The 55,523-nt window shown below is 65.8% G+C and carries 53 protein-coding genes, 1 tRNA gene and 1 riboswitch (1 of these 55 cut by a window edge); of the genes, 29 read left to right on the top strand and 25 right to left on the bottom strand.

The genetic code is table 11. The annotated features are described in order from the left end of the window. Position 1: 1 nt before the first annotated feature. A complete protein-coding gene (locus tag AC1D3B_RS23820) occupies positions 2-436 on the top strand; it encodes a hypothetical protein (protein WP_478193143.1) in 435 nt (144 codons plus the stop codon). A 24-nt stretch (positions 437-460) separates the two neighbouring features. On the opposite strand, the gene AC1D3B_RS23815 is transcribed toward AC1D3B_RS23820, so the two are convergent. Further along, complete coding sequence (locus AC1D3B_RS23815; protein WP_478193142.1) at positions 461-1,144, bottom strand: Crp/Fnr family transcriptional regulator; 684 nt, start codon at positions 1,142-1,144, stop codon at positions 461-463. Between the two features lie 168 nt (positions 1,145-1,312). Between AC1D3B_RS23815 and AC1D3B_RS23810 the strand changes: the two genes are divergently transcribed. Next, the gene (locus tag AC1D3B_RS23810; RefSeq protein ID WP_478193141.1) at positions 1,313-1,762 is read left to right on the top strand and encodes a hypothetical protein; all 450 of its coding nucleotides are present in this window, start codon (positions 1,313-1,315) and stop codon (positions 1,760-1,762) included. On the opposite strand, the gene AC1D3B_RS23805 is transcribed toward AC1D3B_RS23810, so the two are convergent. The 3 genes from AC1D3B_RS23805 to AC1D3B_RS23795 form a co-directional block, all read right to left on the bottom strand. After that, positions 1,759-3,267: a tripartite tricarboxylate transporter permease gene (locus AC1D3B_RS23805; protein WP_478193140.1), complete on the bottom strand. Its 1,509-nt coding sequence runs from the start codon at positions 3,265-3,267 to the stop codon at positions 1,759-1,761. The two genes, AC1D3B_RS23810 and AC1D3B_RS23805, sit on opposite strands and share 4 nt — an antisense overlap. An 89-nt stretch (positions 3,268-3,356) precedes the next feature. Further along, positions 3,357-3,890 carry a tripartite tricarboxylate transporter TctB family protein gene (locus AC1D3B_RS23800; RefSeq protein ID WP_478193139.1) on the bottom strand — a complete coding sequence of 178 codons (534 nt, stop codon included), beginning with the start codon at positions 3,888-3,890 and terminating at the stop codon, positions 3,357-3,359. Positions 3,891-4,000: 110 nt separating this feature from the next. Then, positions 4,001-4,960 (bottom strand): tripartite tricarboxylate transporter substrate binding protein, encoded by a 960-nt coding sequence (locus tag AC1D3B_RS23795; RefSeq protein WP_478193138.1) that lies wholly within the window; start codon positions 4,958-4,960, stop codon positions 4,001-4,003. A gap of 110 nt (positions 4,961-5,070) precedes the next feature. On the opposite strand from AC1D3B_RS23795, the gene AC1D3B_RS23790 reads away from it, so the two are divergent. The 5 genes from AC1D3B_RS23790 (at position 5,071) to AC1D3B_RS23770 (ending at position 8,858) form a co-directional block, all read left to right on the top strand. After that, entirely contained in the window at positions 5,071-5,751 is a 681-nt protein-coding gene (locus AC1D3B_RS23790) for a response regulator (RefSeq protein ID WP_478193137.1), read from the top strand. Continuing rightward, entirely contained in the window at positions 5,748-7,163 is a 1,416-nt protein-coding gene (locus tag AC1D3B_RS23785) for a sensor histidine kinase (RefSeq protein WP_478193136.1), read from the top strand. Before AC1D3B_RS23790 ends, AC1D3B_RS23785 begins: the two co-directional genes overlap by 4 nt. A 3-nt stretch (positions 7,164-7,166) precedes the next feature. Next, entirely contained in the window at positions 7,167-7,592 is a 426-nt protein-coding gene (locus AC1D3B_RS23780; protein ID WP_478193135.1) for an RNA-binding S4 domain-containing protein, read from the top strand. 13 nt (positions 7,593-7,605) lie between these two features. Further along, positions 7,606-8,412 (top strand): PPK2 family polyphosphate kinase, encoded by an 807-nt coding sequence (locus tag AC1D3B_RS23775; RefSeq protein WP_478193134.1) that lies wholly within the window; start codon positions 7,606-7,608, stop codon positions 8,410-8,412. Positions 8,413-8,672: 260 nt separating this feature from the next. Beyond that, a complete protein-coding gene (locus tag AC1D3B_RS23770) occupies positions 8,673-8,858 on the top strand; it encodes a hypothetical protein (RefSeq protein WP_478193133.1) in 186 nt (61 codons plus the stop codon). A 93-nt stretch (positions 8,859-8,951) separates the two neighbouring features. Here the strand turns inward: AC1D3B_RS23770 and AC1D3B_RS23765 are convergent, their stop codons facing one another. The 7 genes from AC1D3B_RS23765 to cysS all read right to left on the bottom strand — a co-directional run bounded on the left by AC1D3B_RS23765 (position 8,952) and on the right by cysS (position 15,757). Beyond that, positions 8,952-9,965, bottom strand: a complete 1,014-nt coding sequence (locus AC1D3B_RS23765) for an acyltransferase family protein (RefSeq protein WP_478193192.1) — start codon at positions 9,963-9,965, stop codon at positions 8,952-8,954. A 263-nt stretch (positions 9,966-10,228) separates the two neighbouring features. Then, positions 10,229-10,321 (bottom strand) — tRNA-Ser (locus tag AC1D3B_RS23760). 23 nt (positions 10,322-10,344) lie between these two features. After that, the gene (locus AC1D3B_RS23755) at positions 10,345-11,613 is read right to left on the bottom strand and encodes an aspartate kinase (RefSeq protein ID WP_478193132.1); all 1,269 of its coding nucleotides are present in this window, start codon (positions 11,611-11,613) and stop codon (positions 10,345-10,347) included. A 115-nt stretch (positions 11,614-11,728) separates the two neighbouring features. Beyond that, a complete protein-coding gene (gene tilS / locus AC1D3B_RS23750; protein WP_478193131.1) occupies positions 11,729-12,679 on the bottom strand; it encodes a tRNA lysidine(34) synthetase TilS in 951 nt (316 codons plus the stop codon). 39 nt (positions 12,680-12,718) lie between these two features. Next, positions 12,719-13,699, bottom strand: coding sequence for an acetyl-CoA carboxylase carboxyltransferase subunit alpha (locus AC1D3B_RS23745; protein ID WP_478193130.1), 981 nt, complete (start codon positions 13,697-13,699; stop codon positions 12,719-12,721). A 16-nt stretch (positions 13,700-13,715) separates the two neighbouring features. Continuing rightward, positions 13,716-14,399: a DNA-3-methyladenine glycosylase family protein gene (locus AC1D3B_RS23740; protein WP_478193129.1), complete on the bottom strand. Its 684-nt coding sequence runs from the start codon at positions 14,397-14,399 to the stop codon at positions 13,716-13,718. Then, the gene (cysS, locus tag AC1D3B_RS23735; protein WP_478193128.1) at positions 14,381-15,757 is read right to left on the bottom strand and encodes a cysteine--tRNA ligase; all 1,377 of its coding nucleotides are present in this window, start codon (positions 15,755-15,757) and stop codon (positions 14,381-14,383) included. The genes AC1D3B_RS23740 and cysS overlap by 19 nt, the downstream gene beginning before the upstream one ends. Positions 15,758-15,953: 196 nt before the next feature. Here cysS and AC1D3B_RS23730 point away from each other — a divergent pair, with 196 nt between their 5' ends. Genes AC1D3B_RS23730 through AC1D3B_RS23710 form a run of 5 tightly spaced genes read left to right on the top strand, consistent with a single transcriptional unit; the run spans position 15,954 to position 19,259 of the window. Then, positions 15,954-16,535, top strand: a complete 582-nt coding sequence (locus AC1D3B_RS23730) for a tetratricopeptide repeat protein (protein WP_478193127.1) — start codon at positions 15,954-15,956, stop codon at positions 16,533-16,535. A gap of 50 nt (positions 16,536-16,585) precedes the next feature. Beyond that, on the top strand, positions 16,586-17,167 hold the full coding sequence (locus AC1D3B_RS23725) for a peptidylprolyl isomerase (protein WP_478193126.1): 582 nt from the start codon (positions 16,586-16,588) through the stop codon (positions 17,165-17,167). Positions 17,168-17,182: 15 nt separating this feature from the next. Further along, positions 17,183-17,692 (top strand): peptidylprolyl isomerase, encoded by a 510-nt coding sequence (locus AC1D3B_RS23720; RefSeq protein ID WP_478193125.1) that lies wholly within the window; start codon positions 17,183-17,185, stop codon positions 17,690-17,692. Between the two features lie 11 nt (positions 17,693-17,703). Continuing rightward, on the top strand, positions 17,704-18,462 hold the full coding sequence (locus AC1D3B_RS23715) for a UDP-2,3-diacylglucosamine diphosphatase (RefSeq protein ID WP_478193124.1): 759 nt from the start codon (positions 17,704-17,706) through the stop codon (positions 18,460-18,462). After that, on the top strand, positions 18,462-19,259 hold the full coding sequence (locus AC1D3B_RS23710) for a M90 family metallopeptidase (protein WP_478193123.1): 798 nt from the start codon (positions 18,462-18,464) through the stop codon (positions 19,257-19,259). Before AC1D3B_RS23715 ends, AC1D3B_RS23710 begins: the two co-directional genes overlap by 1 nt. A 36-nt stretch (positions 19,260-19,295) precedes the next feature. Here AC1D3B_RS23710 and AC1D3B_RS23705 read toward each other — a convergent pair whose 3' ends face one another. Beyond that, complete coding sequence (locus AC1D3B_RS23705) at positions 19,296-22,124, bottom strand: DUF349 domain-containing protein (protein WP_478193122.1); 2,829 nt, start codon at positions 22,122-22,124, stop codon at positions 19,296-19,298. Positions 22,125-22,216: 92 nt separating this feature from the next. Next, a complete protein-coding gene (locus AC1D3B_RS23700) occupies positions 22,217-26,017 on the bottom strand; it encodes a DUF748 domain-containing protein (RefSeq protein WP_478193121.1) in 3,801 nt (1,266 codons plus the stop codon). Between the two features lie 592 nt (positions 26,018-26,609). On the opposite strand from AC1D3B_RS23700, the gene AC1D3B_RS23695 reads away from it, so the two are divergent. From AC1D3B_RS23695 to nrdR, 3 genes are all read left to right on the top strand, one after another. Next, the gene (locus AC1D3B_RS23695; RefSeq protein WP_478193120.1) at positions 26,610-27,449 is read left to right on the top strand and encodes a transglycosylase SLT domain-containing protein; all 840 of its coding nucleotides are present in this window, start codon (positions 26,610-26,612) and stop codon (positions 27,447-27,449) included. Between the two features lie 38 nt (positions 27,450-27,487). Beyond that, positions 27,488-27,614: riboswitch (ZMP/ZTP riboswitch) on the top strand. A 41-nt stretch (positions 27,615-27,655) separates the two neighbouring features. Continuing rightward, entirely contained in the window at positions 27,656-28,900 is a 1,245-nt protein-coding gene (gene glyA, locus AC1D3B_RS23690; RefSeq protein ID WP_478193119.1) for a serine hydroxymethyltransferase, read from the top strand. Between the two features lie 63 nt (positions 28,901-28,963). Further along, positions 28,964-29,407: a transcriptional regulator NrdR gene (gene nrdR / locus AC1D3B_RS23685; RefSeq protein ID WP_478193118.1), complete on the top strand. Its 444-nt coding sequence runs from the start codon at positions 28,964-28,966 to the stop codon at positions 29,405-29,407. Positions 29,408-29,428: 21 nt separating this feature from the next. On the opposite strand, the gene AC1D3B_RS23680 is transcribed toward nrdR, so the two are convergent. The 6 genes from AC1D3B_RS23680 to pilV are packed head-to-tail and all read right to left on the bottom strand — an operon-like array spanning position 29,429 to position 36,506. Then, on the bottom strand, positions 29,429-29,947 hold the full coding sequence (locus AC1D3B_RS23680) for a GspH/FimT family pseudopilin (protein WP_478193117.1): 519 nt from the start codon (positions 29,945-29,947) through the stop codon (positions 29,429-29,431). Beyond that, complete coding sequence (locus tag AC1D3B_RS23675; RefSeq protein WP_478193116.1) at positions 29,944-30,363, bottom strand: type IV pilin protein; 420 nt, start codon at positions 30,361-30,363, stop codon at positions 29,944-29,946. Before AC1D3B_RS23675 ends, AC1D3B_RS23680 begins: the two co-directional genes overlap by 4 nt. Then, the gene (locus AC1D3B_RS23670; protein ID WP_478193115.1) at positions 30,360-34,343 is read right to left on the bottom strand and encodes a pilus assembly protein; all 3,984 of its coding nucleotides are present in this window, start codon (positions 34,341-34,343) and stop codon (positions 30,360-30,362) included. Before AC1D3B_RS23670 ends, AC1D3B_RS23675 begins: the two co-directional genes overlap by 4 nt. Positions 34,344-34,352: 9 nt before the next feature. Then, on the bottom strand, positions 34,353-34,979 hold the full coding sequence (locus AC1D3B_RS23665) for a pilus assembly PilX family protein (protein WP_478193114.1): 627 nt from the start codon (positions 34,977-34,979) through the stop codon (positions 34,353-34,355). After that, entirely contained in the window at positions 34,976-35,938 is a 963-nt protein-coding gene (locus tag AC1D3B_RS23660) for a PilW family protein (protein ID WP_478193113.1), read from the bottom strand. The genes AC1D3B_RS23665 and AC1D3B_RS23660 overlap by 4 nt, the downstream gene beginning before the upstream one ends. Beyond that, positions 35,928-36,506 (bottom strand): type IV pilus modification protein PilV, encoded by a 579-nt coding sequence (gene pilV / locus AC1D3B_RS23655; RefSeq protein ID WP_478193112.1) that lies wholly within the window; start codon positions 36,504-36,506, stop codon positions 35,928-35,930. The genes AC1D3B_RS23660 and pilV overlap by 11 nt, the downstream gene beginning before the upstream one ends. 135 nt (positions 36,507-36,641) lie before the next feature. Between pilV and ribD the strand changes: the two genes are divergently transcribed. The 10 genes from ribD to tolA are packed head-to-tail and all read left to right on the top strand — an operon-like array spanning position 36,642 to position 44,410. Further along, entirely contained in the window at positions 36,642-37,772 is a 1,131-nt protein-coding gene (gene ribD / locus AC1D3B_RS23650) for a bifunctional diaminohydroxyphosphoribosylaminopyrimidine deaminase/5-amino-6-(5-phosphoribosylamino)uracil reductase RibD (RefSeq protein ID WP_478193111.1), read from the top strand. A 43-nt stretch (positions 37,773-37,815) separates the two neighbouring features. Continuing rightward, complete coding sequence (locus AC1D3B_RS23645) at positions 37,816-38,469, top strand: riboflavin synthase (RefSeq protein WP_478193110.1); 654 nt, start codon at positions 37,816-37,818, stop codon at positions 38,467-38,469. Beyond that, positions 38,466-39,626 (top strand): bifunctional 3,4-dihydroxy-2-butanone-4-phosphate synthase/GTP cyclohydrolase II, encoded by a 1,161-nt coding sequence (gene ribBA / locus AC1D3B_RS23640; RefSeq protein ID WP_478193109.1) that lies wholly within the window; start codon positions 38,466-38,468, stop codon positions 39,624-39,626. The genes AC1D3B_RS23645 and ribBA overlap by 4 nt, the downstream gene beginning before the upstream one ends. Continuing rightward, the gene (gene ribH, locus AC1D3B_RS23635) at positions 39,626-40,090 is read left to right on the top strand and encodes a 6,7-dimethyl-8-ribityllumazine synthase (RefSeq protein ID WP_478193108.1); all 465 of its coding nucleotides are present in this window, start codon (positions 39,626-39,628) and stop codon (positions 40,088-40,090) included. Before ribBA ends, ribH begins: the two co-directional genes overlap by 1 nt. Further along, a complete protein-coding gene (nusB, locus tag AC1D3B_RS23630) occupies positions 40,087-40,620 on the top strand; it encodes a transcription antitermination factor NusB (RefSeq protein WP_478193107.1) in 534 nt (177 codons plus the stop codon). The genes ribH and nusB overlap by 4 nt, the downstream gene beginning before the upstream one ends. Further along, complete coding sequence (locus AC1D3B_RS23625) at positions 40,617-41,816, top strand: pyridoxal phosphate-dependent aminotransferase (RefSeq protein ID WP_478193106.1); 1,200 nt, start codon at positions 40,617-40,619, stop codon at positions 41,814-41,816. The genes nusB and AC1D3B_RS23625 overlap by 4 nt, the downstream gene beginning before the upstream one ends. After that, positions 41,813-42,280, top strand: a complete 468-nt coding sequence (gene ybgC, locus AC1D3B_RS23620; RefSeq protein WP_478193105.1) for a tol-pal system-associated acyl-CoA thioesterase — start codon at positions 41,813-41,815, stop codon at positions 42,278-42,280. Before AC1D3B_RS23625 ends, ybgC begins: the two co-directional genes overlap by 4 nt. Further along, positions 42,277-42,990 carry a protein TolQ gene (tolQ, locus tag AC1D3B_RS23615; RefSeq protein WP_478193104.1) on the top strand — a complete coding sequence of 238 codons (714 nt, stop codon included), beginning with the start codon at positions 42,277-42,279 and terminating at the stop codon, positions 42,988-42,990. Before ybgC ends, tolQ begins: the two co-directional genes overlap by 4 nt. 16 nt (positions 42,991-43,006) lie before the next feature. Next, complete coding sequence (locus tag AC1D3B_RS23610) at positions 43,007-43,444, top strand: ExbD/TolR family protein (protein ID WP_478193103.1); 438 nt, start codon at positions 43,007-43,009, stop codon at positions 43,442-43,444. 3 nt (positions 43,445-43,447) lie between these two features. Then, the gene (gene tolA / locus AC1D3B_RS23605) at positions 43,448-44,410 is read left to right on the top strand and encodes a cell envelope integrity protein TolA (protein WP_478193102.1); all 963 of its coding nucleotides are present in this window, start codon (positions 43,448-43,450) and stop codon (positions 44,408-44,410) included. Positions 44,411-44,433: 23 nt separating this feature from the next. On the opposite strand, the gene AC1D3B_RS23600 is transcribed toward tolA, so the two are convergent. Then, positions 44,434-44,964, bottom strand: coding sequence for a phosphatase PAP2 family protein (locus AC1D3B_RS23600; protein ID WP_478193101.1), 531 nt, complete (start codon positions 44,962-44,964; stop codon positions 44,434-44,436). A gap of 14 nt (positions 44,965-44,978) precedes the next feature. After that, the gene (dnaE, locus tag AC1D3B_RS23595; RefSeq protein ID WP_478193100.1) at positions 44,979-48,479 is read right to left on the bottom strand and encodes a DNA polymerase III subunit alpha; all 3,501 of its coding nucleotides are present in this window, start codon (positions 48,477-48,479) and stop codon (positions 44,979-44,981) included. A 151-nt stretch (positions 48,480-48,630) separates the two neighbouring features. Between dnaE and AC1D3B_RS23590 the strand changes: the two genes are divergently transcribed. After that, entirely contained in the window at positions 48,631-49,416 is a 786-nt protein-coding gene (locus AC1D3B_RS23590; protein ID WP_478193099.1) for a sulfurtransferase, read from the top strand. Positions 49,417-49,482: 66 nt separating this feature from the next. Here AC1D3B_RS23590 and AC1D3B_RS23585 read toward each other — a convergent pair whose 3' ends face one another. The 4 genes from AC1D3B_RS23585 to AC1D3B_RS23570 form a co-directional block, all read right to left on the bottom strand. Further along, complete coding sequence (locus AC1D3B_RS23585; protein ID WP_478193098.1) at positions 49,483-50,397, bottom strand: pirin family protein; 915 nt, start codon at positions 50,395-50,397, stop codon at positions 49,483-49,485. Positions 50,398-50,550: 153 nt separating this feature from the next. Beyond that, positions 50,551-51,096, bottom strand: a complete 546-nt coding sequence (locus tag AC1D3B_RS23580) for a flavodoxin family protein (protein ID WP_478193097.1) — start codon at positions 51,094-51,096, stop codon at positions 50,551-50,553. Between the two features lie 163 nt (positions 51,097-51,259). Beyond that, positions 51,260-51,697: a DoxX family protein gene (locus AC1D3B_RS23575; RefSeq protein WP_478193096.1), complete on the bottom strand. Its 438-nt coding sequence runs from the start codon at positions 51,695-51,697 to the stop codon at positions 51,260-51,262. Between the two features lie 38 nt (positions 51,698-51,735). Beyond that, complete coding sequence (locus tag AC1D3B_RS23570) at positions 51,736-52,437, bottom strand: pirin family protein (protein WP_478193095.1); 702 nt, start codon at positions 52,435-52,437, stop codon at positions 51,736-51,738. Positions 52,438-52,582: 145 nt separating this feature from the next. Here AC1D3B_RS23570 and AC1D3B_RS23565 point away from each other — a divergent pair, with 145 nt between their 5' ends. The 3 genes in view from AC1D3B_RS23565 to gluQRS are tightly spaced (at most 40 nt apart) and all read left to right on the top strand, a layout consistent with a single transcriptional unit that may run on beyond the window. Continuing rightward, positions 52,583-53,536: a LysR family transcriptional regulator gene (locus tag AC1D3B_RS23565; RefSeq protein WP_478193094.1), complete on the top strand. Its 954-nt coding sequence runs from the start codon at positions 52,583-52,585 to the stop codon at positions 53,534-53,536. A 40-nt stretch (positions 53,537-53,576) separates the two neighbouring features. Beyond that, positions 53,577-54,647, top strand: coding sequence for an NAD(P)/FAD-dependent oxidoreductase (locus AC1D3B_RS23560; protein WP_478193093.1), 1,071 nt, complete (start codon positions 53,577-53,579; stop codon positions 54,645-54,647). 15 nt (positions 54,648-54,662) lie between these two features. Beyond that, positions 54,663-55,523: the 5' portion of a tRNA glutamyl-Q(34) synthetase GluQRS gene (gluQRS, locus tag AC1D3B_RS23555; RefSeq protein WP_478193092.1), read on the top strand. The gene runs 54 nt beyond the window's last position; the window shows 861 of its 915 coding nt (coding positions 1-861); its start codon is at positions 54,663-54,665; the stop codon falls past the right edge of the window.

Raw genomic sequence — 55,523 nt, 5'->3', positions numbered from 1 at the left:
CATGATCCGAATCCACGCGCGTGTCGCGATTTGCGGGGCTCTTCTTTCCACGGCCACGGTGGCGGGTGCGGCCACCAGCGCAGCGGACCTTGCAAAGGCCCAGCAGCGCCACGACCAGCAGATCGCCAAGTGCAACGACGGCTCCCTGGCCGCTCCGGCTCGCGAGGCCTGCGTGCGCGATGCGGGCGCTGCACTGGACCGCGCCCGGAACGGGCCTCCCCGCAACGTCACGAAGCGCTCGGCCGATCGCCGCTCCACCGTGGTGACGCCACAGGGTGCGGCGACACCCCCGGGCACCGAGACGGTCAGGTCGGGTGACGGCCGCTCGACGGTCGTGACTCCGCAAGGCACGCAGGCGCCGCCCGGCAGCGAGACGACCCGGTCGAACGATCGACGCTCCACAGTCGTCCAGCCAGCCGAACCGCCCGCGCGCTAACTGCAATGTGCAATGCGGGGCGCCTCAGGGCGCGCCTCGCACTTCGCTGACCAGGGCGACCAGCCGCGTCACATCGGCCACGACAAGCGCCTTGCCGTCCTTGGCGAGCACGCCGTCACGCCGCAGCGCGTTCAACTCGCGCGTGACCTGCTCCCGATTCGTGCTGATCTGGCTGGCAAGCTCCGCGTGGGTCGGGGCGGGATCCAGCCGCGCACGGTTGTCAGCCACTCCTGCGCTGCGTGCCAGCCGAAGCAACTCGGCATGCACGCGGTTCTGCACGCCCAGCGTGCTCAGGTCGATGACGCGGTCGGACAGTTGCCGCACCAGCGCGGCCAGGTTTCGCATCACGCGTTCGGCGACGTTGGTCTCCAGCCGCAGCAATTCGAGAAAGCCGGAACGGTCCAGGCTCGCGACGACCGTCGGCTTCAGCGTCACGCCATCGGCGGATCTCGGCTTGCCATCGATGGCGGAGATGTCGCCGAAGTACTCGCCGTCCTGCAGATCGCGGAACGTGATCTGCCGCCCGTTCGCAGAGTAGGTCGTCACGCGCAACTGGCCGGACACCAGGAAGTAGACATCACTCGTGTCTTCCGAGCGCAGGAGCAGCGGCGTGCCAGCATCGACGCTGTGCCAGTTGCAACGCTGGGCGAGCCAATCCAGCCGCTGCGGGGACAAGCCCTCCAGCAACGCGATGTGCTGGAGGGCCATGCTGGATCGTTGGAGCGCCATCGCTTCGACCTCGCACCCTTGTCGGGACCGGTTGAAAAAAAGTGTGCGCAAACGCACAGCGCGGAAGGCGGCGGGCGCCCACAGTTGCACCCCGTGGTGACAGCAGCTGTCAGCGGCCACACATCACAGCCTCAAGGAGATTTCATCATGAACGCAAAGCTACTTCTCGGCGTCTCTGTCCTTGCGCTGGCCGGAGCGGTATCCGCACAGACCGTGCCTGCCGAGCAATGGGTCGGCGCGCCCATTCCGATGGCCGGCCAGTTCAGCCGCGCCCAGGTGTCGGCCGATCTGGCGGCGAACCGCATGGAGATGTACGCGGTCGCCGCCGAGTACCGCGTCGGCCCTCCTGATTCGACCATCGGCGCGCTGAGCCGCGCTGAAGTCGCCGCCGACCTGAACTTGTGGAACAGGTCCGGCATGTCCCAGGTCGCCGGCCGCGACAGCTTCGATCCGACGAGCCCGGCCTATGCGCGGCAGTTCACGTCGTACGAGAGCATGCGCAACGGCTCCGAATACGTGGCGGAGATCCAGCGCATCAAGGGCATGGTCCCCGCATCGACCACCGCGAAGTCCGGATCGGGCTCTACCGGCAACTAGACGGCGACGAGCTTCCTGCTCGACATGCGCTTCGCCAGGCGCGGCAGGATCATCACGCCCAGGATGATGACGACCAGCACGATCGACATCGGGCGCTGGAAGAACACCGCCGCGCTGCCCTCGCCGATCGACATCGCGTTGCGCAATTGCGCCTCGGCGAGCGGCCCGAGGATCATGCCGACCACCACCGGTGCCGTCGGGAAATCGAAGCGTCGCATGATCACGCCCAACACGCCGATGGCGTAGAGCAGCACGAGGTCGAAAGTGCTCTGCCGCATGCCGTAGGCGCCGACCGTCGCAAAGATCAGGATGCCCGCATAGAGCTGCGGCTTCGGTATCTTGAGGAGCTTCACCCACAGCCCGACCATCGGCAGGTTCAGCACCAGCAGCATCACGTTGCCGATGTAGAGGGACGCAATCAGCGCCCACACCAGCGCCGCCGATGTGGTGAAGAGCTGCGGCCCAGGCTGGATGCCGTAGTTCTGGAACGCACCCAGCAGGATCGCCGTGGTGTTCGACGTGGGAATGCCCAGCGTCAGCAACGGAATCAGCGCCGCGGTCACGGTCGCGTTGTTGGCGGCCTCGGGGCCTGCCACGCCTTCGATCGCGCCCGTGGTGCCGAACTCGGCCTTGGCGTCCGCATCCTTGGCCAGCTTCTTTTCAGTCGCATAGCTCAGGAAGGTCGGAATCTCGGTGCCGCCGGCCGGGATGCAGCCGAAGGGGGTGCCGATGGCCGTGCCGCGCAGCCAGGCCGGGATGGAGCGCTTCCAGTCGCGGGCGCTCATGTGCACGCGGCTCAGCTTGTTCTGCCCTTCGACGACCTTGCCTTCGTAGAGCACCGCGTAGAGCACTTCGGCCACCGCAAACAGCCCCACCGCGACCAGCACGATCTCGATGCCGTCGAGCAGTTCGGGGACGCCGCCGGTATAGCGGCCCTGCCCCGAGATCTGGTCGAGCCCGATGCAACCGGCCGCGAGGCCGATGAACAGTGCCGTCATGCCGCGCAGCGTGCTCTTGCCGAGCACCGCACTCACGGTGGTGAAGGCCAGCAGCATGAGCAGGAAATACTCCGGCGGACCGAGCTTGACCGCGAAGTCGGCCACGAAGGGCGCGAACAGCGTGACGATCACGGTGGCGATGGTGCCGGCGACGAAGGAGCCGATCGCGGCCGTCGCGAGCGCAGCACCGGCGCGCCCGCTCTTCGCCATCTTGTTGCCTTCCATCGCCGTCACCATGCTGGCGGTTTCGCCCGGCGTGTTCAGCAGGATGGAGGTCGTCGAGCCGCCGTACATGGCGCCGTAGTAGATCCCCGAGAAGAAGATCATCGAGGCCGTGACGTCGACCTTGCCGGTGATCGGCAGCAGCATCGCCACCGCCACTGCCGGGCCGATGCCGGGCAGCACGCCGACGGCCGTGCCGAGGGCGCAGCCCACCAGGCACCACAGGAGGTTCACGGGCGTGATCGCCAGCGCGAACCCGTGCATCAGTGCGTTGAAGATGTCCATTCAGGTCTCCCGCCGGGCCGCCCCAAGGGAGACCTGCGCCCCCTCGGGGGGCAGCGAATACACGAAGTGATGAGCGTGGGGGTTTTGCATCAAAGCCACCCCGTGCCGGTGAGGCCTGGCAGGTTGATCGCCAGGAACTGAGTGAACATCCAGAAGACCGGTGCCGAGATGAGCAAACCCGTCACGATGTCGATGAGCCAGGTGCGCGGGGAATTGACGCCGCCCTGCCCGCTTGCACGACGCAGGCCCTGCACCGCCAGCAGATAGCACAGCGTGCAACTGAAGATGAAGCCGATCGTGGTGATGAGCGCGGCGTTGAGCAGCAGCCCCGCCGACACCCAAATGAAACCGGCCCAGTAGGGATGGATCGCGCCGGAGGGCTCGTCCATGTCGCGGAAGCCCCCGGTGCGCGCTTCCCAGATGATCCAGGCGCCGCACACCGTCAAGGCGATGGAGACCAACCAGGGGAGGAAATTGGGGCCGACGCCGCCGTAGCCGGCCTCGGACGAGATGCCGATTGCGCCGAACGCGAGCGCCAGCCCGGTCAGCAGCACGCCGGCGCCGACAAGGGTTTGCGGCCATGGCGCCGCTGGCGGCGAGACCGAGGGGGATGGAGTTGTCATTTTTTGTCTCGGAGTCGGAGATCGGGAGTCCCCTGCCGAAAGCACCGCGGAACCGGCGCTGCCGAATCCGCGGTGTCCCGTCTGTCAGGAGAAAAGCAAGGCGACCGGGATCAAACCATGCCGGACTTGACCATCGTCGCGCGCAGGCTCGCGAACTCGTCGTCGACGAACTTCGCGAAAGCCTCGCCCGACAGCACGGCCGGCGTCCAGTCGTTCTTCTTCACGGCCTCGGCCCAGCTGGGGGTCTTCATGGCGGCCAGCACCATGTCGGTCAGCGCCTTGCGCTGGTCGGGCGTGATGCCGGGTGCGCCGTAGACGCCCCGCCAGTTGCCGATCTCGACGTCGATGCCCTGCTCCTTGAGCGTCGGCACATTGATGCCCGGCAGGCGTTGCGCGGAAGTGACGGCGATGGCCTTCATCTTGCCGGCGTTGATGTACTCGGCGAACTCGCTGAAGCCGCTGCCACCCACCGTGACGTTGCCACCCAGGATGGCGGCGGTGGCCTCGCCACCCCCGCGGAACGCGACGTAGTTGATCTTGGCCGGATCAACGCCGACCTTCTGCGCGATCATGGCCGCGGCGATGTGCTCGGTGGAACCGCGCGAGCCGCCGCCCCACTTGACGCTGCCCGGGTCCTTCTTGAGTTGCTCGACCACGTCCTTCATGGACTTCAGCGGCGAGTTGGCCGGCAGCACGAACACGTTGTATTCGCTGGTGAGGCGGGCGATCGGCGTGGCCTGCGACAGGCTGACCGGCGGCTTGCCGGTGATGATGCCGCCCAGCATGACGGCGCCCATGATCATCATGGCGTTGGGGTCACCCTTCGAGCCGTTGACGAACTGGGCCAGGCCCAGCGCACCGGCCGCGCCGCCCTTGTTGTCGTAGGTCACTGTGTCGGCCAGCTTGCCGTCCGTCAGGGCCTTGCCCAGCGCGCGGCCGGTCGTGTCCCATCCGCCGCCCGGATTGGCGGGGATCATCATCTTGACGTTGGCTGCGGCCCAGGCCGACAGCGGCAGGGCCCCGGTGGCGGCCAAGGCGGCCAGTGACTTCAGAAAGGTATCGCGACGCATGCATGTCTCCTTCGAATGGAAGCTGAGTAGAACCTGAACGCCGCTATGATGCGCCGCCCCGCTGTCAGTTGGCTGTCCGCAGCACTGGGGTAAACACCGAAAATCGCGGAATGAAGCTGCTGCTAGTTGAAGACGATCCGTCGATGCAAACGACCCTGCAGCGCACGCTCGGGCGACGCCAGATCGACGTGCGCATCTGCGGGGATGGCGCCCTGGCCCTCGCGCAATGGCGGGAGCTCGAACCCGATGTGGTGGCGCTCGATCTCAGCCTCCCCAACCTCGACGGACTGCAGGTGCTGGCGCAGGCCCGCGCTGCCGGGCTGCGAACGCCGGTGCTGCTGCTGACCGCGCGCGGCACGGTGGGTGACCGCATCGTCGGACTCAATGCCGGCGCCGACGACTACCTGCCCAAGCCTTTCGACCTGGACGAACTCGAGGCCCGCATCCGCGCGCTGAACCGGCGCCACCAGAACGCCGGGACCGAATCATCGGCACGACCGCAGGAAGTCGGCGGCCTTCGTTACGAACCGGACAGCGGCGCGATCTATCACCGCGCCCAAGTGCTCGAGCTGACGCCGCGGGAGCTGGCCCTGCTGAAGGCGCTGATGGTCAAGCCGGGCCACGCGGTCTCCAAGGAACGCCTCTTCGAACTCGTGTTCCCGAGCGAGATGGACGTGCAGTACGAGGCCGTGGAGGTCGTCGTCTACCGGCTTCGCAAGAAGCTGGCGGGCACCGGCGTCACGCTGATGACGCTGCGGGGCCTGGGTTATCTCTTGCGCGAAGACACATGAGGCACGTCTCTTCGCTGCGCGCGAGGCTGCTGCTCGGCATCCTCGCGCCGGTTGCGCTGTTCATCGTGATCAACAGCGTGAGCCTCTATCGGCAGAGCCTCGCGGCCGCGACCACCGCCTACGACCGCACGCTGCTGGCCTCGGCGAAGACCATCGGCGAGCAGCTCGACGTGGAAGGCTACGACGACGCGGCTTCGCTGCGCGCGATCGTGCCCTACTCCGCGCTGGAGGCCTTCGAGGCCGACAACCAGAGCCGCATGTACTACCGCGTGTCCGCGCTCGACGGCGAGATGATTTCGGGCTTCGTCGAGCTGCCCTTCTGGCACGGGAAGCTTCCGGACCGGCCGCCCTATGCCGCGCTGGTGGATTTCTACGATGCCGAGTTCCGCAACATGCCTGTTCGCGTGGCCGTGCTGTTGCAGCCCGTCGCCAGCTCGCACGGCCGCGGCATGGCCGTGGTCCAGGTCGCCGAGACGCTGGAGCTGCGCGAGACCCTGGCGCGCAAGCTGCTCGTCGATACGCTGTGGCGGCAACTCGTGCTGCTGGCCGTGATCGCCGGCGTCACCGTGCTCGTTGTGCAGCGCGCGACCCGGCCGGTGCGCGAACTCGGCGAAGCGATCGCGGCGCGTGCCGCAGACGATCTCTCGCCCATCGAAGCGCCCGACGCACCGCGGGAACTCCGGCCGTTGATCGACGCCACCACGCAGGTCATGGGTCGCCTGCGCCGGCTCCTGGACCATCAGAAGCGCTTCGTGCGGGACAGCGCCCATCAGCTGCGCACGCCGCTGGCGGTGCTGAAGGCGCAGGTGCAGTCCGCACGCCGCGGCGACGTGCCGGCCGGCCAGGCGCTCGGCGAGATCAACGAGACCGTCGACCGCGCCACCACGCTGGCGAACCAGATGCTGTCGCTCGCCAAGGTCGAGCAATTGCGGCAGCAGCCCGAATCGATGACCCTCGACCTCGGGGAGGCGGTTCGCGACATCGCGCTCGACCTGTCACCGCTCGTGGCGGACAAGGCGCTCGACTTCGAGTTGTCCGCGGAACCGGCGCCGGTGCTGGTGCGCGCGCATCGATGGATGCTGCAGGAACTGACGCGCAACCTCCTGCACAACGCCATCAAGCACTCTCCGCAAGGCGCTGCGCTGACGGTCCGCGTGGAGGCGACTGGCGACGCGGCAGTGCTCACCGTCAGCGACGAGGGCCGCGGCATCTCCGATGAACTGCGGCGGCGCCTGTTCGCGCCCTTCGCGGCTGGCGACGTCGCGAGCGGGTCGGGATTGGGCCTCGCCATCTGCCACGAGATCGTGCTGGCGTTGGGCGGAAGCATCGCGCTCGACAACCGGGAATCCGGCGGACAGGTCGTCGGGCTCGACGCTGTCGTCAGCCTGCCGCTGGCGCGCGACAATCGCTGAAACATGGATCGTCTTCGCATCGACAAATGGCTCTGGGCCGCGCGCTTCTTCAAGACGCGGTCGCTCGCTGCCGACGAGATCGGCAAGAACCGCGTGGAGGTCAATGGCGATGTCGCCAAGGCCTCGCGCGAAGTCAAGGTCGGAGACACCGTGTCGATACGGCTCGGCCCGGTCACCCGCATCGTGCTTGTGCGCGGAATCAGCGGCCAACGCGGTCCGGCACCCATCGCGCAGCAGCTCTACGCGGAAACACCGGAAAGCCTCGCCGCTCAGGCTGCCGCGCGCGAACAGCGGCGCATGGGCAGCGAGCCGGCACTGAGCATCGAACAAGGCCGACCCACCAAGCGTGACCGGCGCGACCTCGACGACGCACGCCGCGGCGGCTGGGACAACCGCTGGAGCGCCTCGCTCGATCCCGACGACCAATAGGAACCCTCTCCCCATGGCCAGCTTCAAGAAGTACCGCGTCGGCAGCAAATTCAGGCTGTCGAAAGTCGACCCGGCGGAAACGCCCTTCATGGAAGGCCCCGAGACCGACCAGCGCGAGCAGCTCGATGCGCTGGCCACCGAACTCGATGAATTGCAAAACCTCCTGCATGCCGAGGGTCGACGCAAGCTGCTGCTGGTGCTGCAGGGCCTCGATACCAGTGGCAAGGACGGCACCATCCGCTGGGTGTTCTCGCGGACATCGCCGCTCGGCGTCCGGGTCACGGCCTTCAAGGCGCCGAGCGACGAAGAACGCGCGCACGACTACCTGTGGCGCTGCCACGCGGTGGTGCCGCGCACGGGCGAGATCATGGTGTGGAACCGCAGTCACTACGAAGACGTGCTGGTGCCGGTCGTCGAAGGCTGGATCGACAAGGCCGAGACCCGACGTCGCTATGCCCAGGTCAACGATTTCGAGCGACTGCTGACCGAGACGGGCACGGTCGTCATCAAGTGCATGCTGCACATCAGCAAGGACGAGCAGCGGGCACGGTTGCAGGCGCGCATCGACGAGCCCGACAAGCACTGGAAGTTTTCCGTGGACGACCTGGCAGTGCGCAAGAAATGGGACGCCTACGAGCAGGCCTACGACAACGCGCTCACGGCCACGTCGACGCCCTACGCGCCCTGGTACGTCGTGCCGGCGGACAGCAAGCGCCATCGCAATCTCATGATCGCCCGTCTGCTCGTCAAGACGCTCAAGGAAATGAAGCTGGAGGTGCCGCGTTCCGACCCGGCGCTCAAAGGCCTGGTCGTCAAATAGGCAACGCCCATCGCCGGCATTGAAAGGATGACGCATCGGGCGGCCCGATGGCTGGCACCATGGGAAGCCTGTCATCAAGCTCATGGGATACGGAAATGAAGCAGTTTCAACGCATCGTCGGCTACGCCATCTCGCTCGGCGGCGCAGCAGTGCTCCTGTCGCGGCTCCTCTGAAAAATCACGCTCGGTAGGCGACGTCCCACGGCGTTCCGCTCCAAACGGCGTATTGAAGCCGGGGTGGAGGGCTGGGAAACTGGCTTGATGAATGTATTCAACCAGCTTGAGCTTTTTGCAGGATTGTTTTCCGCAGTGGGCGCCGGGATCCTGATGGTGATGGCGATCGGCAGGCCACCCAGGTTCCTCCACGAACAGATCGCGCAGAGGATCGAAGAGTCGATCACGGTAATCGACCAGTGCAAGGATTTGTCGGACGGTCCGCGCGTTTGATCGCCAGTTGGGAACTCGAAGCCGGGAATCTTGGCCAGGATGCCGTTGTGAGTGAGGAACGGCATGGAGGCAGGGCAGCGCGCACCTGACTTTTTATGCCGCGGTCGATGAAGGATCTCGAAGTCGGCGCCGCGAAGATCCAGACTCCCACTTTCGACCCCAGGCAATCATCGGCCGCTCCACGTAGCGCAGCAGGAAATCCGAGAGCACCAATCCGATTGCCATCGTCAAAGCGGCGTAGGCAACACCATGCACTCTCCACGGCGCCCAGCCGGTGACCGCTTGTGAGGCAAGGATTTGCAGCAGGTAGAGGGAATACGACCGTTGCCCGACGAACACGAATGGGCGGCTGGAAAGCAGCCGGCGCGGCAAGCCAGGGCCAAGGATGGCGGGGATCAGCATCGCGACCGCGAGGCCGTAAAGGTTTGTCAGTTGGTCGCCGAGGACCGGAACCAAACGCCCGACATACACCTGAAGGACGGCGAACGCGAGAAGAATCAGCGTGCTGATGACGGGGCGAGTCAAGGGAGCGAAGATCTGGAACCCGCGGCGGCTGTTCATCAGGATTGCAAGGATCGAGCCCTGCATCAATACCAAATAGTGATAGGGATTTAGCCAACTCGTCGACCAGAAGGCCGCGAGAAATGCCACTATTGCCGCGCTGACGCCGAGGCGAGCCTTTCCGGTGCGCACGAGAAAGAACGCGACGGCAGGCCACACCATGTAGAACTTCCACTCGATGCCGAGGGTCCAGGTGATTTTCCATGGCGCCGGGCCGGTTTGTTCATTCAGGAACGTCAGGTAGTAAGGCCATGCCTCAACCATCTGATCCCAGCTCTCGCCGCCGAGCCGGAACGACTGCCACACGACGATTGCAAACACCACGTAGTACACCGGCATGATGCGAAAGACGCGGCGCAGGTAGAAGTTGCCGAGCGCGATCGAGCCGTTCGCTTCGTTTTCGCGCAAGAGCAGCGTGGTGATCAGAAAGCCGCTCAGCACGAAGAAGATTTGCACGCCCAACCAGCCAGTGAGGGCCTCCCCTGGAGCGCCGCCGTAGTGGACGAAGATCACGAGCGCGACCGCAATCGCTCTCAGTCCATCCAGAGAGGGAAAGAATCGGGTGGACTTGAACTCCTCGAATGTGAGCGGCGATCATCGGTCCGGCTTCTGCCAGCGTGGGTCTCCGGTCGTCGCGTCTTTTTCTATTTTCATTTCGGGCCAGAGGATACCCTCAGCCTTCATGCGCGCTTTCCCTGATTGCGCCTCGGAATTCGTCGCCGCGCCTACGCAGTTGATAGCAGCGCCCAATGAAAAAGCCCCGACGCTGATTCAGCGCGGGGCTCTCATAGATCATTGAAGATCAATACTGGCGGAACCGGAGGGATTCGAACCCTCGATGAGGCTCTACACCCCATACTCCCTTAGCAGGGGAGCACCTTCGGCCACTCGGTCACAGTTCCTGAGCCGTCAATTATGCCACCCTTCAGGCGGCGGGTTGATCCAGATCGAAAGCTTTGTGCAGCGCGCGCACGGCGAGCTCCATGTACTTTTCGTCGATCACCACCGAGGTCTTGATCTCGCTCGTGGAGATCATCTGGATGTTGATGCCCTCTTCGCTCAACACCCGGAACATCTTGCTCGCCACGCCGACGTGGCTCCGCATGCCGATGCCGACGATGCTGACCTTGCAGATCTTGGTGTCGCCCACGACTTCGGCCTCGCCCAGCGTGGGCAGCACCTTGGCCTTGAGCAGGTCGACCGCCTTCGCGTAGTCGTTGCGGTGGACCGTGAAGCTGAAGTCGGTCCTGCCATCCTTGCTCAGGTTCTGGATGATCACATCGACTTCGATGTTGGCGTCGGCGATGGCGCCGAGGATGTGATAGGCGATGCCCGGCTTGTCAGGCACGCCGAGCACGGAGATCTTGGCTTCGTCGCGATTGAACGCAATGCCGGATACGACGGCTTGTTCCATGTTTTCGTCTTCCTCGAAAGTGATCAGCGTGCCGGACTTGGCTTCTTCGTTGATGTCGATGTCCCAGGGCGTGAAGCTCGAAAGCACGCGCAGGGGCACCTTGTACTTGCCGGCAAACTCGACCGAGCGAATCTGCAGCACCTTGGAGCCCAGGCTCGCCATTTCGAGCATCTCTTCGAAGCTCACGGTGGCCAGGCGGCGGGCGTCGGGCTCGACGCGCGGGTCGGTGGTGTAGACGCCGTCGACGTCGGTGTAGATCAGGCACTCGCTGGCCTTCATCGCCGCGGCGACCGCCACTGCGGAAGTGTCGCTGCCGCCGCGTCCCAACGTGGTGATGTTGCCGCTCTCGTCCACGCCCTGGAAGCCGGTGATGACCACCACACGGCCGGCATCGAGGTCGGCGCGAACGCGCTCGTCGTCGATGCTCTCGATGCGGGCCTTCGTGAAGGCGCTGTCGGTTTTCACCTGGACTTGCCAACCGGCGTAGCTGACGGCCTGGAGTCCCTCGGCTTGCAGCGCGATCGCCAGCAGGGCGGACGAAGCCTGCTCGCCGGTGGACGCCAGCATGTCGAGTTCGCGGTTGTGGTCGTCGCCGGGTTTGTTCGGAGCGAGTTCCTTGGCGAGGCCGAGCAGGCGATTGGTCTCGCCGCTCATGGCACTTGGAACCACCACCATCTGGTGGCCGGCGCGCGCCCACTTGGCGACGCGCTTGGCGACATTCCTGATGCGCTCGGTCGAGCCCATCGACGTGCCGCCGTATTTATGAACGATCAATGCCATGGGTGAAGTCAAAGAGAAGAATTCGTACGTCGCCGTACCAGCCGGTACCGGCCAATAGCGGTCAATAGCGGCGTTCGTGCACCCATCGACGCTACCTCAGCGCAAGGTCTGCGGGCTACGGCAAGGGCGAAGCATTGTACCAATGCAGCGTGTCACCCTCCCGCTCCACCCTGCCGGCGGCGATCTTCAGTCTGATGCGATGGCCGCGCGTGCTGCATGCGGCGATCTGGTCGAGAAGTTGTTCGAGCTGCGCCTCGCTGGGCACCGCGCCGTGGTCTCGCTTGAGCCAGTGGCGCAGCGCGTTGGCGAGCCGCTCTCGCGACAAGGCGCGCAGCACGGACAAGGCAGGCGGCGAGCCTGCTTCCGCCATGTCCCGGGCACCGACATCGGACAACAAGGCCGACGCCTTTGCAGCATTGCGTGCCGAACGCGCGAATGTCTCGCGGAATTGCGGCAGGGCCGCCGCGAGAGCCGGCAGAACCTGCTCGCGAATGCGATTGCGCGTGTAGCGCAGGTCGGCGTTGCTCGGATCGTCGATGTGGGGCGTGGCGCTGTCGGCGATCCACTCGCGCAGCGCCGCCGAATGAACTTCGAGCAGCGGCCGATGGAAATCGATGCCATGTCGCCGCATCTGTCGCGGCATGCCGGCCAGCCCATCGAGGCCGGCGCCGCGGCTGAGCGCGATGAGCATCGTTTCGACCTGGTCATCGGCGTGCTGCGCCAGCGCGACGTGCTGCAGGCCATGGGTCCGGGCCAGTTCCGCCAGCGTCACGTAGCGCGCACGTCGCGCGGCGTCTTCGGGACTCTCGCCAGGCGCGTGGCGGGCGTCGACGCGCCCCACATGCAGCGGAACGTCCAGCAGCGCGCAGGTTGCCGCGCAGTGCGCCTCGAAGTCATCCGCGGCACGCTGGAGGCCGTGATGCACGTGAAGCGCATGCACCTGCCCCGGCCAGCGCCGCGCGGCTGCGTGCAGGAGAGCGGTGGAGTCGGCGCCGCCGCTGTACGCGACGGCCAATGGCAATGGTGCCGCCCAGGATGCCAGTGCATGGGCGGCAGGATTTTCCATCGGGGGACAACGCGAGGCAGGCCACGGCCCGCCCGGCGTTCACTTGCCGTTGTCGGCCTTGGTGTCGGCGAAGCGGCCGTAGCTCTGCAGACGCTCGTAGCGCCGGTTGAGCAGTTCCTTCACCGACAGATCGCTGACCTGGCGGAAGGCATCGTTCAACGCGCGCTTGAGGAACGCGGCCATCTGCCGATGGTCGCGATGCGATCCGCCGACGGGCTCGTTGACGATCTTGTCGACCAGTCCCAGCGCCTTGAGACGGTGCGCGGTGATGCCCAACGCATCGGCGGCTTCCTGGGCCTTGTCGCTGGTCTTCCAGAGGATGGATGCGCAGCCTTCGGGGCTGATCACTGAGTAGACCGAGTACTGCAGCATCAGCACCTGGTCGCCCACCGAAATCGCCAACGCGCCGCCGGAGCCGCCCTCGCCGATGATGGTCACGATGATCGGCACCTCGAGCTGCGCCATCTCGAAGATGTTGCGGCCGATGGCTTCGGACTGGCCGCGCTCCTCGGCGTCGATGCCCGGATAGGCGCCCGGAGTGTCAACGAAGGTGAACACCGGCAGCTTGAATTTCTCGGCCGTCTTCATCAGCCGGAGCGCCTTGCGATAGCCCTCGGGCTTGCTCATGCCGAAGTTGCGCGCGGTGCGCTCCTTGGTGTCGCGGCCCTTCTGGTGGCCGAGCACCATGCAGGGCGTGCCGTTGAAGCGAGCGAGCCCGCCAACGATCGACAGGTCGTCCGCAAAGTGGCGGTCGCCGTGCAGTTCGACGAAGTCCGTGAAGATCTCGTTCACGTAGTCAAGCGTGTAGGGACGCTCGGGATGACGGGCGATCTTGGTGATCTGCCACGGCGTCAGGTCGCTGTAGATGTCCTTGGTGAGCTGCAGGCTTTTCTTGCCGAGCTGATCGATTTCTTCCGAAATGTCGACCGCGGATTCGGTCTGGACATAGCGCAGCTCTTCAATCTTGCTTTCGAGTTCAGCGACGGGCTGCTCGAAGTCGAGGAAGGTTCGTTTCGCCAACGTCTTCTCCTGTTATTCAGTATGCGACCGGTAGCGGGTCGAGCGATCGCCAAATATACCAAGTCGCGACGCTGCAGTAAGGGGCCCAGGCCACCGCCACCTCGCGCGCATCGCTGCGGCTGACGGGGTCGCCCGAAAAATAGTTCTGGCTGATGCCATTGATGAGCCCGAGGTCGTCCAGGGGCAGCACATTGGGCCGCATGAGATGGAAAATCAGGAACATCTCGGCGGTCCAGCGGCCGATGCCGCGGATCGCCACGAGTTCCGCGATGATCATTTCGTCGGACATGTTCTCCCACGCACCGACGTGCACGGCGCCCGAATCGAAATGCAGGGCCAGGTCGACCAGATACTCCACCTTGCGAGCCGAGAGCCCGGCCGCGCGCATGTCGTCGACCTTGAGTTTCAGCACGCTGGCCGGTGTCATCTTGCGCGGCAGCTTGGCAAAGCGGTCCCATACGGACTGCGCCGCCTTCACCGAGATCTGCTGGCCGACGATGCTGCGCGCCAGTGTGGTGAATGCATCGCCGCGCGATTCCAGGCAGGCATCGCCGAAGCGCGGAATGAGCCGCTTCATGACGCGGTCCTTCTTGGCAAGATGCTTGCAGGCTTCTTCCCAGTAGTCCGGCGTGAAGACCTGGACAATCGGTTCCTTGGCCACGGCTGTCGTTCTCGCCGCGTTCACTTGGCCGACGTCCATGTCGTGCCGGTGGGCGAGTCCTTCAGCACGATGCCCTGCGCGAGCAGTTCGTTCCGGATGCGGTCGGCTTCGGCGAAGTTCTTTGCCGCCTTGGCGTCGGCACGCTGCTGAATCATGGCCTGGATGGTGGCCTCGTCGAGCGTCGTTCCCGCCTGCAGGAAACCCTGAGGGTCGGATTGAAGGATGCCGAGGCATGCGCCCAGTGCCCTCAGCAGGCCGGCCGACTCGGGCGATTTCGTGCGATTGACCTCGCCGGCAAGGTCGAAAAGCACCGCCATGGCTTCGGGCGTGCCGAAGTCCTCGTCCATGGCCGCCTTGAAGCGCGCGGCGTAGGAGTCGCTCCAGTCGATCGCCACCTGCGCCGGCGCCGCCAGATGCAGCGCGGTGTACAGGCGCTTGAGCGAATTGCGCGCATCGTCGAGGTGCACGTCGCTGTAGTTGAGCGGGCTGCGGTAGTGGGCCCGCACGACGAAGAACCGCACGGTCTCGGCGTCGTACTTCTTCAGCACGTCGCGGATGAGGAAGAAATTACCCAGGCTCTTGGACATCTTCTCGTCGTCGATGTTGATGAAGCCGTTGTGCATCCACGTGCGCGCCAGCGGCTTGCCGTTGGCTCCTTCACTTTGCGCAATCTCGTTCTCGTGATGCGGAAACTGCAGGTCCGCCCCGCCGCCATGGATGTCGAGGGTCTGCCCGAGGAGTTCGCACGCCATGGCCGAGCATTCGATGTGCCAGCCCGGGCGCCCCGGTCCGAAATCGCTGGACCACTTCACCTCGTCCGGCTCGGTGGGCTTGGCACTCTTCCAGAGCACCGGGTCGAGCGGATCATCCTTGCCGTCCAGCACCGCGACACGCTCGCCGGCGTGAAGCTCGTCGAGCGTCTTGCCGCTGAGCTTGCCGTAGCCGGGAAACTTGCGCACTGCATAGTTCACGTCGCCGTTCGGCGAGCGGTAAGCGAGCCCCTTCTGCTCCAGCGTAGCGATCATCGACAGCATCTGCGGAATGAAATCGGTGGCGCGCGGCTCGTGTGTAGGCCTTTCGATGCCGAGGGCGTCGGCGTCCTCGTGCAGCGCAACGATCATCCGGTCGGTGAGCGCACGGATGCTTTCGCCGTTTTCGACGGCGCGGCGGATGATCTTGTCATCGATGTCGGTGATGTTGCGGACGTAGTCGACCGCGAGGCCGGATGTCCTGAGCCAGCGCTGGACCACGTCGAACGCGATCATCGAGCGGGCATGGCCCAGGTGGCAGTAGTCGTACACCGTCATCCCGCAGACGTACATGCGCACCCTGCCGGGTTGCAGAGGGCTGAATTCCTCCAGTTCACGCGAGAGCGTGTTGTAGATGCGAAGACTCATGGGGCTCGGAAAACGTCGGTTCGCGCGCGTGCGAAAACGGGCGAAGGACAGCGGGTTTTTCAGGGGTGGAAGTGGTGTGGCGACGAAGGGTTGGACGTGGCCCCTCGGCTACAATCCTTCGCAGTATAAACGGCCACCGGCGGATATTTTCCACGTGTTTACGAAGGCCCGCGCCCTCTCTTCCTTTCGAGGCTTCATGCAGCACGCCGCTATCTCCTTGTCTTCCCTTCTTCGCATTTTCCCGGCCCTGCTCCTGGCGCTGACCATCGGCGCGGCACACGCCGACGACTATTCCGACGTCAACGCTCTGTTGCGCCAAGGCAAGGCCGACGAGGCACTGGTCAAGGCCGATGCCTACATCGCCGGCAAGCCGCGCGATCCGCAGATGCGCTTCCTGCGCGGCGTCATCCTGACGGAGCAAGGCAAGCAGGCAGAGGCGATCGCAGCCTTCACGCAGCTGACCCAGGAATTCCCGGAACTGCCCGAGCCCTACAACAACCTCGCTGCACTCCACGCGGCCCAAAGCCAGTTCGACAAGGCCCGCGCCGCGCTCGAGATGGCGATCAAGCTCAACCCCGACTACGCCACGGCGCACGAGAACCTCGGCGACATCTACGCTCGCCTGGCCGCACAGTCCTACGCCAAGGCGCAGCAACTCGAGACCGGCAACGCCACCGTGCCGCCCAAGCTCGCGCTGATCCGCCAGGTGTTCGGCACACCAACGTCCAGTGCGCTGCCGCCGGCGGCGCCTGCCGTTCGCAAGCCCGTGCGCCAGTAAGGCACGTGCAGACCGCGCTGCGGCGCATCCTTGTCGAAAGCGATCTTCCTGTGACACTTCAAGCCTTTTCGCGCCGGACGGCGCTGGTCCTGGCCGCGACGCTGGCCATTTCGGCAACCGCAAGCTGGGCGCAGAACGCGCCCCGCGTCAAGCTCACCACCTCGGCCGGCGACATCGTGATCGAACTCGCGCCGGACAAGGCGCCGAAGACGGGCGACAACTTCCTGCAATACGTCAAGGACAAGCACTACGACGGCACGGTGTTCCATCGCGTCATCGACGGCTTCATGATCCAGGGCGGCGGCTTCACGGCGGACTTGAAGCAGAAGCCGACGCGCGCGCCGATCCCGCTGGAGGCGAAGAACGGCCTCAAGAACACGAAGTACACGGTGGCGATGGCCCGCACCTCCGATCCGAACTCGGCCACGTCGCAGTTCTTCATCAATGTCGTCGACAACACACGACTCGACGCGTCCGACGCGAACGGCTCCGGCTACGCCGTGTTCGGCAAGGTCGTCTCCGGCACCGAGGTCGTCGACAAAATCCGCGCTGCGCGCACGGGCAACAAGGGCGGCATGCAGGACGTGCCCCTCGAAACCATCACCATCCTGTCCGCCACCGTGGCGAACTAATCCAAAGGAATCCTCATGAGCAACCCGCAAGTCGAACTGCACATCAAGGGCCAGGGCGTCATCACGCTCGAGCTCGACCAGGACAAGGCGCCCAAGTCGGTCGCCAACTTCATCGAGTACGTGACCAAGGGCCACTACGACAACACCGTGTTCCACCGCGTCATCCCCGGCTTCATGGTGCAGGGTGGCGGTTTCGAACCCGGCATGTCGCAGAAGCCGACGGGCGCCGAGATCCAGAATGAAGCCAACAACGGCCTCAAGAACGACAACTACACGGTCGCGATGGCACGCACGAACGCGCCCCACTCGGCCACCGCGCAGTTCTTCATCAACGTGGCCGACAACGGCTTCCTGAACCACACGGCGCCTTCGGCGCAGGGCTGGGGCTACGCCGTGTTCGGCAAGGTGATCGACGGCAAGGAAGTGGTCGACAAGATCAAGGCCGTGAAGACCGGTCGCAAGGGCTTCCATGACGACGTGCCGCTCGAGGACGTCGTGATCGAGAAGGCCGTCGTCAAGAGCTGAGTCCACGCATCGTGGCGTTCGCCGAGATCGTCGCTCCTGCAGGCTGGCGCACGGTCGACCTCATTTCCGATCTCCATCTGCAGGCGTCGGATCCGGCGACCTTCGGCGCCTGGCAGGGCTATCTCGAAACCACGCCGGCGGATGCGATCTTCATCCTCGGTGACCTCTTCGAGGTCTGGATCGGCGACGACGCAGCCACCCTGCCCGGCTTCGAAGCCCAATGCGCAGAGGTCTTGAGGATGGCGGCGGTGCGACGCCCGATCTTCTTCATGCACGGCAACCGCGACTTCCTGGTCGGCGCCGCCTTTGCAGCCCAGTCCGGATTGACGCTCCTCGACGACCCCACCGTGCTGGTCCTGCACGACAAGCGCTGGCTGCTGAGCCACGGGGACGCGCTCTGTCTCGAAGACACGGAATACCTGCGATTCCGCGCCCAGGTGCGCACGCCGGAATGGAAGGAAGCGGTCCTCGCCCGTCCGATGGAAGAGCGCCGCAACCTCGCGCGCTCGGTTCGTGCGCAGAGCGAAGACCGCAAGCAAAGCCCCGGCATGGTTTGGGCCGACGTCGATGCGGATGCCGCCCGCGACTGGCTGCACCAGGCTGGCGCGAGCACGCTGGTGCACGGCCATACCCACAAGCCCGCAACGCACGCGCTGGGTGACGGGCTCGAACGCATCGTGCTCAGCGACTGGGACGTCGCGGCCCATCCGGCGCGCGCGCAGTTGCTGTGCATTTCCAGCGCCGGCGCAAGACGCGTCGACCTGCGCTGATGTTCTCTTGGCTGCGCAGCCTGCGCGCGCCGCCCCGAATTCCCGACGCAGCCTGGCGGGAGACCCTCGCGCGCTACCGCTTCCTTGGCGAACGGCCGGCGGCCGATGTGGAGCGACTGCGGCAACTGGCCGCCGAATTCCTTCGCGACAAGCGCTTTCATGGAGCGCACGGCTTCGTTATCACCGACGAAGTCGCACTGGCCGTCGCCGCGCAAGCGGTGCTCCCCGTCCTGCATCTGAAGGGCGGTCTCCACTGGTACGACGATTTCGTCGGGATCGTGGTGCACCCCTCGGAAGCCGTGGCGCTTCGCAAGACAACCGACACCTCCGGTGTGGTCCACGAATACGAAGAGATCGTGGCCGGCGAGGCCATGGAGCGCGGGCCGGTGATGCTGAGCTGGCAGGACGTGCTCGCGAGCAGCGTCACGCGCGCCGAGGGCTACAACGTCGTGATCCATGAATTCGCCCACAAGATCGACATGCATGGCGGCGGTGCAGTCGACGGTTGCCCACCGCTGCCGCCCAGTTTTCGGGGCACATCGAGTTCGCGGGACGCGCGCGCAGCGTGGTTTGCAGTGCTGCAGCCGGCCTACGACGCTTTTCGCGAACAGACCATCCTGGCCGAGCGCTTCGGGGGTGAGCCCCCGTGGCTCGACGCCTATGGCGCGCAGTCGACCGGCGAATTCTTCGCCGTCGCCTGCGAGGCGTACTTCGTGAATCGAGCCAGCCTGGAGGCCGACTTTCCAGCGCTGGCGTCCATGTTCGACGAGTTCTTCACGTCGACAGACGCAAGGTGATGGCCGGCCTGCCCCGAAAGGCAGGCTGAGTCAGGATCACTTGCGCAGCAGCGTCTTGAGCGCGTTCTGCAGACGACGCGCCGACGCGGCATCGTGCGGCGCCGCGAGCACCTTGCCGGCATCCTGACCCCACGTCTGGGCGGGCGCCGGATCGCCGCGCCGCGTCAGCAGCTTGAGCTGCAAGGCGCGACGCGCTTCAAGTTGCTCTGCGGGCGTCGGCACTTCTGCCGCCATTTCCAGACGCAGCAAGGCCTCGGCCGCATCGTCGGCCTTTGCTGACGGTGCAGAACCCAATGCCTGCGACCACCCGGTGCGAACCGCCGGCGATACCGCGCGCCCCAGTTCCTGGACGCTGGGCAGTTGCGTTGCATCGCGCTTCTCCCACGCACCAAGCACCTGTGTCAAGGCTTCGCCATGGGCCTGCGCCGCGAGCTTGCGCAACGCGAGGTCGGCACGTTCGAGCGCTTCGCGTTGCGCGCGGAATGCGGCGTCGCCGAGACGAGGGCCGCGGTCCTCGAAGCGCGGTGGACGATCGCCGAAGCGGCCACCAGCCGGTGCTCCGCGTTCGCCGGGTCGTGGAGCCCGCTCGCCAGGGCGACCGCCTGGGCCTCCGGGCGCGCCGCGGCTGTCGCGACGATCCCCGAACTTGCCGCCTCGACCGGCAGGCACGGCTTCGGCCTTCTTGTTGCCGGGGCGGTCGTCGCCACGCACGGCGATGACCGGCTTGGGCGCAGGCTTGGGCGGTGCAGCGGGCGCAGGGCTGGCTTCTTCGACCGCTTCGGCATCGGAACGGGCCGACGGGTCGGCACCATCGGCAGGCGCGACCAGATCCTCGCCGGACGCCTCGGCCTCGGCTGGCACGCCGGACGGCGCCGCCTCGGCATCTTCCGGCGCAGGCGATTGCCCGGCGCTTTCGCTGAATTCGGCGGCCGCCTGACCGGGGGCAACCACCTCCGTGGCGCCCACGGCGGGACCGTCGGCTTTCGCGGCCTGGGCCGGCTCCGGAGCAGGCGGCGCCTCGCCGCGCAGCGCGGCTTCCAACTGCGCCATCGCTGCGCGGATCTTCTGCGCATCGCCAGTGCTGTTGGCGGCTTCGAGTGCCTTCGACGCATTCAGCACATGGCGGTCGTGCTCGCTCATCGCGGCCGAGGCCTTTTCGCGCTCTGCGCTCTTGCGGTTGAAGGCCTCGTCGATCGGCGCGCGGAAGGCGTCCCACATCTTCTGTTCGTGGCGGCGGTCGAGCGGCACGGACTGCGCCTCTGCCTGCCAGCGCTGCTGCAACGCCTTGACCGCATCGATGCGCAACATCGGTGCCGCGCCAAGTTCGATCGCCTCGGCGATCATGGCCTGGCGCCGCTCGACGCTTGCCTTCTGCGCGGCCTCGAAGGGCGCGCGCGCCGCACCGAAGGCTTCGTTCCATTGCGCCTGAAGCTCGGCAAACACCTTCTCGCCCACGTGGCCGGCGTCGCGCCAGCGATCGGCGAACTGGTGCAGCGCGCGGTTGTGCGCCTTCAGGTCGGCCGCCTCCGCATGCTCGGCGGCCCACGCCTTCACCTCTTCGATCAGCGCGAGGCGCTGGGCACGGTGCTCGGCTGCGTCGGCGCGGACTTTCTCGAGCCAGGCCTCGACGACCTTGTGGGCCTCGTTGCAGGCTTCATCGAAGCGTTTCCAGAGTGCGTGGTTGGGCACGCCACCCTGGTCGGACTGCTTCCACTGTTCCCGCAGTGCCCGAAGGGTTTCCTGCATCTTGCGGCCGCCCAGGGCTTGGCCCTCGGGGCGCTTCAGCAGGCCTTCGGCCTTCGCGACCAGTTCTTCGCGAACCTTGTCGGCGCTCCAGCGCTGCCAGCCTTCGAGTTCGCCGGCGGCCACCAGGGCAGCATGCACGCGCGCTTCGAGCGGCGCATCGACAAGCCTGCCGTGTTCCTTGAGCACGACGCGCAATGCGGCAGCGGCACCGGCGCTGGCCTTGCCGTGTCCTTCGGCAGTTTCCTGTTCCAGCTTGGCGAGCGCGGCCTGCACGGCGTCCTGCGCTGCGGCGCGCTTTTCAGGGTCGACCTTCGGTGCCGCAGGCTTCTGTGCGGCAGCCGGCGCTGCTTCGGGTGCGCCACCGCGCGCAACGCGCAGTTCGTCAGCCCAGACGGGCACCGGCGGCAGCGGTGCGGCGGCGTCCGCCGCGGCGGCCTGCGCCTGCGCCAGGGCAGCGTGGAATGCATCCGAAACCACCAGGAGTTGCGCCTTGGAGGATTCGAGTTGCGGCGCAAAACGTGCGTCGAGGCTGCTCCAGTTGCCGTCCGCGGCAATCTCGGCGGCCTGCTGCTGCCAGTGGGCGACGTCCGCGCGCAGTGCTTCCTCGGCCGCCTGCGCGTCGCGCCAGCTCTTGGTCGACAACACCTCGAAGCGCTGCGCCAGCAATACGGCGGCCTCGCGATGGACCTGCGCGCGGTGCTGCAAGTCCTCGATGCCCTTCACCCGCTCTGCCAGCCGGGTCTTGAGGCCCGCCAGCGGCTCGCGCGAAAGTGGCGCGCCCGCCTTGGCCGCGTCGCGCTGCCAGGCAAGCGCATCCGCAATATTGAGCTTGGGCTGCACCAGCAAGGCCTCCGCCTTGTGTCCCCACTCGACGGCGATGGCCTCCTGGTCCTTGGCACGTCGCAGTTCGTCGAGTTTCTCGCGAAGTGGCCGGGCGGCGCCCTTGTCGCGTCCGCTCATTTCCTTGAACACGTTCTGTACCTGCTCGGTCGCCGGGTTGCTGGCGAGCCAGTCGCGGATGCGCTGGGCGCGCTCGCCGGACGTGGACGCAGTGAAGGCGCCCCCGGTCAACGTGTCGAGGGACTGGATGTCGTGAGGCTTGGTGGAAGTTGAGGTCACTGCGCGAATATCGTTATCTGTAGAGAAAAAGCGAAGGCGCCGGCAATTTGCCGGCGCACCGCTCCATTTTCACCGACTTGCGGCTGGTCGGGTCAGCGGGTGGCCAGTTTCAGTTCGGCGCCTGGTTTCCAGTTGTCGCCTTCGGCCTTGGTTCGTACCGCGCCGAGGAAGAGCTGCTCGCTGGGCACCTTCCGCTCCAGCAGGTAGTCGCGCACCGCGGCGCCGCGATCCACCGCCAACTGTCGCATCGACTCCTCGTCGACGGGAATGCTGGTGAGCAGCAGGTCCTCCATTTCATTGGTCGGCAAGTCCTTGGCCAATCCCACCATATTGCGGGGCTTGGTGACTTCGGAGCGCTTGTAGACCGCCGCCAGTAGCGCAGGGTATTCGGCATCGGTGAGCGGGGGCAAGTCAGTCGCGTCCTGGCCGGCGCGGACCGTGGCCCTGCGCTTCTCGGCCTGCGCAAGCCGGCGCACTTGCTGGCGTTGATAGGCCTCGCGCTCCTTGTCGAGGCTGGACATCCCAACCACCGTCATCTTCAGGGCCGGCCTGTCGTTGAGCGCCTTCGCGACCTTGTCGAGATTCTCCTTGGCCTCCGCCGACAATTCCACGCTGCCCGGCGCGAAGGCGATCGTGCTCGACTCGCCGCCTCCGCCAAAGCCACCGGTCAGCAGGGCAAACGGCGCCGTGGCGGCCTTGGCGATCAGATTGACGATGGCCTTCAGGATCAACGGCCCGATGCTGAATTGCGGATCGTTGATCGACCCCCTGAGCGGGAGGTCGATGTCGATGACGCCATTGCGATCGGCCAGCAACGCCACGGCCAGGCGCACAGGCAGGCTCGCCGGTGCACCCTCGACCTCTTCGCCGAACTGGAGCTGGTTGAGCACCAGCTTGTTGGACGCCGTCAGCGTGCCGTCCGGGGCGATCTTGTAGTTGACGTCCATGCTCAGCTTGCCGCGTTCGATGCCGTGGCCGGCGAATCGCACCGAATAGGGCGACAGCGGCGGCAGATCCAGGTCGTGCATCCTGGCCGTGATGTCGAGTTCCAGCGGCTTCACCAGCGGGTTCAGCTTGCCGGTGATCTCGAGCGATGCCGTCTGCTGTGCCTTGCCGCGCAGCTCGAGGTCCGCCAGCGCGGGCTTGTCGCCCTGCGGCTTCGACGAGAAAGCGCTGAGCTTGCCGGTCAGCTCGGTCAGATCTGCTGAATAGTTGGGCTTGATGAACAGGTCGGAGAAGTCGATCTTCCCGTTCACCAGGCTCATCGGACCGAAATTGATGATCGGTGCCGGACCCGATGGCTCGGTCGCTGCGGCGGTTGCGACGGCCGCCGCCTTCGCCGGCTCGGCCGCGCCACCGACCATGAGCTCGGCGGGCGGCGGTGCGCCACGCGCCCGGTTGGCCGGCCGCCGGCTGGCGGTCGTCGTATTCGTCCCGCCGATGCTGCGCTTCGTGGTGACTTCGGCCGCCGCCGCCTCGTCCGTTGCCGGCGCGGCTTCCTGGCCGGGCTTCTTGACCAGGTAGAGAAGATTCAACTTGCCGGTCGGATCGATGATGATCCGGGCATAGAAATCGGTCAGCGCGGTCTCGCGCACATCGACAGCCAAGGGCGCGCCCGGCTCCAGTTTCACCTGCAGGCCGCGCAGGCCCAGCGTCTTCCAGCTCAGCAATTGATTGTTTCGCGACAGGCCCGGCGCCTGCGTCAGCACGACGCTGTTGGCGCGGAAGTCGTCCACGGCCGTGTCGCCGGCCAGCCGCACGCTGATGCCTGCAGGCAGGGTCGCGAACTTGACCGTGCCGCGGTAGCTCGCGAAGGCGCGGCGAATGTCGACGTTGAGCGCATCCGCGTAGTAGGCCTTGAAGGCGTGGGCCGGGATGGACGCGACCACCAACTTGCCCTCCGCCGAAACGGGCTTGAGCACCACGTTGCCGTCGTACTCGAATCGCCCCGGCTCCGCGCGGCCGGCGGCGATGCGCCCCGACAGCTTGAGCGGCGACACCGTGGCCGTGTTCGGCGCGATCTTCTGCGCCTTGATGTTCAGCGCGCTGAGTTCGAAGGCCACCGGCGTGGCGCTCGCATTGTCCTCAAAGGAAAGCGCGCCGTTGTCGATCGCCACCGTGCCGATGGAAAGCTCCCATGGCTTGCTGTTCGCACCCGGAGGCGCGTCCTTGGCGCCGGGGTCCCTGGGAGCGGCGACCTTGGCGTCGGCAGAGCCGCTCTGGCTGCCGCCCGGGGGCGCCTTCAGCCAGCGCTCGAACATCCAGCGCTTTTCGTTGTCGCGCTCGATGCGGACCTTCGGGTTCGTCGCGGTAAAGGATGCGATCGCAAGCGTGTGCCTGGTCATGTCCGCTTCGGCGTCGACGATCTCGAAGCGGCCGACGCTCGCCAGCGCGGTCTTGGCCTGCGTGAGGGCCAGGCCCTCGGCCACGACGCTGCGCGCCTTGAACTTGAGATCGGGCTTGGCCCAGGCGACGTCGATCTTTCCGCTCAGCTTGCCGTCGAGGGTCGGTTCGAGGCTTTGCGCCAGGTACGGCGCCGCCAGCGACAGGGGCAGCGCGTCGACTTCGGTCGCCACCTGCGCCGCCTTGTCGGTCCCCTCGCCGCTGAACTTGATCGCCGCCCCGCCGATGGAGGTCGAGCCGTTGAATTGCGCAGGCTTGTCCATGGGCCATGTCACGGCGCGCACCTCGACGGCGAGGTTCTTCATGTCGACCGCAGCATCCGGCTGGGTGGTCTGGTCTCGCCAGCCGATCGTGCCGCCGGTCAGCGCCACCTTGTCGACCTGGATGCGCCAGGGTTGCGGCTCGGCCGGCTTCGCTGCGCCATCGGCATCGGGCGCGGGCAGCGTCGCCGCCTTTTCGTGCGCGCCGGTCGCCCGGTCGGTCGCAAGAAGATTGAGTTGCCCGCCGGCATCGCGCGCCACCACCAGATCCGGCCCGGCCAGGGCCACTTCGCTCAGGTGCACGACCCGCTCCAGCGGCCTGACGTCGTCCAATGCGATCTTGAGCGAATCGAAGCCGAGCAGGTCGTGCGACTTGGAGTCCACCACCTTGATGTCGCGCGCCCCGATCGTGCCGGTGATCTTGAGCCCCGTCGTGGCGGTCTGCTCGAAGTCGACCTTGAGCTCCGCGTCGAGCTTGCCCGACTTCAATGCGACCGGCAGGCCGCCCGGGATGTAGCCCAGATAGGGCACAAGATCGAGGTCGGTGAAGCTCAACTGGGCATCAGTCTTGCGGTTTTCGGCAAAAGGCGTGGAGGCCGCCGCCGAATCGAATTTGCTTCCGTTGAGGACGAATGCCAGCTTCGGCTCGGTCTTCACCTCGCGCTGGGACGCCAGATTGCTGATGAAAGGTACGTTGAGCACGAGGTCGCGAAGCTCGTGGGTGCGCTTGACAGTCTGGTCCTCGAAGTCGACCGACCCGCCGGAAATCGCGATGTTGTAGATGGCGAATCGCGGAGGCTCGCTCTTGGGTGCATCCGGCTTGGGCGCCAGCTTGGCGAGGATGTCGTCGATGTCGTACTTGCCATCGGCCAGATGCGTCAGCTTGATCGCCGGCGAATCGATCGAGACCGCGTCGATCACCGGGGCGAGGCGCAGGATCGACTGCAATTCGGCATCGGCATAGATCCGCCGGATCACCACTTGCGGCTGAGTGCCATCCGCCGTGGCGATGCGCAAGTCATTCACGGCGAGTTCGAGCGTCCAGGGCTTGAAATCGATCTTGCCGACCGTGACCTGGCGGCCGAGCTTCTCGCTGGCGATCTTCTGGATCTGGCTCTTGGCGATCGGCGGCACCGCCAGCCAGGCAATGACCCAGACGATCAGCAGGACCAGTAACGCGACGACCCCGCGTCGCACCCATTTGTTCTGTATCAGCGAAGCAGCATTCATCGAGGGGGAGTGTGCCCCAAACACCGGTGCCTTCCCAGAAGCAAGAAAGCCCGAAGACGCGACGAAATGTCTTGTCTTCGGGCTCGATGGCGGACGCAACGCCCATGCCATCTTTTCGCTCGACCGGAAGTTCAATCGTTCCGGTCATGCTGGCAGCAAGAGATTGCCACCGTTGGGCCTCAGCCGCTGAACCTTCGGATTGCTCCTCCGGCCACTGGACCTTGGTGAACACCTGAAATGATCAGGCCCCCTCAGCCTAGGCGCGTGACAGAGGGAATGCAAATGAGGTTTTCAATGGACGGTCGCGTGTCGATGCGCGAACTATTTCACACATTTATTACATCAAAATTGGAATAACGGAACTAATCGTTATTCTTGACCGGGTATTTAGCCGCTCCTAGAATGCCCTCTTCTCCGGACCGCCAGACGCGGTCGGACTCTCCGATCCGCTGCCGAATTCCACCGGCTTGATCAGGCGGCCGCGCCCTCTCCCCTTCTTGCGCGGACCTGATTCGTACCAATCCAAGCGCCTGCCTTCCAGCTTCGCCCCCCCGCGGCGATGCGCACAGGCTCCGCATAGAAAGGAAGAGCGATGAAACAGGCGTTTGATGCCACGGCCCGAGGGCTAAGGACCTTCGTGTCCGACGTGGCCGACGGCTTTTTTGAAATCACCCACAACGGGTTTGCCCTGGTCGGGCTGGCGATCGTGTTCGCCGCACTGGCATTGGCCGCCCGGCCGGACCTTCGCCAATCGGGCGAGGAACAACTCATGGGCTGGCTGCAATCCCGCAAGCCGCCTCCTGAGGTGGCCGCCGTCACGGATCTGGAGCCCACCGCGATCGATCGCACCACGGCCGCCAGTCCGCACGAACTGCCAAAGGCGCAGGCCGCGGTCGCCTACTGGCTGAGCAAGAAATACCGCGTGGCGGTCGAGCCGCTGACCGTCCTGGTCGCCGAAGCCTTCGACCTGGGCAAGCGCACCAAGCTCGACCCGACGCTGATCCTCGCCATCATGGCGGTCGAATCCAGTTTCAACCCCTTCGCCCAGAGCCAGGTCGGCGCCCAGGGCCTGATGCAGGTCATGACCCGCGTTCATGGCGAAAAGTACGAACCCGCCGGCGGTACCCTCACCGCCTTCGACCCGGTGACCAACATGCGCGTGGGCGTCAAGGTGCTGCAGGAATGCATTGCCAAGGCCGGCTCGCTCGAAGGGGGCCTGCGCTACTACGTCGGCGCGGCCAATCTCAGCGACGATGGCGGCTATGCCACCAAGGTGCTGGCCGAGCACGAACGCCTGCGCCAGGTGATCGGCGGCCGCGCGCCGTCCGTCAATCCGCCGGCCGTGCGCCCGAACCCCATCCCGGTCGTGGCCCCGGCCAAGCCACAGCCCGAAGCCGACCCGCAACAGGTGGCACAGCTGTCGGCTTCCTAGGCCTGTTGCCGCCGGTGGCAAGCGCCGTCGGCTACACTCCGCCAGCACGCGACTGGCGATAGGCGCAACCCTTTTCAGGTGCATTGCGCTGACGTGGACTACCACTGGGAAGCGTGCCGCCTGCGGTCTTGAGCAGGCGTTCAGCCGTTCGCCTGGGCAGCCCTTGTTTGGTTGAAGAACAAGGACCATCGTCTTGAAGGACTGCCATGTACCACCGCAACATCCTGGTCGAACAGACCGATCCTGAAATCTTCGCCGCCATCCAGGCCGAGAACGCCCGCCAGGAACACCACATCGAGCTCATCGCGAGCGAAAACTACGCGTCGCCGGCCGTCATGGCCGCGCAAGGCTCGCAACTGACGAACAAGTACGCCGAAGGCTACCCCGGCAAGCGCTACTACGGCGGCTGCGAGCACGTCGACGTGGCCGAGCAACTGGCCATCGACCGCGTCAAGCAGCTCTTCGGGGCCGACGCGGCCAACGTGCAGGCGCATTGCGGCGCTTCCGCCAACGAGGCCGTCATGCTGGCCTTCCTGAAGCCCGGCGACACCATCATGGGCATGAGCCTGGCCGAGGGAGGCCACCTCACGCACGGCATGCCCCTCAACATGAGCGGCAAGTGGTTCAACGTGGTGAGCTACGGCCTGAACGAGAAGGAAGAGATCGACTACGACGCGATGGAACGCAAGGCGCACGACTCGATGCCCAAGCTGATCATCGCCGGCGCCTCGGCCTATTCCCTGCGCATCGACTTCGAGCGATTCGCCAAGGTCGCCAAGGACGTGGGCGCGATCTTCATGGTCGACATCGCGCACTACGCCGGCCTGGTGGCTGCAGGCGTCTACCCCAACCCGGTGCCGCACGCCGACGTGGTGACTTCCACCACCCACAAGAGCCTGCGCGGCCCGCGCGGGGGCATCATCCTGATGAAGTCGCAACACGAGAAGGCGATCAACAGCGCGATCTTCCCCGGACTCCAGGGCGGCCCGCTGATGCATGTCATCGCCGCCAAGGCCGTCGCCTTCAAGGAAGCGCTTTCGCCGGAGTTCAAGACCTACCAGCAACAAGTGGTCAAGAACGCGCAGATCGTGGCCGAGACGCTCACGCAGCGCGGCCTGCGCATCGTGAGCGGCCGCACCGAAAGCCACGTCATGCTCGTCGACCTGCGCGCGAAGGGCATCACCGGCAAGGAAGCCGAGGCCGTATTGGGCAGCGCCCACATGACCATCAACAAGAACGCGATCCCGAACGACCCCGAAAAGCCGATGGTCACCAGCGGCGTGCGCATCGGCACGCCGGCCATGACGACCCGCGGCTTCAAGGACGAAGAGGCCCGCGTCACGGCCAATCTCATCGCGGACGTGCTCGAGAACCCGCGCGACGCGGCCAACATCGAGGCGGTCCGCGCCAAGGTGCACGCGCTGACCAGCCGTTTCCCGGTCTACCGCTAAGACCATGCCGGCGTTCGCGCTCGATACGCTTCCTCACGGCCCTGTGCCGAGCGCGGCGGCCGCATGAAGTGCCCTTTTTGCGGTCACCTCGAGACGCAGGTCGTGGAGACCCGCATCTCGGAAGACGGCGACTTCGTCCGGCGCCGGCGTCAATGCAGCACTTGCGACAAGCGCTTCACCACCTACGAACGGCCCGACGTGAACTTCCCGGTCGTGGTCAAGAAGGATGGCAGCCGGGCCGACTTCGACGCGGGCAAGGTGCGCGCGTCGATGATGCTGGCGCTGCGCAAGCGCCCCGTCAGCATCGAGCAGATCGACAACGCCCTCTTGCGCATCGAGCAGAAGCTGCTGTCCAGCGGCCTGCGCGAGATCGAGTCGACGAAGGTCGGCGAACTCGTCATGCGAGAGCTCAAGAAGCTCGACAAGGTCGCCTATGTGCGCTTTGCATCGGTGTACCGGAGCTTCGAGGACGTGGATGAGTTCAGGCAGTTGCTGAGGGACATCTGAACGCACCCGCTGCGTTCAGGCTCAGCGGCCGCAAGCGCCCGAGCCGCAATCGCCCTTCTTGTCGGGGTCGCAGACCTTGGGGCGGCCGGTGACCGAGAGAACAATGGAGCTGCGTCGCCCCGTATCCGCCTTGAAGGTCAGGCACCCTCCTCCGAAGCCTCCGGCCTTTCCCCGGGCGAACCCACTGGCATCGTAGAGAACGGCCTTGTTGAAGCCGCTGCCGGTCGTGAAGTCGACCGCAACACCGGCTCGAAGCGCGTCGAAGGTGCGCACCACCTCCGCCTTGCCGTCGACGGTCGTCGCCACCTCCCAGCCGTTCGACCAATCCTGGTTCAGGGGCGTGAGGGACACCGTCTGCGATCGCTTCATGGCCTCGGTGCGCGCCAGGCCCAGGGCGGCCACGAATTCACTCTGGCTCGCCACGAGCCTCTGATTGACGAGCAGGTCGCGAAAGCCCGGCACGGCCATGGTCCCCAGGATCGCGACCAGCGCGACGACGACCATGAGTTCGATCAGCGTGAAGCCGCGCGCCCGGTTCATTGCCAGCACCTGTTGCTGTCCTGCCCATCGCACCCCTTGACGCCAGAGCTTTCGATCCAGATGTTGCCGACCGCGGTATCCGTCAAGCCGGACCGGAGGTTTGCGGTCAGCCGAAGGCATTGCCCCGCGTCCTTCTGCCCTTGGCAAGCATCGACGACGATGTCGTACTTGCTGGCAGCATCGCTGTCGCCGGACGACGCCTTGAACGGGTCATCCGTCCTGTACTTTCCGCGTTGCGTGTAGAAGCGCTCCTGCTGCTGCATCTCCTGCACGAGCGCCGTGCGAGCCTCCGTGCGCCAGCCTTTCCGGACCGAGTCCATGTAGGACGGATAGGCGATCGCGCCCAGAATCGCGATCACGGCCACGACGATCATGAGCTCGATCAAGGTGAAGCCGCGAGAAGAAGACCGCTTCATGGCTTGGCGTCCTTGTAGTTGATGACCTGCCGCCAATTGAGACGACCCGCGATCTGCGAGACCTCGCCCCCTTCGATGGGCTCCGCGGTCGATACCCCCGCCCCGGTGCCCGTTCCCGTCCCGACGTTGATGATCGAAACCTTCTTGGTCTCGATGCGGCGACCGAACGAGTCCGTCGAACTGAAGACACTGTCGCCGCCCTGGATCACCAGCGGAGAACTGAGCAGCCCGATCGTCGACGCCACGCAGGTCCCGGCCGCCGACATCCCGGTCATCGCGTTCACCGCGCAGCTGTGGCCACCTCCTCCCGTACCGCAGGCATTGGGGTTCGGAATCAAGGTGTTGAACGTCAGGTAGCCGTCGCTCAGCGTCATATCGCCGACGAGGCGTTCGCCGTTGCTGGTCGACTCGGGCAGATCGAAGTACCAGCCGCGTCGGCGCGACGTCTTGCTGTCGTAGTTGCCGTAGACAAAGGCGCCGCCCGAGATGCTGAAGCGGCCCTTGCCGTCAGGCTCCACCTTCCGCACCTCCAATTGGGTGCGAGTCTCGTAGGCAGGGATGCCGGCCTTGCCGTTGTCATACACGGCGTAGAGCGATTGCGTGCGGCGACTGCTCAGGTCGTCCATCTCGACGAACTTGCCCGTGCCGAACAATACGATCGCGCCGCCGGCGGGCCCCACGCCCACCTCCGGCGCGACGGTGATGGGCTGGCGATTCCCAAGTGAATCCTGGGCCACCATCAGCGGGGACCCCTCCAGCCCCAATGCCGTGGCTTCGCTCCATGGCGCGTCATTCGAGTAGAAGTCGAACTTCCACACGTTGCCTTGCGTGTCTCCCGCATAGAGCCAACGGACCGCATCGTCGGCAGAGACGTAGTCTCCGACCGGGCCGAGCGCATTGACGGAGGTCGAGTCCAACGGATTCGGCAATACGATCTTGTAGTAGTTCGAATTGCGTTTCCAGGGTTCGCCGGGCGCCTTGTCCAGCGAGAGCAGGAACAGGGCAGCCGCCTTGGTGGCGTTGCCGTTGTTGAATCCCGAGGGCACCACGGCGAACCAGCGGTAGACCGCCGGCTGGCCACTCTTCGCAGCCACCGTACGAAACTTCCTGATGCTTGGCGCTTGCGTGACAAAACCCATGTCCGCATCGTCGGCACCGGTGAACTCCCACATCACATGGCTTTTCGAGAACTCGGCCGGGTCGGTCACGTCCAGTGCGAACACCCCGCGGGCGCCACCGCCCATTCCCGACACCAGCGCGGTCTTCCAGGTGCCGTCCGCCAGTTGAATCTCGCCCGCGGCAGGACTGCCGTCCACGTAGGGTTGATGCAGGTAGGCCGGCGAGGTGTACGCCCCCAACTTCGGATACAGGGCGCGCGGCACATAGGCGAACAGCTCAGTGCCACTGGCAGCGGCAAATGCATGGAGCATCCCGTCGTTCGCGCCGACGTAGACCGCAGGCATGCGTCCCTTTCGCGCAGCCACGAAGCTGTCGTAGCCGCTTCCTTGCACCGCCGGACTGGGCGGCCCGACCAGCAGCGGCGCCGAATTGACGACGTCGCCCATGACCGAATCGCGCGTCCTGAAGATGCCGCCGCTCTCCGAGGTTTCCTTCCTGCGGTCACCGCGCAAGTAGGCGACGCGGAAATCGCCGAGACCGTCCTTCGCGCCAACCTGCGAAAGCGGCTCGCTGTCCAGGTATCCGGCCAATGCGGGGTCTCCCTTCAGCGCGTCCCAGGTGAACGCCTCACCGAATCCTGATCCGAGCATCGTGAAGACCTTCCGCTTGGCGGGGTCGGGCGCAGGAATCGCAGGGGTCTTGCGGGGGTCCCCCGACGTCAGCAGCGCGCCCGCATCCCAGGTCGGCGTCGCGTCCTTGTTCACAACGCCAGCCTTGGCGTCGTAGCTGAGCCCATAGGCCAGCAGCGAGCCCGACCAGCGCGTGCTGTCGAGATGCGGGACATAGATGCTCGCGCCGTTCGACGTGACCCGCGTGCTGGACACGGCGCCTCCCGCAAGGCTTCCGCTGGCCGCACCGGCATTCGCAAAGATCTTCCGGATGGCCGCGATCATCTCTTCGGGCTTGCTCGCGAGAAAGTAGTTCGCCGGCTTCGGTTTTCCGTCGTCATCCAGGCCCGACTGCCATTCCGAGTTCGAGATGGATTCCGCCGCCCCGGTGCCCGTCACGAAGGGATTGCCGTCGTTGTTCTTGTCATCGAAGCCACCGTACTTGGCCGCAAGATAGAAGGCACTACCGCGCTTGCCCTGGCGGATCGTGCCGTCGCCCCCTTCATCGACGTCGATGGTGTAGGTCTTGACGCGGACGTCGGGGTAGTCGCGGCGAATGCCTTGCGTGTTGGCCCAGTAGGCCAGGCCCGCCCATCCGAATCCTCCCTGGTCCGATCCCGTATTCAGCGTCGCGATGTTCGATGATGTGATCAGCGCGCCGTTCCCATTGCCGTACGCATAGGCCTGGGGGCCGCCGGCGTTGCCGCGCGTCGTCAAGGTCTTGCCCCCTCCCGCGGGATCGTCATAGGCGAGCGACTCGTTGTTCTCGAAGGCGCCAATCACCCTCGACCAGAAGGCGGTGTCAGGCTCCGATGCACCGACTGGATGCACACCTCCCCAGCCATCGAGCCCGTCGGTCGCGAGGCCTGGAAGCGAGCGGTCATGGTGTGTATTGAGGTCGCCGATCACGACCACGTGGTTACGCTGGCAACTTGCGACGACCGGGTCCCAGTTGCCTTGGGTGCCCAAGCCCCATTTCGCGGTCTTGTTGTAGACGGGGAAGCCGTCCTTCATCGCGTCCGTGATGCCCGCGGATGCCTGCTCCGTCGGTGGCTGGCCTTGCAGGTATCGGAGAGACTCGTAGTACATCTCTCCGACGGGGTCCAGTGACTTGTAGGAACCCGGCGTGGACCCGGTGCGCCCGAACTGATTCAGGTAGTTGACCACGCCGCTTCGATTCTCCGCGCTCGACAGCGGGTTGGCTGCGAACACGCCGGTGTTCTCGTCCCACTCCGCAGCCTCGTTCGCGATCTTCTCGAACCTGGCGTTCTGGGCCGTCGGCCCGGCGAACTTCATCGGGGCGCGCAGTACGCCCCCGTAGCGCCGGTTGGTGTTGTCCATCAGGTAGCCGAATGCGGCGAATCGCATCTTGTCGGAGTAGGTCTGGATCGTGCCCACGGGCTTGTACTTTCCGTTCGGGTACTTGAGGCAGAGATCGGAACGAAGCGGACCTTCCGTTGCGGAGCAGACCTCCACGCGGGCGTAGTAGGGAGCCGCCGACTTTCCGGGCCCGAAACGCTGATTGGCGCCGGGCTGGTCACACGTCCCGGTCGACGATGGCCCGACGAAGAAGCGATCGCGACAACTCGCGATCCAGACTGTGCCGCCGTCCGTCGCGACGCCGCTCGAGACCAGGGGTGTCAGCTTGCCCAGATTGCCGGTCAGGGTACGCGCGGGAAAATTCGACGCATTGTTGTAGAAGCCCGGCTGGAGCACTGCGCGTTGAAGCACCGTGCTCCCCGCCGTGTCGACGATGCGATCACCTCCCGTCATGGCATAGCGCAGCATGTCGATCGCGGACGACGCGGCCCAGTTCAACACGTTGCCGCTCCATTTGTTCGAGCAGACGATGGCACCGCTCGACACGGTCGCCGTCGCAGCGCGCTTGAAGAAGCCGTCCGTTGCCGAATAGTCGTAACAGCCCATCGGGTCCCAATACCCGATGTAGGTCTTCCTGATGTCGAACGCCATGCGATAGGCGGCGCCCGTCGTCGGATACTCCACCGACAGATCCAGCACCATGTTGGGCTTGACCAGGGATGTCGTGGCGTACAGAGGCTCGTCGGCCAGTACGGCGTCGGGCGGCACCGCAGGCGCCGCAGCCGGCCCGGATGTGTATGCGTATGCAAGACAAATCGATGCCGCAATGGATGCGGTCTTCAGGTCGCTTCGTCGAAGCTTGATCAATGCCAACTCCCCTCCTCATGGACAGCCTGTGCTGACTGTCGGTTTGTACAAATTGGTCTGCAGGACCACCTGGGTTTGCTCCCGGACACCGAAGCCGATCGCAGTCACGCGAAAGATGTTGGACGCACCGCTTGCACCCGCGCTCTCCAGCTGGTTGGCCTGCCAACCGCCGTTGCTGCGCATGACCTCGATGACATAGCGCGGCAAGGCCGCGGGTATGGCGCCCGCGCCTGTGGCATAGCGCTGCCCGGTGAACCTGCCGTACTCGACCGAGGTTCTGCTCGTGGGCGAAAGGTCCACCGTCATCCAGGCGGGCGCGCCACCGGATGCTGCCGCCGCACACAGCCCCTGCGTGTCTCCCGGGCCTCCGCAGCCCGCGACGAACGAGGTGACATCCTTGGGGCTGAATGCACAGAGGCGCGACGCGGTACTGGGGTTCGGCCCGAGCACATCGATCTCGGCGTCGATCAGCGCCGCCTCGGCCGCCTGGAAGGCGATCCCCGTATCCCGATCGCTCCGGGCGCCGAGTTCGTTGACGAGCGACAGTTGCGCCGCGCCCACGCCGAGGACGGTGAGCACGATCAGGAGCAGCAATACGACGATCAACGAGAAGCCGGCCTGCCGGCCCAGCACGCCTCTCATGCGGGCGCCCTCAGGACATTGCGCAACATGACCGTGAAGGTCGCGGTGGATCGGAAGCGCCCGTCATCCGGTGGGTCGAAGAAGATGTTGGAGAACTCTTCGCCGAGCGGGTACAGCCGGTACTTCTCGGACGCGAGTTGCCTCAGATCGCCGTTTGGGCGGAGGCTTCGAACGACCACGCCTACTCGCACCGCGACGACCTTGCGCCACTCGTCGTTGACGTTTCCACCTCCGGCAGCCTTGGCTGCGATTCCCTTGGCATCGAGCCAGGTTTCGGGAACGCTGTCGCCGTTGCCGTCATGGCCGTAGACGACCTTGAACTTCTCGACTCCGCGCACCAATGGCTCGGGCGAGAAGTTGCCTGTCTTGCCTCGGTATTTGCAGTAAAGCTCGGGTTCGCCATCGCCAGCGAGCGCCACGTAAAAGAAGCTCCACGCTCTGTCATCGAGCGAAGGCTCGGACGCAGGGCCTGCCTGCTCGGCGCCGAAGCAATCGGTCATGGTGCCGTCCGCTTCGCCTGTGCCGCCGGCCTTCGAGCGGCCAAAGAAGCGGATCATCAGCGAATCGTTCTGATTCTTGGGATCGGCGTCGTTGAGGCCGAAGCTGTTGCTCTTGCCGTCGACGCTGGTGTTGCTTGCGCCGGCAACATCGAGGTCGAGCACGCTGCCGGGATCGGCTTGCAGCGTTGCGTGGCTTGCGATGACCCCTCGGTCGTCGCTCAACCGATCGGGCGCATAGTCCGCGTAGCCGGCCTGGCGCAATTGGCTCTGCACCACGTGGCGGGTGAAACGAAGCGCGTCCTGGACCGCTTGCACATCGGCATCGGTGTCGTGCAACTTCCTGGCGCCAATGAATGCAGTCGACGCCGCGAGCACCACGACGAGGCCGATCGCCAAGGCGACCATCACCTCGATCAGAGTAACGCCGCGCTGCATAGGCCGGCGCGTCTCAAGCGCCATGGTAGGCCTGCCCCGGAATCAGTTGCATGACGACGCGAGGCGTCCGGCGCCCTGCGTCCATGTCTTCCTCGCTGCCCAGCCGCGGCCTCCAGCCCAGCTTGACCACCAGGGTGCGTCCCCTATCGGTACAAGTCCATTGCGAGGCGTCGTCGGTGTCCAGCGGTTCGTCGTCGAAGCAGATGACAACGTGCGCTTCGGGCAGCGTGTTCCTGGCACGTTGCACCCAGTGGTGAACATCCCAGGCCGCCAGATCGTCGGCATTGCACTGTGCGGCAGCGCCCGCGCATCCGCCCCCCCGTGCGCCCGGGAGCGGATCGCTGCTATTCAGGTCGAGCAGATACGGATTCGCATCGGCACCCCGAGTCGACGCATTCTTGTTGACCCGTGCTTTCTCGGACAAGTCGCGCACGAGGTTGACCGCAGCGGTGAACGACCCGGATTCGGTCGCGCTCCTCATCGACGCCATCAGCATGCTCATCGCCCCCAGCAACCCGAGGCTGAGAACAACGATTGCAACGAGAACCTCCAGAAGCGAAAAGCCTCCGGCCGGACGTCTGGACAACGCCATCTTCTTTCCTCCCTCCTGAATCGACTCCCGCGAAGAAGTGATCTTTTTTTCGATGGGAGAAAGTCTAAGCAAGTCGTGCGTGATGCCGGTCGCCGTTCGGCCTGCCATTGGCTACCGCTCGTATGATTCGCCTCCATGCCCCCTCTCATCGCGGATGCGCATCACATCGCCGTCGCACAGCTGCTGGCAGACGATGCGCGCTTTCTCACCGACCCCAATCCTCGCGTAGGCTGCGTGCTGGTCGATCCGACCGGCCAGGTGCTCGGCACGGGCCACACGCAGCGCGCGGGCGGCCCTCATGCCGAGGTGATGGCCCTTCGCGATGCTGCGTCGCTCGGCCATGCGACTGCAGGCGCAACGGCCTACGTGACGCTGGAGCCCTGCTCGCACCACGGCCGCACCGGTCCTTGCTGCGATGCGCTGATTGCGGCGGGCATCCGACGCGTCGTCGCGTCGGTCGCCGATCCGAATCCGCTGGTCGGCGGCCAGGGATTCGAGCGACTTCGCGCCGCCGGCATCGAGGTTGAAGTCGGCCCCGGCGCCACCGAATCGCGCGAACTCAACATCGGCTTCTTCAGCCGCATGGCGCGCAAGACACCGTGGGTGCGTCTCAAGATCGCCGCTTCGCTCGACGGCAAGACGGCGTTGACCAACGGCGTGAGCCAATGGATCACCTCGGAGGCCGCGCGCACCGACGGCCATGCTTGGCGGGCGCGGGCGAGTGCCGTACTGACCGGCGTCGGCACGCTGATCGAAGACAACCCGCGCCTTGATGTCCGACTGGTCGAGACACCGCGGCAGCCGCACCTGGTGGTGGTCGACAGCCGGCTGCAGACACCACCCGACGCGAAGATCTTCGACATCCCCGGTCGCCAAGTCTGGATCTACGCGGCCGGCCGGGACGAGGCCAAGGCCCGCGCCCTCGAGGCGAGGGGCGCCACCATCACGGCCCTGTCCAATGCCGACGGCAAGGTCGACCTCGGCGCGATGCTGCGCGACCTGGCGGTGCGCGGGGTCAACGAACTGCATGTCGAAGCAGGCCACAAGCTCAACGGATCACTCCTGCGCGAGGGCTGGGTCGATGAGCTGCTGGTCTACCTGGCCCCCAAGTTCCTCGGCGAGGGCATGGACATGGCCAGCCAGCCCTTTGCCGGCGGCCCGCTGACCGCCCTGTCCGGTGCCCTGCCACTGGATTTCCGCTCCGTCGATCGCTTCGGTCCTGACCTCAGGATCCTGGCCCGGGTGGCCGGTCGCGACGCTTTCTAGCCCGTCCGGCGGGCAGGGGCCGCTTCTCTGCGAAAATGCGGTGATGTTCACCGGAATCATCACCGGCGTGGGGCGCATCGCCGCCGTCCGCGACCTCGGCAGTTCTTCATCCCACGGCAAGCGGCTCAGCATCGCAGTGCCCGACGGCTATCTCGACGACGTGGGTCTCGGTGACAGCATCGCGCTCAACGGCGCCTGCATGACCGTCACCACGCTCGACCCGGCGCAAAAGCTCTTCACCATCGATATCTCGGCCGAATCGCTGGACAAGACCGCCGGGCTTTCGGAAGAGGAGACGCGCGTCAACCTCGAAAAGGCCCTGCGCGCCAGCGACCGGCTGGGCGGGCACATCGTGTCCGGCCACGTCGACGGCATCGGCAGCGTGCGCAAGTTCGAGCCCGTCGGCGAAAGCTGGGAACTGCGCGTCCTCGCGCCGCCCGCTCTCGCGCGCTTCCTGGCCTACAAAGGCTCGATCACCGTCAACGGCGTGAGCCTGACGGTCAACAGCGTGACCGACAGCCCGGACGGCAGCGAAGTCAGCATCAACCTGATTCCCCACACCGTCGAGAACACCGCGCTCGGCAGCCTGACGCCAGGCAGCCGCGTGAACCTCGAAATCGATACCGTCGCGCGCTACGTCGAGCGCATGCTCCAGGCCGGCGCCATTCCATTGCCACAGAAAGACAGTTCCCCATGAACGCATCCGTCACACCGATCGGCGCCTCGCGCGGCGGCCGTGCACCGGCGCCGATTTCCGCGGTCGAGGAAATCGTCGCCGAGCTGCGCGCCGGCCGCATGGTGATCCTGGTCGACGAGGAAGATCGCGAGAACGAGGGCGACATCGTCCTCGCCGCAGACCACGTCACGCCGGAGGCCATCAACTTCATGGCCCGCCATGCACGCGGCCTGATCTGCCTCACGCTGTCGCGTGAGATGTGCGAGCGGCTGCAGTTGCCGCCGATGGTGGCGCGCAATGGCGCCAAGCATTCGACCGCGTTCACCGTGTCGATCGAGGCCGCCGAAGGCGTGACGACCGGCATCTCCGCCGCCGACCGCTCGCGCACGGTCCAGGCCGCGGTCGCCCCCAACGCGGTCGCGGTCGACCTGGTCCAGCCAGGCCACATCTTCCCTTTGCAGGCCGTCGACGGCGGCGTGCTGATGCGCGCCGGCCATACCGAGGCCGGCTGCGACCTGGCTGCCATGGCCGGCTGCTCGCCCGCCGCCGTGATCTGCGAAGTCATGAACGAAGACGGCACGATGGCGCGACTGCCCGACCTCCAGCTCTTCGCGGCCGAGCACGACATCAAGATTGGCACCATCGCCGCGCTGATCGAGCACCGCAGCCGCACCGAATCGCTCATCGAAAAAGTCGGCTGCCGCGAGATCCAGACCGCGTGGGGACCGTTCACCGCCCACGCCTTCAAGGACAAGCCGAGCAACGGCGTGCACCTGGCATTGGTCCGCGGCAAATGGAATGTGGCGGACACGGTCGACGTGCGTGTGCACGAGCCGCTGTCGGTGCTCGACGCGCTCGAACTCAACCGCGCCCTGCACTCCTGGAGCCTCGACGCCAGCCTGGCGCACCTCGCGGCCGAGGGCAAGGGCGTCGCGGTGCTGCTGAACTGCGGCGAAACCGGCGCGGAGTTGCTGTCGCAGTTCGATGGCACCGCCCGCCCCGCGCAAGCCCCCGAACGCGGCCGCATGGACCTGCGCAGCTACGGCATCGGCGCGCAGATCCTGCGCGAATGCGGCGTGCACAAGATGAACCTGCTGGGCGCGCCACGCCGCATGCCGAGCATGGCCGCAGGCTACGGCCTCGAGATCGCCGGCTACATCGCGAAGGACGAGAACTGATGCAACACGCGAACAAGGGCGGCGACGTCGAGCTCAACGGCAAGGGCCTGCGCATCGGCATCGTGCAGGCGCGCTTCAACGAGGAAATCACCGACGCGCTGGCCAAGGCCTGCCGCGCCGAACTCGCGGCGCTCGGCGTGGCCGATGCCGACATCGACCACCTGAGCGTGCCCGGCGCACTCGAAGTGCCGGTCGCGCTGCAGGCACTGGCCGAACGCAACCGCTACCAGGCATTGATCGCGCTCGGCTGCATCATTCGCGGCGAGACCTATCACTTCGAACTGGTGGCCAACGAATCGGGCGCGAGCGTCAGCCGCCTGGCGCTGGACTACCGCATCCCGATCGCCAACGCGATCCTCACCACCGAGAACCTCGAACAGGCCATCGCGCGGCAGACCGACAAGGGCCGCGATGCAGCACGCGTCGCGGTCGAGATGGCGCAACTGCTCGCCACCCTTTCATGACCGAAAACTCCAAGGCATCCAGCGGCAAGCCGCGCCAGTCCCGCACCGGGCTCACCAGCACGGGCGTGCGCAAGGCATCGGCCAAGTCGAACCGAAGCCGCGCACGCGAGTTCGCCGTGCAGGCGCTCTACCAGCACCTGGTGGGCCGCAACGACGCGGCATCCATCGACGAGTTCACGCGCGATCTCGCCGGCTTCCACAAGGCCGATGCGGCGCATTACGACGCATTGCTGCACGGCTCGATCGAGTCTGCCGGCCAGCTCGACGCTTTAATCGTCCCCCTGCTCGACCGCAAGCTCGAGGAGATCTCCCCGATCGAGCACGCGGTAATGTGGATCGGCGTGTACGAGTTCCAAAACTGTCCCGACGTGCCATGGCGCGTGGTGCTGAACGAATGCATCGAGCTCGCCAAGGAATTCGGCGGGACCGACGGCCACAAGTACGTGAACGCGGTGCTCAACGGGCTCGCGCCGCAATTGCGCCCGGCCGAAGTCGAAGCCGATCGCGCCAGCGGAAAGGCGAAGCCATGAGGATTTCGAAGCGCGCGGAGCGCATCGAACCCTTCTACGTGATGGAAGTGGCCAAGGCCGCTTCGAAGCTGGCCCGCGAGGTCGCGCACACCGAGCGGCCGATGATCTTCCTGAACATCGGCGAGCCCGACTTCACCGCGCCGCCGCTGGTGCAAGAGGCCGCAGCACGGGCCGTGCGTGCGGGCGCCACGCAGTACACACAGGCCACCGGCCTCGATCACCTGCGCGAGCGCATCAGCGGCTGGTACGCCCAGCGCTTCGGCGTCGACGTGCCGGCACGCCGCATCGTCATCACGGCCGGCGCATCCGCCGCCTTGCAGCTCGCGTGCCTCGCGCTGATCGAGGCCGGCGACGAGATGCTGCTGCCCGACCCGAGCTATCCGTGCAACCGCCACTTCGTGACCGCCGCCGACGGCCGCGCGGTCCTGGTGCCGACCACGGCCGCCGAGCGCTTCCAGCTCAGCGCCGCCAAGGTCGAAGCGGCGTGGACCGAACGCACGCGCGGCGTGCTGCTGGCGTCGCCATCGAATCCGACCGGCACCTCGATCGCGCCCGATGAGCTTCGCCGTATCCACGAAGTCGTGTCGCGACGCGGCGGCATCACGCTGATCGACGAGATCTACCTCGGCCTGTCCTACGACGACGCCTTCGGCCAGACCGCGCTCGCCATCGACGACCAGGTCATCAGCATCAACAGCTTCAGCAAGTACTTCAACATGACCGGCTGGCGCCTCGGCTGGCTGGTGGTGCCCGACGCGCTCGTGCCGGCGGTCGAGCGTCTGGCGCAGAACCTTTTCATCTGCGCGAGCACGGTGTCGCAGTACGCCGCCCTCGCCTGCTTCGAGGCCGACAGCATCACCGAGTACGAACGCCGCCGTGCCGAATTCAAGGCGCGGCGCGACTGGTTCATTCCGCAACTCAATGCACTTGGCCTCGAAGTGCCGGTGATGCCCGATGGCGCCTTCTATGCCTGGGCCGATTGCGGCAGCTTCGCGGAAAGGCTCGGCATCTCCGGAAGCTGGGACTTCGCATTCGAAGCGATGAAGCAGGCGCACGTCGCCGTCACGCCGGGACGTGACTTCGGCTCGGCAGAAACAGGCCGCTTCATCCGCTTCTCGACGGCGAGCTCGATGGCGCACCTCGAAGAGGCGGTCGCCCGGCTGCGCGCCTGGGCCGAAGCCCCCGTTCCTGCATGAGCTTTGCGCTGCCCATCCGCGTCTACTGGGAGGACACCGATGCCGGCGGCATCGTGTTCTACGCCAACTACCTCAAGTTCATGGAGCGCGCACGCACCGAGTGGCTGCGCTCGCTCGGCATTGCGCAGGGCAAGCTGCGCGAGGAGACCGGCGGCATCTTCGTGGTCAGCGAGACGCAACTCAAGTACCACCGCCCCGCGCGGCTCGACGATGAACTGCTCGTTACAGCCGAGCTTCGCCAGATCGGCTCCGCGTCATTGATAATCGCCCAGCGCGTGCTATCAAAATCAGAGCAACCTAACGAAGAGGGCATCGCGGCCGTTGACGGCGCCCTGCTGTGTGAAGGCACGATCCGCATCGGCTGGGTCAAGGCCGACACACTGCGGCCTGCGCGCATCCCTGCCCAGGTTTCGGGAACCCTCGAGCGCTACGCCGGCTCCATGTCTCAATCTCTCAAGCCATGAATCAAGACCTCTCGATCATTTCCCTGCTGCTGCACGCCAGCCTTCCGGTACAGCTCGTGGTGCTGCTGCTCATCGTCGTCTCCGTCGCGAGCTGGGCTGCCATCTTCCGCAAGTACTTCTCCCTCAAGCGCACGCGCTCGCTCAACGATGATTTCGAGCGTGACTTCTGGTCGGGCACCAGCCTGAACGAGCTCTTCTCCTCCGCAGCGCAGAACGCCAAGTTCGCCGGCCCGATGGAACGCATCTTCGCCTCCGGCATGCGCGAATACCAGAAGCTGCGCGAGCGGCACGTGTCGGACACCGGCACCCTCCTCGATGGCGCACGCCGCGCGATGCGCGCGAGCTTCCAGCGCGAACTCGACGCGGTCGAGCAGAACCTGTCCTTCCTCGCGACCGTCGGTTCGGTGTCGCCCTACGTCGGCCTCTTCGGCACGGTATGGGGGATCATGCATGCCTTCACCGGCCTTGCCGCACTCGCGCAGGTCACGCTGTCCACCGTCGCGCCCGGCATCGCGGAAGCGCTCGTCGCCACGGCGATCGGCCTCTTTGCGGCCATCCCGGCCGTGGTCGCCTACAACCGCTTTGCCCGTGAGATCGACAAGATCGCCATCGCGCTCGAGACCTTCATCGAGGAGTTCTCGAACATCCTGCAGCGCAACCTGACCGCCCACGTGAACCCGGCGGCAGCCACCGCGGCCACGGGCCGCTGAAGCGGAGCACCTCGCCATGCCAGCCATGTCCTCCCGCGGCCGGGGCCGCCGAACGATCAACGAGATCAACATGGTCCCGTTCATCGACGTGATGCTGGTGCTGCTGATCATCTTCATGGTCACGGCGCCGCTGATCACGCCGAGCGTGATCAACCTGCCGACGGTCGACCGCGCCAACAAGCAGCCCGACAAGCCGATCGAGATCGTGATCAAGAGCGATGACGAAGTGCAGATCAAGAAGGATCCGTCGACCGGCAGCGGCGGCAGTTCCATCCCGATGACGCAGATCGGCTCGGCCGCCAAGAACGCCCAAGGCGGCGATGCGGATCGCCCGGTGGTGATCAGCGCCGACAAGACGGTCAAGTACGAGACGGTGGTCAAGGCGATGAACCAGCTCAAGCGCAGCGGCATCGAAAGGGTTGGCCTCTCGGTGCAGACCACGGGCGCGAAGTAAGGCATGTCGCTCGCCGCTGACCGCCCCGAATTCGCGCCGCCGCCGCAGCGCGGAACGCCGCGCGCCGTGCTGCTGGCGCTGATCGCCCATGCGTTGCTCATCGCCGCGCTGACCTGGGGCGTGAGTTGGCGGCGCGAGGCCGAGAACGACGCGGTCGAGGCCGAGTTGTGGTCGTCGACCGTCCAGCAGGCCGCGCCTCGCGCCGTCGCGCCGGTGCCCACGCCGCCGGCTCCGGTGCCGACTCCTGCACCGCCGCCACCGCCCCCTCCCCCGCCGCCACAGGCGGTGAAGCCGCCCGACCCCACGCCGGCCCCCAAGGCGCCCGACATCGCGCTCGAACGCGAGAAGAAACTCAAGGAACAGAAGGAGCGCGAGCGCGAACTGGAGCAGCAGGCGCAGCAACAGAAGAAGCTCGACGCCGCGAAGAAGGCGGCGCAGGAAAAGAAGGAAGCCGAGGCCAGGGAACGCGCCGAGGACGAGGCCGATCGCAAGAAGGCCGAGCAGCAGAAACAGGCCGAACTGAAGAAGCGGCAGGAGGCTGAGGCCAAGCAGGCCGAAGCGGCGAAGAAGAAGGAAGCCGATGTCAAGCAGGCGGCTGCGGATCGCGCTGCCACGCTGAAGCGGATGCAGGCCATGGCCGGCACTGGCAACGAGAACTCGACCGGCACAGCCGCGCGCGCGTCAGGCCCTTCAGGGAGCTACGCGGGCAAGGTCAACGCGGCGGTTCGGCCGAACATCGTGTTCCCGGACGCGAATCTTGTGAGCGGCAACCCGGCGGTCGAATACGACGTTCGCCTCGCACCCGACGGCACCATCGTCGGTACGCCCGTTCTCATCAAATCGAGTGGCCTGCCCCAGTGGGATGAGGCTGCATTGCGCGCGCTGCAAAAAACAGAGAAGCTGCCGCGCGACATCGATGGCACGGTGCCACCTCGGTTGGCGATCACGCTGCGCCCGAAGCTCTGAGCGCACACCCTTTTCGGGCCACCTCAAGCCGGGCGTTTCCACACCTTTTCGATCAGGCCATAGGCGGCAACGGCCGCGAGCCCACCGATAGCCGCACCGACGGTGATGTCCAAGGGATAGTGCACGCCAACAACGACCCGGGCCAGGCTCACGAGACCGGCCAGCACGACCAGGAACCAGCCGACGATCTTGTAGTCCGCAACAAGCAGGAACGAAACTGCCAGCGCCGCGTAGGCCGTCGCATGACTGCTCGGGAAAGAAGGGGTGGGACTATGCCCCAGATGCAGGTAACCGAGGCCCTGCTCGAACGGCCTCGGACGATCCCAGACCTGCCCGATGACCTCGCAGATGATGCTGCCCAATGCAATGGCCAGCAAGGCGGCAAGCGTCGGCCTGACCAGCGGCCGCCAGCGATGCAGCGCGAGCCCCAACAGCAGCAGCACCAGCAGCCAGTGCGCATGCGCCGCCAGGAAGTGGCCGCCGCCGATCACCCAGCCAGGCGCATCCGCGTCAGCGTTCAACAGCAGGAACAGTTGTCGGTCTTCTGGAAGCATGCTTTGCGATCGTCCTAGTCATAGACGATCGCCGCCTTTCCTGCGTCAGCCTGCGCCATCCAGCTTGCCAAGGCCGCATCGGTCGGGAAGAACTTGGCGCGTTCGCCCAGTTGCAGTTCGACCTGTGCGCCATTGCGCGCCATCGACAGGCGCACGCCCAAGCCTTGCAGCAGTTCGCCGTGCTCGCTCTGCTCGGTGCGGGGCGGAAAATCCTTCACCATGCGCGCAATGTCCGGCGCCTTGCCGTTGACCGCCACGCGGAGGAACTTGCCGAAGCGGCAGCGCGCCGTCGCCAGGTCCCACACCTGCTGGACCTGGAATCGCGCCTCGAAGCCGCCACGCGCAGGCTGCAGGCGCCCGCTGACAATCACCAGTTCGTCGTCCTTCAGCACGTTGCGGTTGGCGTTGAAGAGCGCCTCGTCGGCGGTCGCATCGATCGCGCCCGACTTGTCGTCGAGCTTGAAGATGGCGAGCCGTCCGCGCTGGCCGTTGATCACGCGGAAGTCGCTCACGATGCCGGCGATCACCTGCTGTTCGCGCGAGTCCATCAGCTCGTCGATCTCGCGCTTGCAGAATCGCCGCACTTCGTGCGCCACTTCGTCGAAGAGGTGGCCCGACAGGTAGAAGCCGACAGCGGTCTTCTCGTAGGTCAGTCGCTCCTTGACGCCCCAGGGGGTGGCATCCACCAGATCGGGCTCCGCCGTGGCCGAGCCGTGCTCGAAGTCCCCGAAGATATCGACCTGCGCAGCATTGGCCTCGGTCGCGACGGCGAATTCATAGGCTCGATCGACCGATGCGATCAGCGACGCGCGGTTCTGCTGCAACGAATCGAAAGCGCCGGCCTTGATCAGCGCTTCGACCGTGCGCTTGTTGATCCGCTGCCGATCCACGCGCACGCAGAAGTCGAACAGGCTCTTGAAGGGTCCACCCTCCTCGCGCGCCCGCACGACCGCCTCGACCGCGAGTTGTCCCGTGCCCTTGACTGCTCCGAGTCCGTAGCGGATGACCTTGTCGTTGACCGGGACGAAGCGGTAGTTGCCGCGGTTCACGTCCGGCGGCTCGAAAGTCATGCCGAAGTTCTTCTGCGCATCCTCGAACAGCACCTTGAGCTTGTCGGTGTCGTCCATTTCCACGGTCATGTTCGCGCAGAAGAACTCGGCCGTGTAGTGCACCTTCAGCCAGCCGGTGTGATAGGCCAGCAGCGAGTACGCGGCCGCGTGCGACTTGTTGAAGCCGTAGCCCGCGAACTTCTCCATCAGGTCGAAGATCTCGTCGGCCTTCTTCTGGTCGATGTCGTTCCTGGCCGCACCCTTGCGGAAGATCTCGCGGTGCTCGGCCATTTCCTCGGCCTTCTTCTTGCCCATCGCGCGGCGCAGCAAGTCGGCGCCGCCGAGCGAATAACCGCCCAGGATCTGCGCGGTCTGCATCACCTGTTCCTGGTAGACCATGATCCCGTAGGTCTCGGAGAGCATCTCGGCCACCAGCGGGTGCGGGTACTCCACCGGCTCGCGGCCGTGCTTGCGCGCGACGAAGCTGGGGATCAGGTCCATCGGGCCAGGCCGGTACAGCGCGTTCAACGCGATCAGGTCTTCCAGCCGCGTCGGCCGCGCGTCCTTCAGCATGCCCTGCATGCCGCGCGATTCGAACTGGAACACGGCTTCGGTCTTGCCTTCGGCGAAGAGCTTGTAGGTCGGCACGTCGTCGAGCCGGATGTTCTCGTAGGCGAAGTCCTCCTGACCCTTGTGGCGCTTGACGATGAACTCTCTCGCGATCTCGAGGATCGTGAGCGTCGCCAGGCCCAGGAAGTCGAACTTCACGAGGCCGACGGCTTCAACGTCGTCCTTGTCATACTGGCTCACGGCCGAGTCGCTGCCCGGTTGCTGGTAGAGCGGGCAGAAGTCGGTGAGCTTGCCGGGCGCGATCAGCACCCCGCCCGCATGCATGCCGATGTTGCGGGTCATGCCCTCGAGCTTCTGCGCGAGCTCGACCAGCATGCGGACTTCTTCTTCCTTCTCGATCCGCTCCGCGAGTTGCGGCTCCATCTCGATGGCGTAGTTGTTCTTGTCGCCGTCCACCTTGGGTGACGGCGGGTACTGGATCGTCACCGGCTGACCCGGCTTGTTCGGGATGAGCTTGCTGATCCCGTCGCAGAACATGTAGCTCATGTCGAGCACCCGGCCCACGTCGCGAATGGCGGCGCGCGCGGCCATCGTTCCGAAGGTGGCGATCTGGCTCACGGCGTCGCGGCCGTACTTGTCCTTGACGTAGTCGATGACGCGGTCGCGGTTGCCCTGGCAGAAGTCGATGTCGAAGTCGGGCATCGACACGCGCTCGGGGTTCAGGAAGCGCTCGAACAGCAGCTTGTATTCGAGCGGATCGAGGTCGGTGATCTTCAGCGCATAGGCCACCAGCGAACCGGCGCCCGAGCCCCGGCCCGGCCCGACCGGGCAGCCGTTCTTCTTGGCCCAGTTGATGAAGTCGCCCACGATCAGGAAGTAACCGGGGAAGCCCATCTTCAGGATGGTGTTGATCTCGAACTCCAGGCGCTCGACGTAGCGGGGGCGTTCGGCATCGCGTTTGGCGCCGTCGGGATACAGGTGCGCGAGACGCTCTTCCAGCCCTTCGAACGAGGCGACGCGGAAGTACTCCTCGATCGGCATGCCGTTCGGCGTCGGGAAGTTCGGCAGCTGTGGCTTGCCGAGCACCAGGGTGAGGTTGCAGCGCTTGGCGATCTCGACCGTGTTGGCGATCGCGCTCGGGATGTCGGCGAAGAGCGTGGTCATCTCGGCGGACGACTTGAAGTACTGCTCGCGGGTGAACTTGCGCACGCGTCGCGGGTTGCCGAGGATCTCGCCTTCGGAGATGCAGACGCGCGCCTCGTGCGCTTCGTAGTCGTCGGCGGTGGCGAACTGCACGGGGTGCGTCGCAACGACCGGCAGCTTGAGTCGTGCGGCGAGTTGCACCGCTGCGATCACATGCGGCTCGTCTTCGGGGCGGCCCGCGCGTTGCAGCTCGATGTAGAAGCGGTGCGGGAAGAGCCCCGCCAGTTGCAGGGCGATCTCGGCGGCACGCTCGGCCTGGCCTTGCAGCAGCGGCGCACCCAGCGGTCCGGCCTGGGCGCCCGACAGTGCGATCAGGCCGCCTTGCAGTTCCTGCAGCCAGGCCAGCTTGCAGGCGGCCTGCGCCTGTCCGCGGCCGACGTTCTGCGTCCAGGCGCGAGCGAGCAGTTCGGAGAGATGGAGATAGCCCTCTTTGTTCTGCACCAGCAGGACGATGCGGGTCAGGGTGCCCGGTTCGGCGCCGAATCCCTCGACGAAGACCTCGGCGCCCAGCACCGGCTTGACGCCCTTGCCGCGCGCTTCCTTGTAGAACTTGACGGCGCCGAAGAGGTTGTTGAGGTCGGTGATCGCCAGTGAGGGCTGGCCATCCTTGGCGGCGGCCTTGACGACTTCATCGATGCGGTTGGTACCGTCGACGACGGAAAACTCGGTGTGCAGGCGCAGGTGAACGAACATCCGGTGATTGTAGGAAGGCGGACCTCCACGATGTGATCTCGCTCTCCCTAAGGTCATGCCCCCGGCTTGCCACTTCGTGTGCTTCGCCACCCCCCGAGGGGGCGGCTCGGTGGCCTTGGGGCGGCCCGGCGCCCACCTACAATCCCGCCCCGTGCAAGAGATTTTGAATATCGCGGCCTACAAGTTCGTCCCGATTGACGACGCCGCCGAACTGCGTGAAGCGCTTCGCGAGAAAACCCACGCGCTGGCGCTGAAGGGCACGATCCTGATCGCGCCGGAAGGCATCAATCTGTTCGTGGCGGGCACCGCGGAATCCGTGTGCGCTTTCCTGGCATCGCTGCGTGCGGACGCGCGTTTCAGCGATCTGGAAGCGAAGGAAAGCTGGTCGGCCACGCAGCCGTTCCGGCGGATGCTGGTGAAGCTCAAGCGCGAGATCATCCGCATGGACCATCCGGCGATCCAGCCCGCCGCGGGGCGCGCACCGGGCGTGGATGCAACAACGCTCAAGCGCTGGCTCGACCAGGGACACGACGATGCCGGCAAGCCGGTGGCGCTGCTCGACACACGCAACGCATTCGAGGTGGACTACGGCACCTTCGAAGGCGCCATCGACTGGCGGATCCACAAATTCACAGAATTCCCGAAGGCGCTGCAGAAGCACCGCGACGATCTCGCAGGCAAGACGGTCGTCAGCTTCTGCACGGGGGGCATCCGTTGCGAGAAGGCGGCCATCCTGATGCGGGAAGTCGGTGTGGCCGATGTGCTTCAGCTTCAAGGGGGCATCCTCAAGTATTTCGAGGAAGTGGGCGGCTCGCACTACCAGGGTGAGTGCTTTGTCTTCGACGGACGGGAATCGCTGTCGCCGGACCTGAAAGCGCGGGCCAGCGGCGTGAGCGCACGGGCTGCCGAGGATCCTGACATTGGTATCAAGCGCTGATTGAAGGTTGGCGTCCGCTTGTGAGCGCGCCCGGTGGGCGGTTCGGGCCGGTCGACGCAGCGTTCCTTACACAGGGGTTGTCCCGGTGTCGGCGGGCGCCTGAACCTGGAAGGGATGGCCTGGCAACGGAATGAACTCTGTCTCACCTGGCACATGGCCCATGCGTTGCGCGGACCAGTCGGCGCCGGCTTCGAGGATGCGTTCGCGCCGGCTCGAAACGAAGTTCCAGGTGATGAAGCGCGGGCCGTCGAGCGGCTCGCCGCCGATGACGACCAGGCGAACGGCGGTTTGGGCGGTCAGTACGGCGCCTTCGCCTTCAGCCAGCGTTGCCATCGTGTGCTGCGCAACGGCTTCGCCGTCCAGCGATACATCGCCGTCGACGGGATAGATCGCGAGTTCCTGAGCCAGCGCAGGCAGCTCGAAGCGCGCGCCGGCCGGCAAGGCAAGGTCGAGATAGATCGTCTTCGAGAGCGTCGCGACCGGCGAGCGGGCGCCGAAGGCCTCGCCGACGAGCACGCGAACTTGCACGCCCTGTACCTCCAGCGACGGAATGTCCGCCGCGGCGGTGTGCGCGAAGCTGGGCTCGACTTCCTCGTGCGCCTGCGGCAAGGCGGCCCACAACTGCAGGCCGTGGTTCACATAGGTCGCATCGAGTAACTGCTGGGGCTTGCGCTCCGAATGGACAATGCCGCGCCCCGCGGTCATCCAGTTGATCGCGCCAGGGCGGATTTCCTGCACGCTGCCGAGGCTGTCGCGGTGCATCATCGCGCCCTCGAAGAGATAGGTCACGGTCGAGAGGCCGATGTGCGGATGAGGCCGCACGTCGTGCTCCGACCCCGGCTGCTCGGTCGCCGGCCCGAAGTGGTCGAAGAAGACAAAGGGCCCCACTGAACGTCGCTTCGCCGCCGGCAGAAGCCGGCGAACCTTGAAGCCACCTCCAAGATCCTTGTCGTGCGGTTGAAGCAACAGCGGTGCGGTCATCGTGGTTCTCCAAAAGAGTTGCGTCAAGTCGTTCAACCCCACTTCCCAGAAACCCCACGGAACCGGCTTCGCCGGGCCGTCGGGGTTGCCCCCGGCAGGGGGTAGGCGGCCACACGAAGTGGGCAAGCCTGGGGGTGAGCTTATATCTCGAGCTTATCTTTTTGCGACTTCAGCCACGCGTTCGCCAAAGGCGCGCGCGGTGTCCAGGTCGCCCCGCGCCATTTCGGCCGGACTTGCGTCGGAAGGCGAGGTCGTCAGCAGGCCGTTGTATCCGCCGACGTAGTTGATCGAATCGCGCTTCGCGGCCTTGTCGGTGCTCGGCATGATGGCGGGGCTGACCCACAGTCCGCCGTGCTGCATGGCGAAGTGCCAGAGGTAGGTCAGCGTCGCGTCCTTGTCGCCGTTCATGGCCGCGCTGTTGCTGAAGCCGGCAAAGAGCTTGTCCTTCCAGCCTTGCACGTACCAGACCTTGGACGATGCGTCCGCGAATTTCTTGAACTGCCAGCTCACGCCGCCCATGTAGGTCGGCGAGCCCATGATGATCGCGTCCGCCCCGGCGAGCATCTCCCAGCCTTGCGGCGGCAGATTGCCATCGGCATCGATCGGCAGCAGATGGGCCCCAGCGCCTTCGGCCACAGCCTGCGCGACACGCTGCGTATGGCCGTAGCCCGAGTGAAAGACAACAACGATGTCAGGCATCGATCTATTTCCCGGTCAATGAATCACCCCGCATCGTACGGTGTGAGAAGGCCAGAAACACCACGGACCGGCTTTGCCGGTCCGAAGGTGTTGCCCCCGGAAGGGGGTTGGCGAAGCGACACGAAGTGCGCGTAGCCTGGGGGCGAGCAACAGGCCCCCGGGGTTACTTCTTGTCCACGCTGAACCGACCAGCGCCTAGGGCGGCGATCGCAAGCAGCCCGCCGGCAATCGCGATGTTCTTGAAGAACATCAGCTGGTTGACGTACGCCTTGTCGGCGGGCATGGCCCAGAAGTTATGGAAGAACACGGCCGTTGCGACCGTGAACACGGCCAGGATGATCGACACGATGCGCGTCTTGTAGCCGACGAGCAGCAACAGGCCGAGACCGAGTTCGACGACGATCGCGATGACCGCGCCGAGCGCCGGCAGCGGCAGGCCGACCGCGCCGATGTAGCCGACAACGCCAGCAAAGCCGGTGAGCTTGCCGAAGCCCGCAGGCACGAAGAGCAACGCGATCAGAACGCGACCAATCAGTGCCAGCGTGTCTTGCGCAGCGCCTGCGGTTGCCGGAGCGGCGTAGTTTGCGGTGGTAGTGGACATGGGGATTTACTCCTGGGTTGAAAAAAAGTTGCGCGCTTTCAGGCCGCGAGGTCGAACACCAGCACTTCGGCATTCTTGCCGGCGCCGAGCGTCAGTTGCGATTCGCCTTCGAGCAGGGCTGCATCGCCGGTGGCGAGCTTGGTGCCGTTGGCTTCGAGCTCACCGCGCACCAGGTGCACGTAGCTCTTGCGCTTCGGGTCGAGCGTCAGGCTGGCCTTTTCGTCGCCGTCGATCAGGCCTGCGAACAGGCGCGCGTCGGCATGCACCAGCACCGAGCCGTCGGCTCCGTCCGGGGACGCAACCAGCCGCAGCTTGCCACGCTTCTCGGCTTCGGCAAACGTCTTCTGCTCGTAGCTCGGCGGGATGCCGCGCACGTTCGGCTGGATCCAGATCTGCAGGAAGTGGGTGGTCTCGTCGGCCTTGTGGTTGAACTCGCTGTGCATCACGCCACGGCCGGCACTCATGCGCTGGACGTCGCCCGGCGGAATGGATTCGACATTGCCCATGCTGTCCTTGTGAGCGAGCTCGCCCGACAGTACGTAGCTGATGATTTCCATGTCCTTGTGGCCATGGGTGCCGAACCCGGCGCCCGCGGCGACGCGGTCTTCATTGATCACGCGCAGGTTGCCATAACCCATGTGGGCGGGGTCGTAGTACCCCGCAAAGGAGAAGCTGTGGAAGGAGCGCAGCCAGCCGTGATCGGCATAACCGCGTTCCTGGGATTTACGGACTTGCAACATCGTTGAACTCCTGCCCTCGTCTCGAGGGCCTTCGAAATGCCGCGCCCTGTGCGCAGCGGATGTGTGTGACTTTAGGTCCGCAACCCTGCTCGAAAAGCGCTGCGGTTTGATGGCATCATTCAAATCATTTGAACGATCGTCACCCATGCCCACAGCCCGCGACGTCCTGACCCCCGATGCGCTGTCGATGCTGCAGACCGTGGCGAGCACCGGCAGCTTTGCCGCGGCGGCCCGTTCGCTGAACGTGGTGCCCAGCGCGCTCAGCTACCGCGTGCGCCTGATCGAGGATGCGCTCGACGTTCTGCTGTTCGACCGCAGCGGCCGGCAGGCCCGGGTGACGGAAGCCGGCGAGGAACTGCTTCGTGAAGCCGGCCGCCTGCTCGGCGAGATCGACTCGGTCGCCAACCGCGTGAAGCGCGTCGCCACGGGCTGGGAGCCGATGCTGACGATCGCGGTCGACAGCGTGATCGCACGCGATCCGCTGCTCGACCTCGCCACCGCCTTCTACGAGCTCAATCCGCCGACGCGGCTCAAGCTGCGCGATGAGACCCTGCTGGGCACGATCGAGGCGTTGGCCAGCGGCGAAGCCGATCTCGCGGTCGGATCGGTGCTCGACGCGGCGAGTCTCGCCTTCACGGCGACCGGCATCCGCAGCCGTCCGCTCGGCATCCTGACCTTCGTCTACGCGGTGGCGCCACACCATCCCCTGGCCCGGATCGCCGAGCCGCTCAGCGACGAGGTGCTGCGTCAGCACCGCGCCGTGGCTGCGGCGGACTCGTCGCGCGCGGGGCCGAGCATGACGGTGAACCTGGTCGGCGGGCAGGATGTACTCACCGTGCCCACCATGCAGGCCAAGCTGGCGGCCCAACTGCACGGGCTGGGCGGCGGCTTCCTGCCGGAGCCGATGGCGCGTCCGTATATCGAGGCGGGTCATCTTGTCGAACGACGCACCGAGCGTGTTCCGCCCGTCGCGACCATGCATTGCGCCTGGCGGGTTCCCACGGCCGGCAAGCCCGGACGCGGGATGCAGTGGTGGCTGGCGCAATTCGAACACGAAGGAACACGCCGCGCCCTCCTCGAACGCCACCGCGGCCGATGAGGTTAGAGTGCTTCGACTGCCACACCAACATGAGACTGCCATGACCATTCGACCCGTCGCCGACCGCCACCGATCCAACGCATCGCGCCATTTCGCCGTCATCGGTGCGGGCGTCGCGGGCGTGGCATGCGCCCGCACGCTGCTCCAGGCGGGGCACCGCGTCACCGTGTTCGAGCGCCAGGCCGATGTCGGTGGGCGCATGGCAAGCGAGTCCACGCCCTTCGGCCGCTTCGACAGCGGCGCGCAGTACTTCACCGTGCGCGATCCGCGCTTCGCGCGCGTGCTTGAAACCACGCCCAAGGTCTTCAAGCCCTGGAGCGCGAACCTCGTTCGCGTGCTCGACCCCCATGGCCGCGTCGCCGAGGCCGCCCTGCCCGCACTCGAGCCGCACTACGTCGCTCAACCCGGGATGGACGCGCTGGTTGCACATTGGGCCACGCCCCTGGGCGACTCCCTGCTGACGCAAACGCAAGTCACCCACATCGAACCCGATTCGCTCAACGCCAGGCGTTGGCAACTGCGCACCGCGGGCGTCGACGATTCGACCCACGTCTACTCCGGTTTCGACGCGGTGCTTCTGGCCGTGCCGCCCGGACGCACCCGCGCACTGCTGGACGACGGCAAGCTCTCGCAGGACATCAGCCAGAAAATCGAAGCCGTCCGCATCGCGCCGTGCTGGACGCTGATGATCGCCTTCCCGCAGGCCAACCAGCCAACGATGTCGCACCTCGGGCCGCAATGGAATGCAGCGCGCAGCACGCACCACCGCGTGGCGTGGCTCGCGCGCGAATCGTCCAAGCCGGGCCGCGACCGTATCGAGCGCTGGACATTGCAGGCCAGCGCGGCATGGTCGCAGGAACACCTGCGCGACGACGCGCCGCGCGTGGAAGCCAAGCTGCTTCGCGCCTTTTCGGAAATCACCGGCATCCGTGCGGAGCCCTCGCACGCCCAGGCGCGTTGCTGGCCGGAGGCACAGACGCAGGTGCCGGTCGGCAAGCCGCATCTCTGGGACGCCAAGGCGCGCATCGGCGTTGCGGGCGATTGGTGCACGGGTCACCGCGTCGAGGACGCGTTCCTTTCGGGCCTGACGCTGGCGCTCAAGGTGGCTTGATTCCGCTTCGAGGCGATGATCCGGATCGGCCGCTTCGCGCCCTCGCCCACGGGGCCATTGCACGCCGGGTCACTCGTCGCGGCGCTTGCAAGCTGGCTGGATGTGCGGGCCCGAGGCCCGAAGGCGCGCTGGCTCGTGCGAATCGAAGATGCCGATACCGAGCGCTGCCTGCCCGGCATAGGGGACGAAATCCTGAGGCAACTTGCTGCCTGCGGAATGACGCCCGACGATTCGCCTGTCTGGCAGACCCGTCGCACCGCGCTCTACGAACGGGCCCTGGACCAACTCAAGACCTCGCAACTGGCCTACCCCTGCGGCTGTTCGCGCAAGGACATCGACGCGGCGCTCGCGCGCAGCGGGGTCGTGCATACCCGTCATGGCGAACGCGTGTATCCGGGCACCTGCCGCGATGGCCTGCACGGCAAGGCGGCGCGCGCATGGCGTTTCGCTGCGACGAAATTCGAGTCGAACCATGCACCGGACCTGCTTCACTGGACGGACCGACGACTCGGCAACCAGTCGCAAGACGTGGCGCGCGACGTCGGCGACTTCGTGCTCAAGCGGGCCGACGGACCGTGGGCCTATCAACTGGCAGTCGTGGTGGATGACGCCGATCAGGGCGTGACCGATGTCGTGCGCGGCGAAGACCTGGCCGACAACACGGCGCGGCAGATCCTCCTCCAGCAGGCGCTCGGCGTGCCGACACCCAGCTACCTGCACACGCCGCTCGTGCTCGGCGCGGACGGCGACAAGCTCTCCAAGCAGAACGGCGCAACGCCCCTGAACACTGCGACGTCGGAGGATTCACTGGCGGCCCTGGTCAAGGCGGCACGCGTGCTGGGATTGACCGAGACGAATGCGCCCTCCACAGCCGAA

The sequence above is a fragment of the Variovorax sp. P5_A3 genome, from assembly GCF_056400665.1.
The sequence above is the reverse complement of the archived record's forward strand: the minus strand, read 5'-3'. Positions and strand labels throughout refer to the sequence as shown.

What these genes read in the sequence shown, in the direction of transcription:
- AC1D3B_RS23665 (WP_478193114.1), bottom strand. Translation starts at nt 34,979, where the DNA reads ATGAGAGGCGTGCTGGGCCGGCAGGCCGGCTTCTCGTTGATCGTCGTA.
- AC1D3B_RS23565 (WP_478193094.1), top strand. Translation starts at nt 52,583, where the DNA reads ATGCCCACAGCCCGCGACGTCCTGACCCCCGATGCGCTGTCGATGCTG.
- ybgC (WP_478193105.1), top strand. Translation starts at nt 41,813, where the DNA reads ATGAGCTTTGCGCTGCCCATCCGCGTCTACTGGGAGGACACCGATGCC.
- ribBA (WP_478193109.1), top strand. Translation starts at nt 38,466, where the DNA reads ATGAACGCATCCGTCACACCGATCGGCGCCTCGCGCGGCGGCCGTGCA.
- AC1D3B_RS23645 (WP_478193110.1), top strand. Translation starts at nt 37,816, where the DNA reads ATGTTCACCGGAATCATCACCGGCGTGGGGCGCATCGCCGCCGTCCGC.
- AC1D3B_RS23625 (WP_478193106.1), top strand. Translation starts at nt 40,617, where the DNA reads ATGAGGATTTCGAAGCGCGCGGAGCGCATCGAACCCTTCTACGTGATG.
- AC1D3B_RS23700 (WP_478193121.1), bottom strand. Translation starts at nt 26,017, where the DNA reads ATGAATGCTGCTTCGCTGATACAGAACAAATGGGTGCGACGCGGGGTC.
- AC1D3B_RS23795 (WP_478193138.1), bottom strand. Translation starts at nt 4,960, where the DNA reads ATGCGTCGCGATACCTTTCTGAAGTCACTGGCCGCCTTGGCCGCCACC.
- AC1D3B_RS23755 (WP_478193132.1), bottom strand. Translation starts at nt 11,613, where the DNA reads ATGGCATTGATCGTTCATAAATACGGCGGCACGTCGATGGGCTCGACC.
- nrdR (WP_478193118.1), top strand. Translation starts at nt 28,964, where the DNA reads ATGAAGTGCCCTTTTTGCGGTCACCTCGAGACGCAGGTCGTGGAGACC.
- AC1D3B_RS23800 (WP_478193139.1), bottom strand. Translation starts at nt 3,890, where the DNA reads ATGACAACTCCATCCCCCTCGGTCTCGCCGCCAGCGGCGCCATGGCCG.
- nusB (WP_478193107.1), top strand. Translation starts at nt 40,087, where the DNA reads ATGACCGAAAACTCCAAGGCATCCAGCGGCAAGCCGCGCCAGTCCCGC.
- AC1D3B_RS23675 (WP_478193116.1), bottom strand. Translation starts at nt 30,363, where the DNA reads ATGAAGCGGTCTTCTTCTCGCGGCTTCACCTTGATCGAGCTCATGATC.
- AC1D3B_RS23740 (WP_478193129.1), bottom strand. Translation starts at nt 14,399, where the DNA reads ATGGACGTCGGCCAAGTGAACGCGGCGAGAACGACAGCCGTGGCCAAG.
- AC1D3B_RS23600 (WP_478193101.1), bottom strand. Translation starts at nt 44,964, where the DNA reads ATGCTTCCAGAAGACCGACAACTGTTCCTGCTGTTGAACGCTGACGCG.
- pilV (WP_478193112.1), bottom strand. Translation starts at nt 36,506, where the DNA reads ATGGCGTTGTCCAGACGTCCGGCCGGAGGCTTTTCGCTTCTGGAGGTT.
- ribD (WP_478193111.1), top strand. Translation starts at nt 36,642, where the DNA reads ATGCCCCCTCTCATCGCGGATGCGCATCACATCGCCGTCGCACAGCTG.
- tilS (WP_478193131.1), bottom strand. Translation starts at nt 12,679, where the DNA reads ATGGAAAATCCTGCCGCCCATGCACTGGCATCCTGGGCGGCACCATTG.
- AC1D3B_RS23805 (WP_478193140.1), bottom strand. Translation starts at nt 3,267, where the DNA reads ATGGACATCTTCAACGCACTGATGCACGGGTTCGCGCTGGCGATCACG.
- AC1D3B_RS23580 (WP_478193097.1), bottom strand. Translation starts at nt 51,096, where the DNA reads ATGCCTGACATCGTTGTTGTCTTTCACTCGGGCTACGGCCATACGCAG.
- AC1D3B_RS23820 (WP_478193143.1), top strand. Translation starts at nt 2, where the DNA reads ATGATCCGAATCCACGCGCGTGTCGCGATTTGCGGGGCTCTTCTTTCC.
- AC1D3B_RS23560 (WP_478193093.1), top strand. Translation starts at nt 53,577, where the DNA reads ATGACCATTCGACCCGTCGCCGACCGCCACCGATCCAACGCATCGCGC.
- glyA (WP_478193119.1), top strand. Translation starts at nt 27,656, where the DNA reads ATGTACCACCGCAACATCCTGGTCGAACAGACCGATCCTGAAATCTTC.
- AC1D3B_RS23815 (WP_478193142.1), bottom strand. Translation starts at nt 1,144, where the DNA reads ATGGCCCTCCAGCACATCGCGTTGCTGGAGGGCTTGTCCCCGCAGCGG.
- AC1D3B_RS23575 (WP_478193096.1), bottom strand. Translation starts at nt 51,697, where the DNA reads ATGTCCACTACCACCGCAAACTACGCCGCTCCGGCAACCGCAGGCGCT.
- AC1D3B_RS23720 (WP_478193125.1), top strand. Translation starts at nt 17,183, where the DNA reads ATGAGCAACCCGCAAGTCGAACTGCACATCAAGGGCCAGGGCGTCATC.
- AC1D3B_RS23680 (WP_478193117.1), bottom strand. Translation starts at nt 29,947, where the DNA reads ATGAACCGGGCGCGCGGCTTCACGCTGATCGAACTCATGGTCGTCGTC.
- AC1D3B_RS23730 (WP_478193127.1), top strand. Translation starts at nt 15,954, where the DNA reads ATGCAGCACGCCGCTATCTCCTTGTCTTCCCTTCTTCGCATTTTCCCG.
- tolA (WP_478193102.1), top strand. Translation starts at nt 43,448, where the DNA reads ATGTCGCTCGCCGCTGACCGCCCCGAATTCGCGCCGCCGCCGCAGCGC.
- AC1D3B_RS23585 (WP_478193098.1), bottom strand. Translation starts at nt 50,397, where the DNA reads ATGACCGCACCGCTGTTGCTTCAACCGCACGACAAGGATCTTGGAGGT.
- AC1D3B_RS23770 (WP_478193133.1), top strand. Translation starts at nt 8,673, where the DNA reads ATGAATGTATTCAACCAGCTTGAGCTTTTTGCAGGATTGTTTTCCGCA.
- AC1D3B_RS23660 (WP_478193113.1), bottom strand. Translation starts at nt 35,938, where the DNA reads ATGGCGCTTGAGACGCGCCGGCCTATGCAGCGCGGCGTTACTCTGATC.
- ribH (WP_478193108.1), top strand. Translation starts at nt 39,626, where the DNA reads ATGCAACACGCGAACAAGGGCGGCGACGTCGAGCTCAACGGCAAGGGC.
- AC1D3B_RS23775 (WP_478193134.1), top strand. Translation starts at nt 7,606, where the DNA reads ATGGCCAGCTTCAAGAAGTACCGCGTCGGCAGCAAATTCAGGCTGTCG.
- AC1D3B_RS23610 (WP_478193103.1), top strand. Translation starts at nt 43,007, where the DNA reads ATGCCAGCCATGTCCTCCCGCGGCCGGGGCCGCCGAACGATCAACGAG.
- AC1D3B_RS23695 (WP_478193120.1), top strand. Translation starts at nt 26,610, where the DNA reads ATGAAACAGGCGTTTGATGCCACGGCCCGAGGGCTAAGGACCTTCGTG.
- tolQ (WP_478193104.1), top strand. Translation starts at nt 42,277, where the DNA reads ATGAATCAAGACCTCTCGATCATTTCCCTGCTGCTGCACGCCAGCCTT.
- dnaE (WP_478193100.1), bottom strand. Translation starts at nt 48,479, where the DNA reads ATGTTCGTTCACCTGCGCCTGCACACCGAGTTTTCCGTCGTCGACGGT.
- AC1D3B_RS23570 (WP_478193095.1), bottom strand. Translation starts at nt 52,437, where the DNA reads ATGTTGCAAGTCCGTAAATCCCAGGAACGCGGTTATGCCGATCACGGC.
- AC1D3B_RS23790 (WP_478193137.1), top strand. Translation starts at nt 5,071, where the DNA reads ATGAAGCTGCTGCTAGTTGAAGACGATCCGTCGATGCAAACGACCCTG.
- AC1D3B_RS23710 (WP_478193123.1), top strand. Translation starts at nt 18,462, where the DNA reads ATGTTCTCTTGGCTGCGCAGCCTGCGCGCGCCGCCCCGAATTCCCGAC.
- AC1D3B_RS23810 (WP_478193141.1), top strand. Translation starts at nt 1,313, where the DNA reads ATGAACGCAAAGCTACTTCTCGGCGTCTCTGTCCTTGCGCTGGCCGGA.
- AC1D3B_RS23785 (WP_478193136.1), top strand. Translation starts at nt 5,748, where the DNA reads ATGAGGCACGTCTCTTCGCTGCGCGCGAGGCTGCTGCTCGGCATCCTC.
- cysS (WP_478193128.1), bottom strand. Translation starts at nt 15,757, where the DNA reads ATGAGTCTTCGCATCTACAACACGCTCTCGCGTGAACTGGAGGAATTC.
- AC1D3B_RS23780 (WP_478193135.1), top strand. Translation starts at nt 7,167, where the DNA reads ATGGATCGTCTTCGCATCGACAAATGGCTCTGGGCCGCGCGCTTCTTC.